The following is a 57,671-nucleotide window of genomic DNA, read 5'->3' on the forward strand; positions in this document are numbered from 1 at the left end:
CTATTGAGAGTACCTAGGTAGGTAGCATTATTTTGGACTACACCAATATCAAACTCTGACATGACGAGACACCCCTAGTTACAAAAAGGTTATTTGTCCGTTAAAAGTTTGCCGCCATTTTTAAAGCTCTTCTATGCTTTTTGGATGGTATATTTTCACCCACGCGGCCTAAATTTAAAAAAAGCTTAACAACATTAAAACTATAATGACGTCTGAGTTTTTACGGAAATTTTAGGTTGAGGATTTGGATATTTTTTGCCGCGTCCAGATGTTTTTATCTTGAAAATGGCAGAGAGGTTTTTTATTTTTTGGGATAAAAATTAACAAGGGTCAACCAGGAATATAAGCTAAGAATGTCAACCGTGTTTTTACTGAAAAGCCAATTTAATAACCATATCTACAGGCTTTATTGAGTTGAACCCCGCTACCATTTTTTGTAGGATGGGGGTGGAGTCCTGTCCAAGTCACCGGCAGCCTTCTTGTTGACACCCCGCCTTCGAGAGGCGTGACTACCTCGCCATTGATACAGGACAAATGACAAAAATTGCTACAATCTATGGGTTGTTTCACAGCCTATGCCTGATTGGCCTTTAGGTATGGCTGGCACACCGGCTCTTAACCAACCTCTGTAAAATCAGTGGGAACCTTAATCAAGATGCCGGTGTCATAAAGGTTGGAATGTTACAAAACCTATTCCAGCCATGAGCCAGTCTATTCCTTTGTCTTGGTCAACGGGTGAGGCAACAGTTGTTTCTCAAGTGTCACTGCCCCCAGAAAAACTTTCTAACTATGACTTGGTGCTGCGGTGCCAGGAAGGGCTGCACCCAGACCGCGCGGCCTTTGCCGAGTTGCTGCGTCGGTACCAGTCTCATGTTGAAAAAGTTTTATATCATTTGGCGCCGGATTGGCAAGACCGGGCAGATTTGTCCCAAGAAATCTGGATTCGCGTTTATCGCAATGTTAAGCGCTTAAATGACCCCGTGAAATTCCGGGGTTGGTTAAGTCGCATCGCCACTAATCTTTTTTACGACGAACTCAGAAAGCGCAAACGAGTCCGTGATCCGCTTTCTCTTGATGCACCTCGGATGCTTGAAGATGGCGAGATGGATTGGGAAATTGCCTCCGCTGAACCAGGCCCAGAAGAAAATTTGACTACCACAGAGTTTTATGACAAACTCAGATCAGCAATTGCCGATTTGCCAGAAGTTTTTCGCACTACAATAGTGTTAAGAGAAATTGATGGCATGGCTTATGAAGAAATTGCTGAGATCACCGGCGTGTCTCTGGGAACGGTGAAATCACGAATTGCTCGCGCTCGTCAGCGTTTGCAAGTCGAATTACAAAGCTATCTTGATGGCCGATAAAGTTTTTATAAACTTCCTTAACAAACGTGCGTTCCTTGCAGTCATTAGGAAATTAATGCCGGTTGTTTTTTCTGGGTGCAGTACACAAATCTAAAAATGGCGGTGATGTTGCAATGATCCCCAATTCTCAACAAAATAATAATTTTCCGCATCATCCCCACGGGGACTCGCTCAATGCTAAAATCCCTGATCAGTCTGAGTCTGTAATAAGAGCCGTGAATACAATTAAGCGTGATCGTTTTGAATTGCTCAGCGCCTACTTTGATGGCGAAGTAACGGCAGCCGAACGCCGTCAAGTCGAAGAGTGGTTGCAAGAGCCGGAAATGCAACTCTTGTACGCTCGTTTAATGAGCTTGCGCGGCGGCTTACAAAAAATGCCGGTGCCGGCTCCTCAAATGACGGCAGAAGAAACTGCAAAACAAGTTTTTGTTAAGTTAGATCGTCGGCCTAAACGACTGTTGTTGTGGGGCGGTGGTGCCATAGCGGCGATGTTTATTGCTGGTGTTTCCGCATTAATGGGGCAGCAATCTTTTACGCCACAATTTGCCCAAACTCCTCAAATAAATGAGTCTTCTGATGGTTTAATGATTGCTTTAAATAGTCCTGTTATTGAAATTCCAAAGGCGTCGGTGGCGAACCCTGATAAATCGGTTATTTCAAGAGCTTTAATTGTTGAATAATATTAGGTTGAATAATATTAGACAAACCCGGTTTCTAAAAAGACCGGGTTTTTAGTAGCGATTCACTTTTTCACCGGCCCACATAAGGGGTATTTCCTGCAACCCAACAACCAGACTCTATCAGAACTCCCCCCAATTCTTTCGCTTTTTCTTTTGTCATAAAATACGTCCAAACTTTGCCCAAAGACTGACAACCGGCTATCACTTCATCAAAAGTTGCTGTTGTTGGGGGTGGCGAAGTTGGGGGGGTAAAAATTTCTACTTGTTTTCGTTGATATTCGTTTAATTCGGCGGGCCGGTTTGGGTCATATTCTTCGAGTTTGTCAAGATCCTCTAACACAGCATCGTCTTTAAAACACAGCAAAAAGCCTTCTACAATACCGGCTTCCTCTACCATCCCCGGATATCCAACTCGCAATGAATAAAGCTTTCCCCGCGTAATGGCCGGTTGTGACGAAATGACTTTGCCGGCGCAAAATCGCAAATAGTTATACTCTCCAGGTTTTAGGGTTCCGTACACAAAGACTTTTACCACGCTTGCTATCTCCTTTTATATAGAATATATTTTTTTAGCTAATTTATAGAGATTCAAAGAGCCGCTTTATTCTGAACTGCCTAGCTTGTGAACTTTTATAACCCGCAGGGGTTTTCTTTGTTTGTGTTTACACCCGATTTTAATTGGTGGCCTAAATCGGTGGCTAACCGGCCAGCAGAAGGAGACAACTCCCTCACCGGCTATTTCATTTGGGGTATAGCAGCAGAGAGTGCTGTCGATCTAAGATCATTACAATAACTTAATAACCACAGTGAAACTTGATTAGGCAATTTTGCGTCCGTGATCTCGTGGCGGTTGAGTCGTGATTTAGATCACCGAAAATCGGGAACACTAAATTATCACCCATTAGCCCTTACCCCTTATCCCTTCCTTCGATCCCAAGAGAATAACATTATGAACTTTAAATCTATTTTCCGCCTCGCTACTGCTGGCCTGCTTTCAGTGGCCGGTATTTCCCTGTTAAACGCAGCCCCAACAATGGCTCAAACGGCAGTATCGGCTAGTTCGTTTCAGTGCAAGCAAGATGGTTATTATGTAACCGTTGCAGTTAAAAATAATGGCGCAATTTCTGATCCGCTGGTTGTTTGGAAAACCGAAGAATTTAGCGATGCCGGTTATACGCCAGAGGTGCGTTGCGAAGAAGTTACCAGCCGACTTAACAGCGCTGTAGATCGCAATGGTGGCTCTTTAAATGGCTTATATTTAACAGCCGGGCGTGTTAATGGTTTGCCGGTTTTGTGTACCGTGAATAATGCAAAAGGCGGTTGTAATACCAATAACCTTTTGTTTACCTTAAAACGCGGCAATGACCCCAACGCCGTCTTACAAAAATTATTTGCAGCCAGTGCTAGTGGGACTCCCATTCAACAATCTGGCGGTCAATCTTATGTGGATTTGAATAAATTAGTCCAGCAATTATTTTAGGAATTGGTGAATGGGGACTGGGGACTGAGGAGTGGGGAAAGATAACAATTCTTATTACTAAATCCCCATTTCCCATCGCCAATTATTTATTCCTAATGCCCCATTCTCCAATCTTTAACACTATGTTTTTTCCTCGAAGGCGATTTGCGTATTTGATGGGAATTGTCGCTGCATTGGTCGTCACAATTCCGATTATGGCGGCGCAAAAAGACTTGACAAAAACGCAAGTTGATGCTATATCATCCCGAACAACAGTAGTGATTGCCCAGGGTTTACAAAAGGGAGATATTGAAGCTAGACAAGAATGGAACCCTGGATCTGGGGTGATTGTGGCCCGGAGTGGCAATGTTTATTATGTGTTAACAGCCCTTCACGTTGTACGGACGCGAGATGTGGTGTATGGGGTGAGGACGAGTGATGGAGAAGTGCATTTTGTCGATGATGTGGAAACTCACGACAATATACATTTTTTTGGCAAAGAAGATGAAAATTTAGGGGAAACAATTAAGGGTTTTGATTTAGCAATTGTTAAATTTAAAAGCGATAAAAATTATCCGCTGGCGGTGATGGGAAAGTCGCAGGGGATGGAAAAAGGCGAGGCAATTTATATTTCTGGATGGCCGAATCCAGAAGAAGAAACAGCGCGGCGAGAGCGCAAATTTTCGGCGGGGAATTTAACAACGATTGTTAACCAGCCTTCGGGGGATGGGGGTTATAGTATGCTTTATGATAATCAAACACGGCGGGGAATGAGTGGGGGGCCGGTTTTTAATAGTAGCGGTGAGTTAATTGGAATTCATGGAAGGGGTAGAGCGCAGGATAATGTTTATTGTATTGACCCAAAATTAAGCGCAGAAAATAGTTGTGGGATACAGTCACTTCATTTTTTGAGTGAGGTGGAATTGGCGAAGATACCGTTAAGATTTAAAGAGCCGCCGGTGGATTTAGGAGAAATAGAAAAATTGCCGGTGGATGATGTGATTGAAAATATTTATGAGGAGTTTACGTTTGATAAAGCGGCATTATTGAGGGATGGGCCTTCTGGGGGGTGTGAGAGTTTGTTGTTGGGTGATCCTTGCCCTTAGTGATTTCTTGTTGGTCATCAGTCATTATTGATTTGGAAACAGTCAGGGGTTTTAGCCAATTTAAAATGAGTGAACGTTGAGGCCGGCACTCTACAGACCAAGAATAAAGCACAACCGACAAATGGTTTGATACCTTGCCTAGATTGGTCTGAAAATCGTGTAGTGTGGCTTAGTTGCCTTCTGAGTAAGCAGTGTTTTCTGCTATCTAGGTGTGAGGAGTGTGTGAAAAAATGAAGGTATTTCCAGTTATAGCGGCTGCGCTTTTGGCTGTAGTTCCTAGCCTCAAGACGGAGGCTAGACAACCAATGCTGGCTAAGACCGGCCCTTTGCAACCATTGCAAACCGGCATGGGTCGTTTAGCGATGGATTTTGAGGAACCGGCCCCAACAAATGAGGAAATGAATCAAATGCCGTCGGTTTCCCAGTTATCGGATGTACAGCCGAAGGATTGGGCCTTTGAGGCGTTACGAAATTTGGTTGAGCGCTATGGTTGTATTAGCGGTTATCCTGATGGAACTTTTCGGGGAAATCGTGCTTTAACGAGGTATGAATTTGCGGCAGGTTTAAATGCTTGTTTGGAGAGAGTTACGCAAGTAATTAATGATTCGACAAGCAATTATGTTAGGCAAGAAGATTTAGAAACCTTACAAAGATTACAAACAGAATTTGCGGCGGAATTAGCCAGTTTAAGAGGGAGAATTGATAGCCTTGAAGACCGCACAACTCAACTCGAACAACAGCCGGTTTCTGATACGACGGCAGTTTTTGGGGGGGAAGCGATTTTTGCTTTGACGGGTTCTGCCGGTGGAAATCCGCCAGGGAGAAGAAGTGAACCGAATTTTAGTTATTTAACAAGGCTGGGTATAGTTTCAACTTTTACCGGCAAAGATCGGCTGAGGTTAGAGTTATCTAGCGGCAATTTTGAGGGGCGAGGTTTGGCTAGTCCGAATGTTTTTAATACGGATATGGCTTTGCTTTCGTATCAAGGGGGTACGAGTAATCAAATTCAACTTGATAAGGTAGAATATCGCTTTGCTGGGTTTGATGACCGGGTGGTTTTTACGCTTAGGCCGGTGGGGTTTAGTCTCAGTAGTGTTTTAACGGCCAATTCTCCTTATTTTGATGCGGGAAGAGGTGCTCTTTCTCGGTTTGCGGAGGCTAGTCCGTTGTTTAAAATTGGTAATTTAGATGCGGGTGTGGGGTTTGATTGGTTGGTGACTGACCGGCTGCGTTTGCAGGTGGCTTATGGTACGGGAGATAGTAATTCTTCTAACAAAGGTAACGGTGTTTTTGGGGCAGATCGCAGTGCTTTGGGGGTGCAATTGTTGGCGAAGCCGGCGGATAATGTTTTGACGGGTTTGGCTTATATTAATGCCTATTCTAATGAGGGCCGGTTGGATACTTTTACGGGGAGTTTTATTAGTGATACGAATGGGTTTTTAAATCAGCCGGCAGAAATTCAAGCCCTAAGTGGGACGCTACAATGGCGAATTAATCGTAAAATTACGTTAGGCACTTGGGGTGGTTGGATTTTTAGTAATTCGACCGTAAGTGATGCCTCTGCAACAACTACGACATATCTATTTTCTGTGGGGATTTCTGATCCTTTTGGCAGAGAAGGTGATTTACTGGCTTTTTTGTTTGGTCAACCGCCGAAGTTAGTTAGAGGTAATAATTTGTTTTTGGGTGAAGATGAGGGTACTTCTTTACATTTGGAGGCGTTTTATCGGTTTCGTGTGACGGATAATATTTCGATTACGCCTGGGTTTTTTGTTGTTTTTAATCCAGAGCATAATTATGATAATAATGATATTTTCATTGGGACTGTTCGGACAACTTTTCGTTTTTAAGGAGGTTTTGCTATGATTTTTTCTGAGAAAAAATGTCGAGTAGTTTTATTAAATTTGGCATCGTTTCTCTTAATTATTGCCGGCATAAACCCGCCATTACTAGCACAAAATGAACAGCAAAAACCTCAACAACAGCGGCTAAAACCTAATTTTTCTGAGGAAGAAAGACGCTTTAGTAATCGGGGGTTTAATGATAGTTTTTTAAATGATTCTCTGAATGGACTTAGTGATCCTTTGGGTGGGGGAAGTGCGGGTATGAGTGTTGGCGAAAAAAATAATTTAGCGCCAATTTCTGCTCAGGAAAGGGGGATTTTGCCGGCTTTCGATCCGACTGATGTAATTATCCCTAGACCGGGGGTAAGGCGGTAGATTTTTTAGCGCTTTAGGGGTGAATATAAGACTGCTAAAGCGCTATTACTTACGAACCGAGTAGGATGTTATCTAAAACAAGTTTATTGGCAAAATCACCAAAGGAAACTGAACGGGCAATGCCAGAAAAAGGTAGGGTAATTTGATTAAAAATACTGTAGGCATCAGGTAAGAAACCGGCCTGGGTTTGGGGTAAAGAAATTGAGCCTAAAAGGTTGCCGGTTGCTCCCAATCCATCATAAATGTTTACGCTATGGGTGCGGTAGGGAGATGCGTAGAAAAACGATAATAGGCTATCAAATCCACCGGCTACGTTCATTATTATTTGATCACTTTCGCCATAAGTTAAAGCTGTTGTTCCGCTGGGGGGTGTGCCGAAGTTTCCGCCAAATTCGTCTTGTCTTCCTAATTCATCTAATGCTTTGGATGACATGATGCTTAGGGCATTTTCGGAAAAGCTTATTCCCTGAGAGGCATATAAGTTTTGAACTGCGTTTAAATTACCGGCATTTTCAAAGTCTAATAAGGCCGGCATATCACTCCTGGCAATCGTAAGAGTAGCTGTATTTTGATTACCAATAATTGCACCTCCTGTAGGGTTATTTAACCCAAGATTGATGGTTTCTGAAACTTCAACCAGGGTATCATCGATAATCGGAATATTGATAGTTTTGGCTAATTCTCCATCGGCAAAAGTGACTGTAATGGGCGTATTATTGTAGTCTTGACCGGCAGTGGCGGTGCCATCGCTGAGGGAAATTGTGGCGCTAACAATGCCATCACTTCCACCTGTACGAGTGAGGGTAACGGCGGCAATAGATACGCCATTATCGTTGATCAAAAAGCTTCCTTGACTGAATTCTATTGTCCCCGGAGTGAGTGTCGATGATGATGGCGGTGTTGGTGTGGTGGGAGGTACTGGTGTGGGAAGCGGATCGTTATCTATAATTTCGAGAACGGCGATATTATTGGCACTCACTCTTTCGCCTGCGCTGGGATTTCCTAATGTTAAATTAACCGTTTCTGAAGATTCATTTTGTAGATCATTGACAATCGGAATATTGACAATTTTGCTAGTTTCATTGGGCGCAAAAATTACTTCGATGGGGGTGTTGATATAATCTTCTGGCGATGAAGCCGTGCCATTGGTAAGGGTAAGGGTGGCACTAACTTGTTTTGTCAAGTCTCCTCTGCGGATAATGTTAACAGGAGAAAGAGGTGTCCCGTCTTCATTAATGCTGTAGGTAGGTGAGCTAAATTGAAAGGAAACATCGTCATCTAAAATATTTAAAATTGCCGTACCATTAGAACCAATATTTACTTGTTCGGAGGGGTTTTCTAAGGCAAGATTGATGGTTTCTGAACCTTCAACTAAGGTATCGTTGGCAATGGGAATGTTGACGGTTTGAACGCTTACGCCTGGGGTAAAAATAAGTTCAATGGGATTGTTATTGTAATCTTGAGAAGCGGTGCCGGTGCCGTTGCTGAGAGTGAGGGTAGTGCTAACCGTTTGAAAAAGATTGCCGGTGCGGGTAACGGTGACAGCAGACACAGAATTTCCGTTTTCATTGACAGTAAAACTTGAGTTAGAAAATTCTAGGCTAGTGTCGTCATCATTTAGTAATAAAATGCTTGTGCTTTGTCCGCCTATTGTGGTGCCGGTGCTGGGATTAGATAAAGTCAGATTAAAAGCTTTTTGAGCTTCAAATAAATTATCATTAATAATAGGGATAGTCACAATTTTTGTGGTTTCATTGGGTGCAAAATTCACCGAAATTGTCGATAAAGAAAAATCAGTTAATGGCGTACCAATGCCGTTGTTTAAATTAAGGTTTACAGTTGCTTCTGTGCTGGTGTCCCCATTGCGATTTAAGGTAATAGCGTTGGAAGGACTACCGTTTTCACCGAGAATAAAAGAGGGAGAACTAAATTGAATGACACTCGTGATGGGGCTGAGGTTAGTGATAAAATTATTGGGGTCAGAAAGACTGGGTGTTTCGCCGATGTATTGCAGACGTGCCAAAGTTCTAGGACGCTGATTATCTGGGATAAGTTGAACCAAAATTTCCCCACTTTCGACTACCTCTGAAATGCCGGTTTCTAAAATCCTAACTGTGGTTGGGTTTGGCAGAACTGTGAAGGTTAAATTTTCAAAATTAACACCAGGGGGTAAGCCGATTTTATCTCTGCCAAATTCAAAGTCTGTAATAAAGTCTGGTTCAGAACCCAGGGTTAATTCAAGTACAAATAAATCTTCCCCCGCACCACCTACTAAAGTATTAGATTCCTCATTTCCATAAAGCGTATCATTGCCATCACTGCCAAACAGAAAATCTGACCCACTACCGCCAATTAAAACATCATTACCGATATTGCCTAAAATAATATCGTTGCCTTCATCGCCAAAAATCACATTATTGCCGGCAAATCCCAGCAAACTATCATCCCCTTGAAGACCAAAAATAATATCATTTCCAACAATGCCGGTGAGGGTATCTTGATTTTGGGTGCCAAAAAATACTGCCATTTTTGATTCCTCTGTGTTTCTGAAATTGGGTTATGTGTAGTCTGCGTAGATTTCACCCAGAGGTTAATTTTAATAAAATCTCAGTTCCCAAAATTTTAGCAGATTTTCCCAAACTCCAAAAAATAAGTAGAGACGTTCAGGCGTACAGACGTTCTGGCGGAACGTCTCTACATCCGCGTTCATCACATCCGCGTTCATCTGCGTAGCGCTACGCGCGGCTACGCCTAACATCTGCGGTTAAAAAATCAAACCCCAAACACAAACCATCAATCCCAACTCCTATTAAACAACCCATCCCAGCGTGTTACAATATAATACAAAATTCCCCCCAACCCCAAACAAGCCGGCAAAAACCCCCAACGTGCCAAAATAAATAGGCAAACAAAACAACCCTGATCAGCACGGAGCATAAAAAAGTGGAGTCCCGATATAACCCAGCATCCCTAGAGCAAAAATGGCAAAAAACCTGGGAACAACAAAACATAGACAGCACCCCCACCGGCAACGAAAAACCTAAATTCTATGCCTTATCCATGTTCCCCTACCCATCAGGCAACCTGCACATGGGGCACGTCCGCAACTATACCATCACCGACGTCATAGCCAGACTCAAGCGGATGCAAGGATATCGCGTATTACAACCGATGGGATGGGACGCCTTTGGACTCCCCGCCGAAAACGCCGCCATTGAACGCGGAATTGCCCCCGCTGTATGGACTTATCAAAACATCGGCCAAATGAAAGGGCAACTGCAAAAACTCGGCATTTCCTACGACTGGGAAAAAGAACTCGCCACCTGTTCCCCAGAATATTATCGCTGGACACAATGGATATTTTTACAATTTTATAAAGCCGGCCTCGCTTACCAAAAAGAAGCCGCCGTCAACTGGGACCCCATCGATCAAACCGTACTCGCCAACGAACAAGTAGACAGCGAAGGAAGATCCTGGCGATCTGGCGCCAAAGTTGAACGCAAACTCCTCCGTCAATGGTTCCTCAAAATCACCGACTACGCCGAACAACTCTTAAACGACCTCGACAAACTCACCGGCTGGCCAGAAAGAGTTAAACTCATGCAAGCCAACTGGATTGGAAAATCCACCGGCGCCTACCTCGAATTTCCCATCGTCGGATCACAGGAAAAAATCCCCGTTTTCACCACCCGTCCCGATACCGTCTACGGCGTCACCTACGTTGTCTTGGCACCAGAACACCCCCTCACCCTCCAAGTTACAACAGCAGACAATCAGCAAGTTGTCGAAACCTTCATTAAAGAAGTCGCCAGCCAAAGCGAACTAGACCGCACAGCCGATGACAAACCGAAACGCGGTATCCCCACCGGTGCCACAGCCATAAACCCCTTCACCGGCCAAGAAATCCCGATTTGGATTGCCGATTATGTGCTATACGAATATGGTACTGGCGCTGTGATGGGCGTCCCAGCACATGATGTGAGAGATTATAAATTTGCTAAAGAACAAAATCTCCCTATTAAAGTCGTTATCATTCCCGAATCAGCAACAGGGGAAGAAACCTTAAGCGCCGCTTATACAGAACCAGGTACAATGATTAACTCCGGCCCCTTTGACGGCACAGCCTCCACAGCCGGCAAAGAAGCTGTAGTCAAATACGCCGAAGAAAACGGCTATGGCAAAGCTCGCATCCAATACCGGCTCAGAGATTGGCTGATTTCCCGTCAGCGCTATTGGGGCGCCCCCATCCCCATCATCCACTGTCCCAACTGTGGCGCACTCCCCGTGCCCGATGCAGACTTGCCGGTGCGCCTCCCCGAAGACGTCGAATTTAGCGGACGCGGCGCCTCTCCCCTAGCCAAACTCGAAAACTGGGTAAACGTCGCCTGTCCGAGTTGTGGCACCCCCGCCAAACGGGAAACCGATACAATGGATACCTTTATCGACTCTTCCTGGTACTTCCTGCGCTACCCCGACGCCAAAAACGAAAACAAGGCATTTGACCCTAAAATTACTAACGATTGGATGCCGGTTGATCAATACGTCGGCGGGATTGAACACGCGATTTTGCATTTACTATATTCGCGCTTTTTTGTCAAGGTGTTGCGGGATTGTGGGTTATTAAATTTTGATGAACCCTTCAGCCGTCTGCTGACTCAAGGAATGGTACAGGGAACTACCTACAAAAACCCTGTGACCGGCAAATACGTTCCCCCCACTAAAATTAAAGATCCAACTAATCCCGAAGATCCCGAAACCGGCGAAAAATTGCAAGTCTTTTACGAAAAAATGTCGAAGTCGAAATACAACGGCGTTGATCCTCTGGAAGTGATGGCAAAATACGGTGCAGATACGGCGCGGATGTTTATTTTATTCAAAGCGCCGCCAGAGAAAGACTTAGAATGGGATGATGCGGATGTTGAGGGACAATTTCGCTTTCTTAACCGAGTTTGGCGTTTAGTTACAGAATTTGCCGGCACCCAGAAAAAACCAGCAAAAAACAAGGATCAAGATACAAAAGAAGAAAAAGATTTACGCCGCGCCATTCACATTGCGATCAAAGAAGTCAGCGAAGATTTAGAAGGGGAGTATCAATTTAATACTGCCATTTCTGAAATGATGAAACTTAGCAATGCTTTAAATGATGCAAGTTGTAAAAATTCGCCGGTGTATGTGGAAGGTGTCGAAACTTTGATTACTTTACTTGCACCGTTTTCGCCGCATATTGCTGAAGAATTATGGCATCAAATCGGCAATCAAGATTCTGTGCATAAGCAATCTTGGCCGGAAGTTGATACATCTGCTTTAGTGGTAGATGAAATTACCCTGGTGATTCAAATTATGGGCAAAACACGAGGTACTATTCAAGCACCGGCCACCGCTGATAAAGAAAACCTCGAAAAAATTGCCCGTGAATCAGAAGTTGCTAAACGCCATATTGAAGGAAAAGAAATCAAAAAAGTGATTGTTGTCCCTGGGAAGTTGGTTAATTTTGTGATTGGTTAATTTGTCAATTTTTTAGGGCCGGTGGGGGCCGATTCTGGCCCCTTGCAGGCTATGACAAATTAACGAACCTCGCAAAATTTCCGATCCCGATCTGCCTCTGGTTCCTGCCAAGAATAGGCAAAATGACTGACGCCGCGAATTTGGGGGAAAGCCCGCTGAATTGCTTGCATTTGGACTTCCAAGGCGGGCCGGTCTTTTAACCCATTGCCCCAAGTTCCAGCCAAGGCCGGTATTACTTGTGTGCCGGCGGGAGTCATACTTAGTACCCGCTGGATTTCCTGAAGAATACAACTTGTATTTCTCTCACCACACTTTCCATAAGCCATCGGGTGCCATTCCATCGAAGCCGGAAAGCGATCCCAAGGCTGTAGACGCGAATCAAAACCACCCGTACCCACCGGCTTATTGCCCCCAGGAAAAAACACAGCCCCCGCCGGGATTCCTTGACGTTGCACCTGCTGCGCTGCCAAACTCACAAAATCTACAATTCCCTGTACAGCGTGAGCCACACTTAAATACCAAAGTTCTGCCTGTAACTGCGCCACTGATACCGGAGGATTAGCAGCCGAAGGATTCGCAGAAGAAACAGCCCTCGGAGACTCAACTTTGCGACCTTGCCACATCGGTTGAGCTTCCGAAGGAAACATCCTATTAATGGCATCCACATCCGCCGTAGAAATAGAACCTTGGTCAAGATAGCGGCGAATCAACTCCCGTCCCTTTTGATTTAAAGCACGTTGCAAAAGCGCTGTTTTAGCCGCATCGCCATAAATCCATAAATCCTTAACCTTACTCGCCACAGAAGCCGGGCCGGTTTGACGGGGATAGCGGACATAATCAAATAAAACACCATCAGGCCGGCGTTGCAGCGCTGCCGCTATGATCCCAGCATAATCCTGTCGTGCCTGCGGACTGTAGGGGTCAACAAAAAACTTACTGACATCGCCTTCAGCGGCTTTGATATCGTCTCCTTCAGCGCTATTAATCTCAACACTGGTTTGACCGTTCCCTTTACGAGCAACAGTTTGCTGCCGGTCGGGACGTTGACCATAGTTATAGCCAAAACTCATCGTAAACAGCCAAGCATAAACCTTTAAACCCCGTTCGCGGCCCTTTTGTATTGCTTGTGCAAATAAATCGACATTTTCCGCCCCTGGAATACGGACTGCCGAAGGCCAAACCGAACGATTTTGAGACTCTGGGAGTAAAACCTGCCCATCATAAAAATATTCAACATAAACCTGGTTGTAGCCTCGCGCCACAATTCGGTCTAAAACACCTTCTAAAACCCCATCTTGAATATCACAAGGATATAAACGCAACCAAATTGCCTGAACTTGCGGCCAAGTTCGTCGCCGGCACTCCTGCAAAGAACGCGCTTTCTCCACCACCCGCGACTTATAACGCTGCATCGCCGCATTATCGCCACCAAAAGCAGCCTTTCTCAAACTATCCGTTTCGTTAACCTCCTCAACCGTTTGCTGACAATAAGCAGTAGAAGCTGCAAAAGCCGGTTGCAGATTGAGATTAGAACCGACAAGGCCAACCGTTACCAAAGCAGTTACAGCAGAACGATATCCGACCTGCCAAACTTGCTGACTCAATAAAATTTTCGATAAATTCATAATGCCGCTAAAAATATGCCGGTGTGCAAGAAAACAATACAAACGAACTGCCAAAATCAATTAACCATCTGCGTTAATCTGCGTAGCGCTACGCGCGGCTACGCCTAACATCTGCGGTTAAAAAACCTTATAGCAAAACTCCCAACCGGCACCCCGACATCAGCAAGAAAAAGAAGAGATGGGGAAAAAAAGATAAATCCCCAATCTCCCCAACCCCATCAAGTACCGCGTTTAATAGCCAGTTCGACTTGTTTAAACTCTTGTTCGAGGCGATCCTTTAACTTTTGAGGTACAGGCCGGTTGGGGTAAGAAGCGTAATGAGCCGCCAGAGAGTTAAGCGCCGTCCGCATAGTGCTGAAGGAAGGCAATTTAGCAATCGCGGGGTCGCGGCGGTAGCGAGAAGCAAAATCATTAATAGCTTGACGTGCTTTTGCTTGCGCTTCTGGTTTTTCTGGGGAGTCATCTGGCAAAGCAATTGCTGTTCTTAGGCTGCTCACGACTTGAATGGTATCTTCGGGGTAGTTGCCGGTAAACCCAGACACATCGGCTCGTGTACAGCCCATTAAACTAATACCCACCACTAAAACCAGCGCCAGCAAACGTGACAAATACTGTTTCATGTAATCTCAGTCCTTCAAAATCTGACATCAAAATTACCGTTTAGTCTAACTTGGATTGAGGACAGTCGGATTTTAGATTTTATATCTTAGCTTTTAGATGTTAGATTAAATTACCTAAAGTTGCTTACAAATATAGCTTTCAAGTGGAACAGTAGCGAATAATTACAGGCAAATATAATGCAAAAATTGGTTTATCCCGGCTCCACCAATACAACACAAGAGCCAGAATCTTTTATGCTAATTATGAAGATTTGGTAAAGTCGCCAATGATAGAAGCTGCTGCCTATTCCCCGCCGCTGTTGCTGCAAAACGGTTTAGCGATGACCGTGTATATTGCTCGCCAAGCCGGCCTCGACTGGGAAAAAACCATCAAAGACGCCGAACCGGTTTATCAAGAAAAAATCTTTACCGGCGCCTCTGGTGTGCCGATTTTTGGCCTGATGGCAATTCCTGAAAACCCTCGCGGTACTTTTGTCGCAACCTATGGCATCACCGGCGACCTCGACAATCAATGGTTTTTGCGCTTGTTTGCCAGAAAAGCTTTTGCGCGAGGCTATGCGGTGGTGTTGTTTGACTGGCGAGCTCATGGCAAAACAGCAGAACTTTCTCCTATCTTGACTTCGGATGGTATATACGAAGGCGAAGATTTTGTCCGCATCGCGGCGACTGCTAAAACTTGCGGTTGTCCGGCACCGTTTTGGTTAACCGGCTTTTCTCTGGGAGGACAACTGGCTTTATGGGGGATAAAAGCAGCCGAGGATAGCGCATTAGCTGAAGAATTGGGGTTAAGCGAGAGCGATATTGCCGGTGGTGCGGTGATTTGTCCGAGTGTAGACTCAAATCGTTCTTTGTCCTATTTGCTTCAACATCCGACCGGCAAATATTTAGAGAAAGCCATTGCTAAAGAACTAAAACGACTGGCGTGGCGGTTGCACAAACTACACCCAAATGATATAGACCCAAAGGCGATTGAGCGAGCTAATAGCATTTGGGGGTTTGATAATGAATTGGTGATAGGCCGGTTGGGTTTTGATTCGGTGGAAGCTTACTATCATGCCAGCAGTCCGCTGCCATTTTTGCCCCACCTGCGAAAACGTACCCTGATTTTATACGCCGCCGATGATCCGATGTTTGACCCGACGCTGATACCAGAGTTAGAAGCGGCTTGTGAAGACAATTCGGCGATAGATTTAATGTTGACCGAGCGTGGCGGTCATGTGGGCTATATCAGTAGCCTCGCTTGTCAAACCGTTTTTAAAGATCCTGACCGTTGGTGGGCGTGGAATCGGATTTTGGACTGGTGCGACCGGCCCCTAATCAGCTAATGTTTTTCTGGGTGCGGACTTTTGCTGTTTGGAAAAGTACCAAAAAACCGAAAGCTTGACACCAAGAGAGGTGAGCGATCAGAACCCTGGGTTACTCATCCTTATCTCTTTGCCGGCTCACTAATATTAGGCCGGTTCCCACCCGATAGTCTAGGCAATGGCACGCTGGCGCGAGAATATCATCTCTGATTATTAAAAAGTGGGTAGACAATCTGCGATTTTTTTTATTTTAATTGCCGGCAATTGGCGAGGTTTTTTCTGGGGTGATTTTGGTTTTAACTTTTTTGCTAAAACATAACCAATTTGGTTTAGGGGTAAAGTTTGGCGTTTAATTGCTATAGCAATTGTCTATGAGATGTAGTAGATTCATGGGTGATCTATACTTTTTTACGCTGGCCTTGCACTACGCGCTGTCTGAGTTCTCTATCGAACCCAAAAAGATGCCCAAAAGCTATAACAACATTTTTAGGAAATGGCAACACCCCCAAAAATAGATAAATTCCCGCAGAGATGAAATGATGGCAACACTTATCTTGTAAAATCCAAAAAGAAAAATCGAGTCACAACAACCTGCAAATATGATAAAATTAGGGCTATAAATAAGGGGGTAAATAAATAAACGGAAAACATTTTCAAAGAATAGACCTATCAGTATAAAAGAATGAGTAGCAAAAACAATCCTAATAAACTGAGTGGCTGGCAAAACCAGCAAAAAACTCTGGGTTTATTGCATCTAAGTTGCCCCCGCTTGATGGCCCACAACAGAGCCGTACCCACTTGGCTTAAAAAATCTGTTAAAGTTGACTACTTGAATAGAACACCGGCTGCAAGGGCTGTTCTGCAAAGGCGTTCGTGTAGCGTTCACTCACAGCCAAGGCAAAAATTTAGGGGAAGCTGGGAAAAATCACCCGCGCCTCTGACAGCTTTGCCTAGATGGGATCGGCAACCGAAAGAAAGTATAATTACAGACTTCTCTGTATTTCTATAAAAAAACTAGATAGGTTTGTTGGATAATACGGGTGAAACTCAAAAACTTTATGATTTGGCCGCGTGTACAGTTACTTTGTCGGCGCCAAAATCTCCCACCCTAAAGCCGCAACCCCAATCTAGGAAAGAATCTAACTCAAGAGCGTTTATGACAAGATGGCCCCATCATGGAAGACCGATACAACCGCGAGTCCGTTGCCAATAATATCGATCAGTTGATTCGCTCAACGCCTTTTTTTTCAGGTTTACCAGAAGAAATTGTGGTTAAAGCCACTGCCCACATTGTCAGCCGATCTCACCCCGCCAACCAGGTGATTTTGCTGGAAAATGACTGGGGTAGTTCGGTTTACTTTATTTTGGACGGGTGGGTAAAAATACGCACCTATAATTTAGATGGCAAGGAAGTAACGCTGAATATTTTGGGCAAAGGAGAGTTATTTGGCGAAATGGCTGCTCTTGATGAGGTGCCTCGCTCAACTGATGTAATTACCTTAGCGCCTACGACTATTGGTAATTTACCGGCCCAAGATTTTGTCAAGCTGCTTAACACTGAACCTATGGCTGGCATTCGGCTGGCTCAACTTATGGGCCGGCGTTTGCGGCAAGTCAACCGCCGTCTGCGTTTGCGTGAGTCGGACAGTACCTCACGGGTGGCGGATATTCTGCTGTTTCTGGCAGAAGGGCAAGGTAAAATATCAAGCGAAGGTACAGAAATCCCGAATTTACCTCACCGCGAATTAAGCAGTCTCAGCGGACTGGCACGGGAAACGGTGACTCGTGTTTTGAGTAAGCTTGAGAAGAAAAGTTTAATTGTCCGAGATCGGGAGGTGCTTCGGATTCCCGATATGCACGCTCTTGAGCGTCTGTTGGTGTAGCACAAATCAATTATTTTGTCAAGGTTGGCCAAAAAATAGCCGACCCCCAACTTTCTCCCAGCCCTATTACTTTTATGACTTTCCACAAAATTATCGTCGCCCTCGATGACTCACCCCTGAGTCAAGTTGTCTTTTCCGAAGCGCTTGATATTGCCACTGCTCAGAGTGCCAGCTTGATGTTATTTCACTGCATCAGTGAAGAAGCCATCGCCCAGCCAGTCATTGCTTTACCCATAGAGTTAGGCATGACCTCAGAAGTCGTTACCGAAACCTACCAAGTTCAACAACTACGCCTCGACACCCTCAACCAACGAGCAAGAGCAATGCTAGACCAGTTCTGCACAAAAGCAGCCGAGCGTGGAGTGCTTGCAGAATACGATTGTAAAATTGGCTCTCCAGGCCACCGTTTATGTGAATTAGCCCAAAGTTGGAATGCCAGTTTGATTCTCATAGGCCGCCGGGGGAGAACCGGCCTAGCCGAAGCATTTATGGGAAGTGTCAGTAACTACGTCGTACACAACGCGCCTTGCTCTGTCTTAGTCATCCAGTAAGATAGCCCAACAGCCCCAGCCACACCACCGGCATCATAAAAAAACCACTTCCAAAAATGTTTATATTTTTCCTTACATGAGCGACGAGATTACACATAACTTAGATGATCCTCAAAATAACTCGGCAACTTCTGAGAGTGAAAGCCAAAGCAACCTAAATCCTCAATCAGAAACCGATACAAATCCAGTTCTACCACCCACCGGCACCCCCCTAGTGATGGTAGAAACAGCCTTTTTAGCAAGCACAGCCAGCTTAATTTGGGTAATTAACTATTACCTACCCTTGGGGCCGGTGTTGCGAATTTTATTTCCCGTTCCCATCGCCCTAGTTTACCTGCGCTGGGGCAAACGAGCCGCTTGGATGTCCGCCTTAGTATCAGGCTTACTTCTATCAGTCCTCATGGGGCCAACTCGTAGTATTTTATTTGTCATTCCTTTTGGTTTATTAGGAGTCTTATTAGGTTGGTTGTGGCGGCGCGGCGCAGACTGGAATACCTCCATTATTCTCGGCACCCTAATCGCTTCATTTGGCGTATTTTTTCGGATTTGGTTAATGTCAATTTTGTTAGGCGAAGATTTGTGGGTCTATGTCACCACTCAAATTACCCAAATCGCCGAATGGATCTTTGAAAAATTAGGGCTTTTAGAACAACCCAGTTTAATAATTATTCAAATAATTGGGCTAATCTTAGTATTGATAAGTAATGCAGTTTATCTGTTTACCGTTCATCTTGCTGCTTGTCTGTTACTAGAACGCATCGGCAACCCCATCCCTGCACCGCCAATGTGGGTACAAGTTTTAATAGATGAGGAATAGTCAATAGTCCTTTGTCCCTTGTGAGGTTTTCTTTGTCCCAAGATTAATGACTGTTTGACCATTGACAAATGACCATTGACTATTGACAAATGACCAAATGTTGCAGATTTATACCGAATTAGAAAAAGGTTTATCTTGGGTAAAGCGCTATCGGGGTTGCCGGCCCGCCTTTGCCTGTATTTTAGGCTTCACAGAAACCGGCCTAATTCCCCATATCTCTGCTGCCGGTGCAACCCCAGAAGACCGGCGCTATACAGCAATTGCCGATGCAGAATTTTTGTATAATGGCCCCCAACCAAACCCCAGTTACCCTTTACCACCCTTAGACACCGGCATCTCCCCAGTTCTAATATCTCGCGCCGTCCTAGAATCCCAAAATATTCCCAGCTATTTATTCAATGCCGGTTTACCCATTCCTCCCACCGTCCCTGCCATTGATTTAGGAGGAAAACCGGCCCGCTGTCTCACCACCGGCAACGCCCTGGAAATATCCACAGTCAAACACCTATTTCAGCAAGGGCTGCTATGGGGAGAAAAACTTGCCCAACAACACCCTTATTTAATCATCGGTGAATGCGTAGTAGGCGGCACAACCACCGCCTTAGCCCTATTAACCGCACTCTCCATTCCCGCCGCCGGTAAAGTCAACAGTTCCCATCCCACCTGCAATCACAAACAAAAATGGCAAATTGTCACCCAAGGGTTCCAAAATTCTATCAACCTCAAGCCAAACGAACCATTTAACCTCGTCGCCGCCGTTGGCGATCCAATGCAGATTACCGTTGCCGGTATGGCAATTAGCGCTTCCCGAAAAGCCGGCGTTTTATTGGCCGGTGGCACCCAAATGTTAGCAGTTTATGCACTCTTGCAGAAAATCGCTCTCACATATCCCTTAGATTGGCGGCCCGAATCAATCGTCGTTGGTACAACCCGCTGGGTCGCAGAAGACCCCACCGGTGACACCGTAGGACTCGCTCGTTCGATTCCCTCGGTGTCTTTACTCGCCACACAACTTAGTTTTGCCCATTCTGCTTTTTCTGGTTTACAAGCATACGAAAAAGGTTTTGTTAAAGAAGGCACCGGCGCCGGTGGATGTGCAATTGCAGCCCACCTTTATCAAAACTGGAATCAAACTCAACTTCTCGATGCTATTGAAGCTTTAAATAAACGGACTTTCCTTTAAAAAAAACTCAAGAGTGAATTCTTCGGGCAAGTAACTGTTCTTCAAGTGCTGCAATCCGATTATACGCTGCCGTCAATTGAGCCGTTAAGCGCTGAATTTGAGTTTCTGGTGCGATATTTTGCTCGCTGTTGAGACCGTTTCTTTCGGGGTAATTACTATCAGAGAGTACGTCTTTGTGTTCAAAAGCAATATCAAGCAAACTATGGCTAGAATAGTGACCGCCGTTTTCATTCAAAACGCTTTTTAACGTTGCCTTAGCCGACACTTCCCCATCTGTGATCGCTTCCGAAATTTTGCTATTGAGTTGTTCCACCACTTGATAAAGCGCATCTACCTTATGAGTTAATGTACTTACTTGTGTTTGTAGTGTTTCCATCCGAATCCCCCCATGACTTAATTTCTTTTGATCAATTTTATAGAATATCTGGCCACAGTTTAATTATCTTTTAGATTATTTAACCTTTGACAGCAAACGATATGAAACGCAACCGTTGATACAATTTCTTAAATTTTTCTGTAACCAATTAGAAATTAAAAAAATAAAAATACATATATAAAGCTTTAAACCCATACACTGTAAAAAATTGCCCTAAAAGATATGTAGCTTTATTTATGGGAAAACTTACAGCAAACTCTTAAATTACGCATCCCAGTACAGGCAGACAATACGAACAAGCAAACCCAAAATTTTATAGATTGTCACGCATTCTCTGCCTAAAGGTTTAGAAAAATAATCATTTATATTGCATAATTTTAAACCCCGATAGATTGGCAAGCAGAAGAAAACAGTTAAAACACAACATCAAAAGCCTCGCTTTCTTCAAAATTTGAATTTATAGGTTAAATTGTTATGCAATTTATATGCAGCAAAATTGGGCAAAAACAAAATAAATCTTTGGGCCGAGGCGAGGTCAAGATAGAGCATGGTAGATTATATTAAGAAAAGTAACAAACTTGACGGCGGCTTTGACACACTTATTTGTAACCTGTCAATAAAATTGGAAACCGAGGAATATCAATGACACCAATCAGCCAACTGTCTCAGACAACCGCAGAAGCGCAACTACGAGAATTTTTCCGCGCCTCCGAGGGACAGTGGCGTTCAGAACGACGCTACTACACCCTGCCAGATGGAGAAACGCAAGAAATAGAAAGCTTAATTAAAGTAAAATTTTTAGAAGCCGGCCACGAGGATTTAATAGAGTTGGCAGCAAAACACCAACTAAGCGAAGGAGAAGTGCTGCTATGCGGAACAAGGGTTAGCTGGAAAAGCCATGAGACAGTTTCAGGACGCAAAAAGTCTGCCGGTTCCACCCTATTCGGAGTCAGAGGAAACCTACTCTACCGAGATCGGGGTTTTGCCACACCCAAACCCGTTACCGCAGAATACAGAATGCCAAATCCGCAAACCCTATGCCTGCGAACAGAGTACAATGGGTCTGTATTCGAGGAAGAACTTAAACAAATCGGCTACAAATACCGCACGCGGCAAACAATCATCTCGCGGGCGGGAGAACAACAGATGATTGGACAGTATTTAGAAAAACGCATTCTTTAAAAAGTGGATCGACGTTCTTTTATTTCCGGTGCCGGTATGCTTGCCCTCACTCAGCTAATGGCTGGGTGTGGGGGCCAAAACTCAGCAGCTTTGCGAGTCAGATTATTAAAAAATTCAATTCCGGGGCCGGTGTTGAATCAATTTCGCAAAAGCTTGGATCGTGGTTTAGTTTTAGACTTCAAAACCGAACCACAATTGCAAGAACTTTTTACCCAGCTTCAAACTTGGCAACAACCGCAGCCAAAAAACTCCCAAACCTCCTTTTTCTCGATTTCCCTTCCTTTTTTTAACTCCCAAGAATCCCCATCTCTACCGGATCTGGTTTCTTTGGGAGATTTTTGGTTAGCAACCGCAATCAAACAGAAACTCATTGAACCCCTAGATTTAAAAAATGTCCCCAATTGGGAAAAATTGCCTCAACGCTGGCGATCATTGGTAACAAGAAACAACAATGGAGAAGTTGATCCAAAAGGGCAAATATGGGCAGCGCCTTATCGTTGGGGAACCACATTAATTGCATATCGGCGCGATAAATTACAATCCTTGGGAATTAAACCCCTTCAAGACTGGGCGGATTTGTGGCAAGACGAACTAAAGGAAATGATATCTTTGCCCAATCAAGCCCGCGAAGTGATTGGATTAACTTTAAAAAAATTAGGAGAATCTTATAACACAAAAGAACTTGGGGAAGTTAAAAACTTAAAAGCAGAACTGCAAAAATTACACCGGCAAGTTAAACTTTACAGTTCCGGCGCTTATTTACAACCGCTGATTTTAGGAGATACTGCTGTTGCTGTTGGTTGGTCAACAGATATTTTGCCAATTGTGGCACAACAACAAAAAATTAGCGCTGTTATTCCTCAGTCGGGAACTTCAATGTGGGCTGATTTGTGGGTGAGGCCAAAAGGGGCACCGGCGGAGGTAAATTTGCGAGATAGCTGGATCGATTTTTGTTGGCAACCGCCGATAGCAACTCAGTTAAGCTTACGTTCCAAAGCTTCCTCGCCGGTGTTTGCCGGTTTAAAGAGTTCCGAATTTCCGAAAAATTGGCAATCGCAACCTTTATTATTTCCCGATGCTGAAATTTTCAAAAAGTCCGAATTTCTTTTACCCCTGCCAGATCAAACCCTCCAAGAGTATGAAAAATTATGGCGCGAAATTCGCTTAGGGTGATTGGCTAAGACGTGATTTGTTTGCTTTATTTATTGCGGCGGATGAAGAGATCAAGAAACCGGGTTTATTTTCCCTAGCAGAAATTTCTCTGTGGTTGCCCTCTTATCGCCGGCCACCCGCAGGAGTAACGGTACTATCTAAACAAATACGACAGAGGGGAGAATTAACATCACCACCGCAAGTATAAGCCGCCAAAAAATTACCTTGGGGGTTAAAAATTCTGAGATTATAACGATAATCCCAAGCTACCAAGCCAAATTTATTAACAATTTGATAACGTTCCAGATAATTTAATAAACTCCAATATTGCCGATTTACAAACATATCAACTCGTCCCGGTTCGTTGCCGGTGGGTGCATAAGCCAGCCAACTTGTAATTAGTTTGCCCCCATAAATATCTTGGGCAAACCATAAACTCGGTGTTGTTAAGCCTTGTTGAGAAATGGTTTGATTGCTTATAACACCGGCCCCATTTGAGGCTGATAATGACCTAGTTAAACGAATATCTGGCGCTACACTCACCGGACGCGGCGCCCCACAATCTTTTTGAATAACTTGGTCTAAAGTCACTTCGGGAATAAACTCTTGCACCGGCGGAACTTGTGCGAAAACCTTTGAAGTGCCGGTAAGCATCAAACAAAAACTCAATAAAACAAAGTGCCGGTTAATCATCATGGCATCCTTTAGGGCGTGGATAGTTTTTAGACGGCGAAACCTAACCCCAAAGCCGTCTTCCTTCTTGACTCTTCAAACGCTCGTGAGTATCCTGTAACAAACGCGGAATTTCCAAATTTTCAGGACAACGAGGTAAACACTCTCCACACTCCGTACATCGGCTTGCCTTCACCCCCCAAAACCAATGACCGGCATTTTCAAACATCCGATAACGATACTTTCCAAACTCCTCCATTTCATAGGCTAAAGCCAAATTGCGTAACCGCAAAACTTCGGGTATATTAATTTCTTCAGGACAAGGCAAACAAGCCATACACTGACTACATTTGTCAGTTCCCAAAACCTCCGCCGCGTGAGTTTCTAAGCGTTCAAAAACTGCCTTTTCTGCACTTGTTAAACGGCCATCCCCATCAGCAAAACTCAAAGGTAAATCTAATTCTGAAGGGTTAGCCGCACCGACGCTGAGGGTGGTAATGCGCCGGTCGTTTAATAAAAAACGATAATTTAATTGCAAAGGTGTAAAAGGCTCACATAAGGCTTTTAACTGGGCCGGTGGTGTATAAAGTTGCCCGCCTTTATCAGCCGGAGAAATAATAAAAATTCCCATATCTTTTTGGCTGGCTAACTCAAGGGCCGGTGCATTACGCTGGAAAAAATAATAATAATGAAGGTTAATAAATTCAAAAAAATCAGTTTTAATTGCCGCTAAAATTAGCTCTAAATCGCCATGTGTGGAAAAGCCGACATGACGGATACGACCATCTGCCACTGCTTGCCATACCGCTTTCATACAACCTTGGGGGTTTTGCACCCATTCCAAATGTTGCCAAGTATTTAAACCATGAATTGCCAAACAGTCGATATAATTTAAATTAAGCCGGTTTAAAGATTCATCAATATATTTATCAAACTCGCTGGCAGTGGGGGTCGGCGATATTTTTGTTGTTACATATAATTTTTCACGTTTTATTGATAAACCCGCCGAAAAAGCCAACCCCAAATACTCCTCACTTTGGCCGTAACCTCTGGCAGTTTCTAAATGATTTATCCCCAAATTAATAGCTTTTTCAACAGTTTGCACAGCATTTTCTCTTGAGTTTAAATAACGCATTGTTCCCAGAGAAAACACGGATAAATTGAGATTGGTTTTGCCAAAACGCCGGTAAAACATGATGGGGATTAGGGATTGGGTAGTGGGGGCAGACACAGGTGCGGACACCGTGTCTGGGAACCCCTACGAAATTAGGAATTAGCGATTAGAGATTAGGGAAAATAAAAGTTTTTTTTCACCCATCTTGAATCAGCACTCACGAATTATAGCCGGGGCTACCTTGATCGCGTTTGGTAAAATCTTCGGGGCGAAGATTCGACAAAAACTGACGAAAAGCTTGTCTTTCTGCCTCATCAGCTTCTCGATCCACAGGAATAGAAGCATCAGCGACAACTTCTTCCATCACCCAGATAGAGCTATTTGTCCGAATAGCTATCGCAATTGCATCACTAGGACGGGCATCAATTTCTTTTTTAACTTCCCCTTGCCGAAGTGTTAAAACGGCATAAAAAGTATTATCTTGTAACGAGTGAATAATAATTCGTTCAACCGTCATATTCCACTCTTGCAAAATATTTACCATTAGGTCATGGGTGAGCGGGCGGGGAGGAGTTTGGTTTTCCAGGGCGTTAATAATGGCCTTGGCCTGATCTTGACCTATATAAATTGGAAGTGCACGACGTTCTGCTGCATCCCTGAGTAGGACAATCGGGCTTCGCGTAGCGGCATCCAGAACGATTCCAGCGACTTTCATCTCAATCATCGGCTCAACCTCTTAAAATATTGTCGGTAAAGGATCACAAACAACTCAGCCAAGACTTAGCAGGGTTGGAAGAATAAAACCAACGGGGGGGAAGTATCGGCCTGTGATATAAGTAAAATTAATCAAAACTCATAGGTTTAAGGCTGTATATATAAAGGTGCGCCGGTTGAAGATAGCAATTTGTAGCCCTGTGAGAAGGGTTTTTGCAACTGCTTACGGGCGGGTTGTTAAAGGATATTTGCATCCCCCAGAAAAGATTCATAAACTCGCCCCTACCAGTATGCCTTGATCCCCTCCCAGATTGACAACCACAACCGTGAGAATCTGACAAGCGATCTTCACCCTAAAAGCTGACCGGCTTGCCAGCGATGGACTCACCGGCCAACAATAGGGAGATATCCGATCAGATATCACCAAACTGCTGTGTTTACAGGACTGATTCAAGGACTAGGCTCCCTAGAGCGAATAAGCTCAGAGCGAGTAAGAATTTTATGCCACCCAGCCGGTGCTAAGGCGATTTTACAAGATTTAGCGCTTGGCGACAGTGTTGCAGTGGATGGGGTTTGCCTCACCGTTGAGGAAATTCTCCAAAACGGTTTTGTGGCGGCGGCTTCCCCAGAAACGCTACGTCGCACAACTCTGGGACTTTCCGAAGAAGCTTCCTATGTCAACCTCGAAACGTCGCTGAGGGTTGGCAGTAAATTAGGAGGGCATTTTGTCACCGGCCATGTGGACGGTACCGGCTGCTTGCAGGAAGCCCTAGAAACTGCTTCGTCGTGGGAAGTTACTTTTAGCGTTAGCGCCAGTCCCATTGGCCGATATATCGTCAACAAAGGCAGTATTGCTGTCAATGGCATTAGTTTAACTATTGCCGAATGTGACAAGGCCGGTTCTTGGTTTAAAGTTGCTGTTATTCCTGTTACCTGGGCAGAAACTAATTTGCAGTACCTCAAACCGGGTAGTTTTGTCAACCTCGAAGGCGATATTATTGGCAAATATGTGGAAAAGTTTCTCGGCTTCAATGCGCCTTTGCAAAACCACCGGCAACAGGCTGAAGAGGTTATCACAGAAAGCTTTTTAGCAGAAAACGGGTTTATGTAACTGCGAGTCTTGGGGGCCGGCGCTTAAGAGGGAAAATTTAAAAAATCCCCCCTAAAAAAGGGGGGGTTGGGGGCATTTAATTCGCCCTAGCTTGCGTTTTTGGCGCGACTGGGGGGACGGGGGGTAGGGAGATGGGTTTGGGTGCGGCTTGAGATGCCGGAGGTTTGGCTATGACGGATGCGGTTTCGAGAACGGGCCCTTGTAAGGGGGTTTGGGGTGCCGGTAAGGCAATCACAGGAATTTCGCCTTTTTTGGTTGAGGGCGGTGTAGGTGGTGCTTGGACGGTTTGAAATCCTTGTACCATTTGAGCCATTGCGATTTCGAGTTGGGCACCGGCATCGAGGGTTTCCCAACCGTTGGCGGTGAGTTGGCGGAATTCAAAATGCAGGTGTGGGCCGGTGGAGTTGCCGGTGCTGCCAACTCGTCCGATGGGGGTTCCCTGTTCTATCGGCTGTCCGGGGCGGACTAAAATTTCTGATAAGTGAGCGTAGAGAGTTTCTTGGGTTCCTTGGCTGTGTTTGACGATGACGGTTAAACCATATCCGCCTAAGTAGTCTGCGACTTCAACGATGCCTCTTAAGGCTGCAAGTACCGGCGTTCCCATTGGTGCCCCTAAGTCTGTACCGCTGTGGAAACTGTTTCCGCCAGAAATTGGGTGTATGCGCCAGCCAAAGGCTGAGGTGATGGCGGAGGGAATACTCAGGGGAAACAAAATACTTGTGTTGCCGTTACCGGGGAATATCGGTAAAGCTGGCCTTGGGATTGATGGGTTATAGCTGTATCCGTCATTGGGCACTGAGGAACTAAAACCGATGCCATTGGCGCTCACATTTAATGGCCCAACATTGACCGGCTGTATATCACTGGCTATAGCTTCTTCGGGTTGGCTGTAAATTTCAGGTTGGTATTCTGGGGCCGAAGTGGGATTACCGTAATTTAGCTCTTGTTGAGCGATTTCTGGCTGTGGAACTGGTGCGCTTGCAGGAATTTCGGAGTTTGGCGCATAGGGTACTTGGATAGGGGGAAAATCGGCTTCTGCTGTTTGTGCCGGTGCTGGGGGTTCGTAGGCCGGTGCTACTGGTTCGGGTTCGTAGGCCGGTGCTGCTGGTTCGTAGGCTGTTGCTGGGGGTTCGTAGGCTGTTGCTGGGGGTTCGGGTTCGTAGGCCGGTGCTTCCACTCCTCCACCGCATACTCCGCCAGCGGGGCTTTCACCGGCTCCTAAGACGGCTTCACAACCGCTCGAACGTTCTGATAAAACAACTGAGTTCGGTTCTTCGTAATAATTTTCTGTGTTACCGACATTATAGTTTGTGGGATCTATATAAACATTACTGTAGTCTATGGGCGCTTGTGTGCCTGGTTCGGATACGGGGATGTCTATGGGTGCGGCTTCTGGCGGGGCAATTGGTGCTATGTCTGCGGGTGCCGGTTCGAGGTTGACGGGAGTTGAGTAGGTTGTGGCATCAATCATGCCATCGGGTGCGCCTTGGCTTTGGGCCATAACGATTCCACTGCTGAGTATTCCTATACTGCCGCAGCCAACTATCGCCCGCATCAGGGTTATGTAATTAGAACCAGGCTTTCCTAACGGTTTCTGCATATTCCAGACTCTTGTATTGTTTGAAAGTAACGAACGAAGGGTTTATACGAGTTTGTGTCAGCTTTTTTTGGGAGCACCCTGGGGACAGTCGAACCAAAGTTTATAGTAATCCATACTTAGGACAGATGGTGTACTGTTGTTTGTTTTTGGGAAAAAGTTTTTCCTCAACCAGCGGGTAGATTTATAAATAAGGCTCTTTTTTTTTCATCTTTCTTGGGTTTGGATTAAGCTGGAAGTTTAAACGGTCGAGCGGCAATTTTAACACCGCAGGAATACCACAGCAAACTAGAGGCGGGTTTTCAGAGGGAGGTGGTTTTCTTCTTGAAATTCCGCCCGCTCGTTTGAGTTTGGGTGGGTTTGGTTGAAACAGGGGAGTGGTTTTTCTCTCATCAAATCAATGGTTTTGTAAAGTTTTTAGCTGGAGAAATTAAATATAGGCGTTGAAAATCGGCCTCGACAATTGACTGATGGCTTTGTGAGTGCTGATCTTGGTTTCTGGTTCTAAAATTCTGACCCGGATCTTCAGGGGCGCTGGGGGATTAATCGGGGCCGGCAAATATTGCTGAGGTTATTAAAGGTGAGTTGGCTGCGCGCGATCCCGAAATTGGCAGGAGTCTGTAAAATATTATCAAGTTGACGTGCCGATCAATCAGGTTGTCATAAAAGCTGCCCTGGCAACTACAGCTTGAGAATCTAAACAGCAAAATCTAAAGTCTAAGTCCGGGTATTCTCAATTTACGCCCACAACCAAAATCTCATGTACACTTGGCACTGGCAAACTTGGAACGAACTGCCCTATTTAACTTGCAGTCTTTTGGAAAAATGGCCACATGGCTTTTTCACCCACCACTGCTGGCCTCGCTCACCGGCAGAATTGGTGGCTTCGCTACAACCCCAAGCTGAGGTTTACCGAGTGAAGCAAGTACACGGAAATACGGTATTGACAACTAATCAAATAGGTGATATATCGGATTTTCCCGTCTCTGAGCCAGAAAGTGTTGCTTACCCCGAAGCAGATGGACTTGTGACGGAACAATCTCAGCAAGCGGTATGGGTGGCGAGTGCGGATTGTACGCCGGTGTTGATTGCGGATAGGCAAACCGGTTTGGTGGGGGCGGTTCATTCTGGCTGGCGGGGAACTGCTGCCAAAATTGTGCCGCAGGCAATTGGGCGAATGCTGGAACAAGGCTGCCGGTTAGAGAATTTGCTCCTAGCGATGGGGCCGGCGATAGCTGGTGAAGTTTATCAGGTGTCGGAAGATGTGGCGGAGGCTGTTTGTGCTTCGGTTGTGGCCGGTTCAAATTCAGACAAGCTAGGGTCATTGTTAGACCAGTTTTCTGATGTAGGGGTTTTGGATGATCCAGAACCAGGAAAGGTGCGTTTAGATGTGCGGCGAGTGATTGGTTTACAGTTGGAGCAGTTGGGGGTTGCACCTGAACAAGTGGCGATTGCGCCTTATTGTACTTATCAAACTCCAGAGCATTTTTTTTCCTATCGGCGCGATAATCTCAGAAAGGTGCAGTGGTCAGGAATTGTCAGCAGGGAACTTGCTTGAGGGTAAGAAAACCGGCTTTTGGGAAAACTTGTAGGCGGAGATCAAGCTAAGCTAATTTTTAGGGCAGGGAGGTTTAAGAAAAAATGAGCGAAAATTATTACGAAAAGCTTGGTGTCAAGGAAACGGCTTCTTTTGATGAAATCCAAGATGCTCGCAACCGGCTTTTACAGCAATACAGTGGGGATCGCAAGCGTCTGGAGAGCATCGAGGCTGCGTATGATGCGATTTTGATGGATCGCTTACGGATGCGCCAAGAGGGCAAAATTAAGGTGCCAGAAGGAATTCGTTTTCCCGAAAAGCTAACTCCGCCACCGGCTGCGGCGTCTGCACCGGCTTCTAAAAGTCCTGTTTGGTTACAAAAACTTATCGACCGGCCTGCTCCTTCGGAGATTTTGTGGCCGGCGGGGGTGTTTGGCACTTTGGCTGTTTTAAGTGCGGTTTCTACGATTGGGGCTTCGGTGTTGCAGTTATCCTTGGCTTTGGGGGTGGGTGCGGCGCTTTATTTCCTCAATCGCAAGGAAGGCAGGTTTGGCCGGTCTTTGGTGCTAACTCTGACTGGTTTGGTTGCTGGTTTGGTTTTGGGTGCGCTGCTTTCACAGGTGGCGTTGCTTGGTTTATCTGAGGAAAAATTTATTACGTTAATTGCGTTTTTTGTCCTCTGGTTGGTAAGTTGCTTTTTGCGTTAATTTGTCCTTTTTAGTCATTAGTCATTAGTCATTAGAAAAAAACATATTCCTAGAAAGGACAAATGACAAATGACTATTGACTACGTTTTATTTGTTGACGTTCGATGGCTTCAAACAAAGCCCTAAAGTTTCCTTCTCCAAATCCTTTTGCTTCTAACCGGCGTTCTATTAACTCGAAAAAAAACGTGGGTTGTTTGAAGATTGGCTGGGTGAAGGTTTGCAAAAGAAGAGGGCAAACACTCTGGCTTTGCCCGTCAGCGTCGAGGGTTTGAGGTTGCCAGTCTAGGAGGATTTGTGAAAGTTGAATTTGTTGCCAGTCGCTTTTAGAAAGGTTAATTTCTTGTTTGTTTTGCAGTTCGCTGTAGTAAGTATCGGGAACTTCTATAAAGGCTAAGCCTTTTTTTCTTATTTGGTTAACGGTGGTGATGATGTTGTGTGTGGCAAGGGCGATATGTTGGACACCGGCACCGCGATTGATGTCTAAAAATTCTTGGATTTGCGAGTTTTTTGTCGTGGGTTCGTTGAATGGTAGTTGTACGTTTCCTTCTTTTGCTCTTAAAACTTGCGAACGTAATCCTGAGTTTTGAGTTTGGATATTAAAGCTTTGTTGGCGGGTTAATTTTAATGTGTTTTCGTACCAAGTAATTGCGGGTTCTAGTTCTCCTGCGCCGACATTGATAACTATATGATCGATACCTAAAATGGGTATGTTTTGTTTGTGAGGAGTGGGTACAAAAGTTAAATTACTATCGAGGATAATTGACCATTTTTGAGAAGAATTGATCGGTGCGGTGGTTTCAATTAAGGTGTGGGTTAAGTCTCCCCATCCTCTGATTTTTGCCCATTTTAGGATGCCGGTGTTTGTTTGTGTTTGGCGCACCGGCTCGATAATTTTCTCTGGGGCTAACTGGCTGACAATTTCTTCTATTTTGGGCAAAAAAAATGATATGTCTGCTACACCGGCTGGGTGAAGTGAGAGATAGTGTGCTACGGGACTAGCAGAAGTAAGGGGGGAAGATAGTATAAAGTAGGATTGGCCGGTTTTGAGGATTTCGCTGTGGGTGTGGGTGTTGATAGCGGTGGCTATGGGTTGAAATTCTAGGCGATTTTGCAGCCAGTTTCGCCATTCTTTGGCGTTTTCTAGGTAGAAGTGGATGTGATCTATTTGCATGGGGGGGTTTTTTAACCGCAGATAAACGCAGATAAACGCAGATAAATGGGATGAATTTTTGGGGGGTTGGGAAACCCGATTTTTTGAAATATCGGGCTTTTTTAAAGTTAGAAAAAAAGGTGGCTTTCTGGTTGGATGTTTATTTCCATTGGGACGGCTTGTGGTTGGGCTGTGAGGGCAAACATTATGGCTTCGGCTGCGGTTTCTGCACTGAGCATTTTTTTACGGTCTACTTTTAGGTTGACTGTATCCCAAAAGGGGGTATCAATGCCGCCAAAGTAAAATAAGGTGGTTTTTATGCCGTAGCGTTTTAGTTCTTCTGCGATACATTTGCTGAAGCCAACTGCACCAAATTTTGAGGCGCAATAGGCGGCTGCCATTGGCATTGTGTGTTTTCCTAAAATGCCGATAATGTTACATATATGGCCGGTTTGTCTTTCTTTCATTATGTTGGCGGCTGCTGTGGTTGTGTAGAAGCAGCCTTTGAGGTTTAGGTCTAACATTTTGTCTAGGTCGGCTGGTTCTAGTTTGTTCCACTGTTTGAGGATGCCGGCACCGGCAGCATTAATCAGAATGTCGATTTGGCCAAATTGTCCGACGGCTTTATTCATCAGCATTTCGACTTGCTGGGGGTCGGTGATGTCTGTTTGCACCGGCAACAGATGCGAGGGGGTTAAAAATTCGGCTGCGAGGTTGTCTAGTTTGTTGACGTCTCTGGCGGCTAGGACGAGATGTACTCCCTGTGCGGCCAGTTTTCGGGTGACGGCAGAGCCTATCCCGCCGGTGGCTCCTACAATAACGGCTACTTTATCTTTCATGGCTTTACATTTGTTTACAATTTCTAGTTTAGCGGGAAATTGATGGATTTTTCGGTTATTAATTTTAGGGTTAGCATTGAGGGGATGGCATCTAACTGTGTGGAGATTTACAGATTTATACAGTTATGTTTATCTATGATTGATGCTCTTATCCATATATAGCGTTTTTCTTAGGGCTACTGTGGTGCAGAAACACCCAAAAATCAGTTTTCTTGAAAAAGCCTACTTTTTTAGAAACCGGCCTAAAAAAATGAGTTTCTTAGAAAAAGAGTTTTGTAGAAAAGCAAATAAACTTTAAATATCGCCTAATTATTTACTCTTTGAATACTCACTCAAAAGAGAAACAATCCTCGCAACTAAATCTGCCGGATTATAAGGTTTAGAAATATGCTCAGAAAACCCCGCTTGTAAAGATTTCTGTTGATTCCATTCTCCAGCATAACCACTCACAGAAATCGCCTTAATCATGCCATCGGCTTTCACAAGTAAACCCCTTTTTTCTGGCGGCAACTGGCGAATATGAGCCAACAAACCATAACCATCCATTCCTGGCATTCCAATGTCACTAATGAGCAGATCAAAATTAGATTTAGTTATCACTTCCAAAGCAGCCGGCGCACTTTCCACAGCCGTCACAACAGCCCCCTCCATCTCCAGAAGCGTTTTCATAATATCCAGAGAGTCTGGTTCATCATCTACCACCAAGATCCGAACGTTTTGCAAAGTCATACTCGGTTGCGAATCTGGCGCTGAGGGGGTAGCTGGTTCAGCAGCAGCCAGTATTGGCAGCCAAACCGTAAAAGTCGCACCCTTACCCTCACCCAAACTCTCGGCTGTAATATGACCCCCATGTGCTTTAACCAATTGCTGAGTAAGCGCCAATCCCAGCCCTAAACCTCCAAATTGTCGAGTTGTCGAACTATCTTGCTGACGGAATAACTCAAAAACATGGGGGACAAAATCTGGGCTAATACCCTTTCCAGTATCACTAACCTCAAGTTGGGCATAGCCGTTATTTTTTGACAAACGCACAAATATCCGCCCATTTTTATCTGTAAATTTGATAGCATTTGACAGCAAATTACAGAGAATTTGTTGCACCCTGTTGGCATCAGCAAAGATTGGTTCGCTCTGGGCTTCCAGGTGAAGTTCAATTTCAATAGATTTATCTTTAGCAGACAATTGGACAGTTTCTAGTGCCGCCTTAATTATGTCAACAAGGAAAACGGGAGTTTGATTAAGAATTAACTTACCCGAAATGATGCGAGAAATATCTAACAGGTCATCAATCAGTTGTACCTGAAGTTTGGCATTACGCTCGATTGTAGCTAGGGCTTTTTGAGCCTGTGCTTCGTTAAATGAACGCGATTGCAGCATTTTTGTCCAGCCGAGAATCGGGTTGAGGGGACTTCGCAATTCGTGGGAAAGAACAGCTAAAAATTCATCTTTGCTGCGGTTAGCTGCTTCTGCTTGCTCACGGGCTAGGCGTTCTTTTTCAAGCGCTTGATCGCGTTCGGCAATTACTTGTTTTTGGTCGTGGATATCGGTGCCTGAACCAAACCATTTAATAATTTTGCCGTTTTCATCCCGTAAGGGAAATGCTCTTCCTAAATGCCAGCGATATTGACCATCAGAAGCTCGTTTAAAGCGATATTCAATTTGGTAAGCTGTACCCGTCCGTACCGCTTCGCTCCAAATATGAACGCATTTCTCTACATCATCTGGGTGGAGCACTGCTTCCCAACCCCAACCCTGAGTTTCCTCAAAGGTCATGCCGGTGTAATCATACCAGCGTTGGTTGTAGTAATCCAAAAAACCATCCGCTCTAGCCGTCCAGAAAATTTGCGGCATACAGTCGGCTAAGGTGCGGAAGTTCAACTCACTTTGCCGCAGGGATTCTTCTGCTTGTTTTCGCTCGGTGATCTCTGTAGAAATCCCAATTAAACCGATAACGTTACCTTGTTCGTCTCGGTAAGGAGATTTGATGGAAATATAAGTACCTTTTCTATCTAAAAATTGAACGACTTCTTCCAAAACCTGCACTTCGTCTGATTCCATGACTAGGAGATCATTGGCAGTAATTCTCTCTGCTTCTTTAAGATTGATCAGAACATCTAAATCAGTTTTACCGATTACTTCTTCTGTTGTTTTACCCAGCAAACGCAGAACTGTAGGATTAGCCATCAAAAAGCGTCCCTGGCGATCTTTAACATAAATCAATGTGGGTGTTGTCTCATTAATTGCATTTAAAATTGCTGTACTTTCTCGCAAAGCTTCTTCTGCTTGTTTGCGGTCGTGAATATCTGTATTGGTGCCGTACCATTTAATAATTTGTCCCTGTTCATCTCGCACCGCCACCGCCTGCGACAAAAACCAGCGATAAACGCCATCACGAGAACGCATCCGTGCTTCGATTTGATAGTTTTTTCCTATTTCTAGTCCCTGATTCCAAGCGGCTCCCAGACGAGGTAAATCTTCTGGATGGATAAATTCTGTCCAGCCATAATTTTGTAATTGTTCTGGTGTTGCGCCGGTGTAATCATAGGCACGCTGGTTGTAATAGTCTATTCGCCCGTCCGGTAGGGTTGTCCAAACTTGGTGAGGAATGGCTTCGGGAATTACCCTTAACTGTCGTTCGCTTTGGCGCAGGGCAAATGCGGTGTTTTCGCGTTCGGTTACATCTTGTGTGATGCCAATCAGCCGCACAAGCTTTCTGTCTTCAAAGAAAGCACGGGCGCTTTCTTCGAGAATCACAACACTGCCATCGGGTCTGATCAGACGATAGGTAGTTACATAGGTATCGTTCTCAGGAGTTATACTTTGCAGCAAGGCGAGGAATTGTTCCTGATCGCTGGGATGGATGCGTTTGATGTAAGTTGTACCCGTCTCCTGTTCTGCTTCTGATAAGGGCAATCCCAGCAGAGGCGCACAGTCTACCGTGCGTCGCACCACGTCGGTAAAAGGGTTCCACTCAAAGGAAAACATCCGCGCAATGTTCAGGGCGATTTGTGTGCGGGTTTGGCTTTCTTGCAAGGCTTGCTCGATCTCGCGGCGTTCTGTTATGTCTGTTACCATTCCCAAGGCTCCTATTACTTTGCCTTGGCTATCAAAGACGGCATTAGCAGAGACATTTGCCCACACAGTTGAGCCATCTTTATGACGAAATTGGCAACTAAGGCTATCTCTTTTACCTTGCAGCCGGCGAGCGAATTTTTGTTCGGTTTCGGCTTTGAGGCTCTCATCCATGAAATCATAGAGGCTGCGACCGAGCATTTCGTCTTCGCTATAGCCCAAAATCTCTGTCATTTGGGGATTTGTAAAGGTGGTACAGGCGTTGGTATCGAGTAGCCAGATTCCTTCATTGGCAGTTTCGACGATGGTGCGATATAGGGTTTCTCTTTCTGCTAATCTGGCATAGGCTTGTTGTAGCTCTGCGGTTCGCTCGTTGACTTTTTGCTCTAATTCTTGCTTGGCAGTTTCTCTGGCGGCTTCGAGTTGCTTGCGCTCACTAATGTCTCTGCCGACAGCATACATTAGTTGGGTTTCGGGGATTGGTACTGCTGTCCAACTTAGCCACTTGTATGATCCATCTTGGCAAAGGTAGCGATTTTCAAAGTAGAGAGTGGGTGTGCCGGTGTTGAGTTTTTGTAGTTCCCCAAGGGTGGAGGCGCGATCTTCGGGATGCACATATTCAATGAAGGGGCGGCTGATTAGTTCTTCTACAGAAAATCCCAGTGTGTGGGTAAATGCTGGGTTAACTCTTTTGAAGTAGCCATCCAAGCCAGCGACGCTTAATAAATCTAGCGATAGGTTAAATAAAGCGAGTGCTTCACCAGCTAAAATCGAGCTAATTTGAGCTTTTTCAGAGTTTAGATTTGCCATACTGGATTTTCCCCGCGATTAAAACCTATCCTTGTCGGTTCTATTTTTAAGAGCCACAAGTTAACAAAAGTTTCCTAGTGCTTCTGCGACTGCTGAGAGTTAAAGCTAGAAGGTATGTGTGCCCATTGTTAGATATTAACAAATTGTGTATCTTTGCTGCATCAAAACTGACTCTCTAGTTTGTTAGGAAATGACGGCGCTGTTATAGAAGCGTTGGGGATATCCTGATTTTTAGGAGTGCTGGTTTAGGTTTTGGCAACTGTAGGTGTAGTGGGTATGACTTGGGAATTTATTAAAGAAATTAAATAGTTATCTTCTTAAGCATTTTTTATGGATAAGAGATCGGTTTTATGACTAATTATCTCCAGTTTGGTATTTGAAAAAACCCGCTCATTGAAAACCGCTAGAGATTCCTGAAATAGCAAAATAATTTCGATGTTTTTTAGAGGAGTTACCCGCTACCAAAGACCCTCAGTTATGAGCGATTAGATTGAAAACAACATTCAACCGGCCAAAACTTTGATTAAACTTTCTGCTAAATATTCATATTGGCCCAAGTTATTATAAATTTGAGCAGAAATTCTTAACAACCGGCCTGGAAATTGTGGCCAAGGTATAATCTGCGATTCTATGCCAAATTCATCAAACAAAATATCGTGTAATTCCATCGCATTTCCATCAGGAATAGGCAGAGATGCCATTGAGCCTATCATTTCTTTAGGGCAAGGCACGGGTACTTTTAATTTCTCACAAAGCAGCTTTCTTGCTGTTAATGTTAACTCGTGATTTTTTGCTCTTAATTCTTCCCAACCACCCGGTAATAATGACTCCATAAAATCAATCGCCACCGGCACTGATAAATAGGCTGAAGGGTCAGGGGTTCCCATCCAATCAAACTCTACTTGAAACTTTGAACGCTCTTTGCGGGGAGAGTTTGCCCCGTGACTGATTGTTAAAGGACGAATCAATTCTTGTCGGCTTTTATGCACATATAAAAATGCCGCACCTTTTGGCGCACAGAGCCATTTATGACAGTTGCCGGTGTAATACGTTGCCCCCAATTCGTTTAATTTTAAGGGAATCATACCGGGTGCATGAGCGCCATCTACGAGAATATCTATCCCCAAGGAACTGAGTTTTTTTGCTAGTTCTTGAATGGGAAAAATTAGGCCGGTTTGACTGGTGATATGATCTACTAAAACTAGCCGTGTTTTGACAGAAAGTTTGGGCAAGATGGCTTCAATAATTTGGGCCGGTGATGCAATAGGAAAGGGTATTTCTGCAATGACAATTTTTGCACCGGCACGTTGAGCTACAAACTCCAAAGCATTGCGACAGGCATTATACTCGTGGGAAGTGGTTAATAATTCATCGCCTGACTTAAAATTCAAAGAACGTAAAACAGTATTTACCCCTGTTGTTGCATTGGGGACAAAAGCTATCTCATCAGTGGCGGTGCCTACAAATTCAGCCAGTTTAGCGCGTGCTGCATCCAGCAGGGGTTCATATTCCCGGCCAAAAAACCGCACTGGTTCGCGTTCGAGTTGCTCTCTAAACTGTTGCTGTGCGGCTAACACCGGCAAAGGACAAGCACCAAACGAACCATGATTCAAAAATACAATTTCCGGGTCAAGTGACCAGAAATTAACGAAGCTTCCAGAAGTACCTAGAGCCATAAAGCTATCAGTTATTAAACTTTCTTTTTAGAGTTTAGACTGGCTTTTCTATCTAAGCTCTAAAAGGAAAAATCTATTTGTATATTTAACTCCCCGGGCCGGATTCGAACCAGCGACCAATCGGTTAACAGCCGACCGCTCTACCACTGAGCTACCGAGGAACGTTTCGCATCACCTTTAATACAATAACAACCTCTGGCAGGATTTGGCAAGTACCTTTGGCAAATTTTTTTGAAAATTTTTTTTCGGGGGTTGGTGTTAAAGCCGGTGGCCCATCCGCAATTGGGCCAAGCGTTCTTGAGCGGCGGGGTCAAGGGCGCTGAAAAGCATTCTGCGGGAGTTTTTTTTGTTTGATTGCTGTTTGCGGCGGTTGGTGGCAGAGAAGTCCACATCAAAGGCTAATTGTTGAGCAGACATCCATTCGGCACCATAGCCAACGACGGTAAGCTGTTGAGCGCGGTCGGAGGTGGCGACGATCAGGCGTTGTTTGCTGCGGGCCATTTCGTAGCGAAACCCGGCACAGGTTTTTTCAATGAAGGTATCGGCGGTTTGGCCAAATTCGGTATAGTGGACGCACACATAACGGGTGATTTCTTCGCGGTTGCCTGGGCTGTCTTGATAATAGGCGTCAAAAACGATGCGGGTGTCATAACCGCGATAGGCGCTGTAGTTAACCATTGCCTCAATTAAGTCTCGCCTGGAAGCCTCCATACCGTCGCAGTCACGGGTTTTTTTTAGGCTTGGCCATATTCCAATGATGTTGTAGCCGTCCACTAGGAGGACAGCCGGCGAGGAGTGAGGTGACATGGTTTTATGGTTTCAATTTATTTACATGGACACAATTACTTTTTGGTTATATCTTAATATTTGGTTTTTTGCGAGGGTGGTCATTAGTGATTGGCTTTGCTACCCTTCGGGGCTTTGACCGGCTTGCCGCTGTTGGGATATTTCTATTACCAGCCTGGGTTGGGGTGCCGGTGTAGGCTGAGGTCTAGGGTTTGGCAGTTGGCGTTGGGGGCTAGGTTGATGATCGGATCATTATGGCCGGTGAGGATGGTTTGCAGTTGGCCGGTTTCTAGGTTCCAGAGTTTGATGGTTTTTTCGCTGCTGCTGGTGGCGAGGGTTTTTCCGTCGGGGCTAATAGCTATGGAGCGGACGCTGCCATAGTGACCGTTGAGGGTGTTGAGTAGTTTGCCGGTTTCGAGGTGCCAAATTGAAAGGGTGCCGTCTTGGGTGCCGCTAACTAGCAGTTGGTTGGCAATGGCGATGGATACGATGGCATCTGCCTGGGGAGGGAGGCTTTGGATTAGTTCGCCGGTGCTTGCATACCATACTTTTACGGTTTTGTCAATGCTTCCGCTGGCGATCAATTGGCTATCGGTACTGATAATGAGGGGTTTGATCATGCCAGAATGAGCGCTGATACGGCGTTGCAGTTGGCCGGTGCTGAGCAGCCAAATTTTGATGGTGCCGTCGTAGCCGCCGCTAAGTAGGGTTTGGCCGTCGGCACTGAGGGCGATGGAACTGATGCCGGAGGTATGACCGGCTAAGGATCTCAGTAAGCTGGCGGTGGCGGTGTGTAGGATGTTGAGTTTTTTGTCGGTGCTGTTGGAGGCCAGCGGTTGACCGTTGCTGGTGCCAGAAATTGGGTAAAATGACCGGGGTTGACCGGCTAGGGCTTTGGTTAGGTCTGGGTGGTTGAGTTCCCAAAGTTTGATGCTGCCGTCATAGTTGCTGGAAGCCAGAATTTTGCCGTCGCCGCTGATGGCGAGGGGATAGACGTAGGTGGAGGTGCCGGTGAGTATTTGCAGCCAGTTTTTTTCTGGTTGGATGGTGGGGGTTTGCAGATAGCTTGCTAAACCGCCGGCATAAAGTAAATCGGTTATTTTTAGGGTTTGTGAAATGTGGGGGTTTGCTATTTTGTCAACGGGTAAAAATCCGGCTAGGATTGGGTGAAAAATTGAGTTTTTTTCGTTTACTGTTTCTGTTAGCAATAGGCAGATTATAACTTTGTTGTTTTGGAGTTGTGCGGGTTGGATGTTCCATTCGGCGGTGTCGGGAGTTGCTTGGGCTGTGGCGATGTGTATGCCTATTTCTGGGCTGCCGGTAAGGGTAAAATGGACGTTTTCTTGGGTTTCTTTGCGTTCTTCTGTGTCGCGTTTTGTGATGAGATTATCTAAGCAAATGGCAAGGGCTTCTTCACAAATATGCTGTTGTAAATAAGTTCGCAATATTTCTCGAACTGAGCCTATTTGTTCGGCTTGGAAGATTAATTTTTTGCAATCAAGGCGAATTTGTTTGAGTCTTTCGCCTGATATGGTGACGGTTTCGCTGTGGCATCCTCTGGTTTTGCTGTCCAACAGATGAGCCGGTGTTGATTTCAGCCTTTTGATAAAGTCTGCTTGTTGAGATTTTAAAGGGGTTGTCCAGTCCATGTTCAGCGTTTAGGAATCCTTACAGATTCTACATCGTTGAGAGCGGTTTTTATCAGAGGTTTTTGCGAGGGCGGTTGCTGGGTTGTTCTATTTTGACAAATGTGCGGGCTTGTAGCAAATCTACTATTGGGGTAGGGCGAGTGATTTTGGCAAAATGTTTTGGGCTGTGGTTGTGGAGTGAGTGAGATTTTTTTGCTGATTTTATCGGGTGATCGAAGAGGTGGGGGAGGGAAAAGCTAGTTTGTTTTTATATTAAAAATTATGCGCTGTGATTGAGCGGTGTAGTCGGCCATTCAAACTGCTTTTTTTGAATATTTTTATAGATTAAAAGAAATAATTAATTATGGGAAAAGTGCTGTTATAAAGGATATCCAGAGGGCTTTATTTTGCGTTGCCACCGGCCCTCTTTATAGGTAATTAATTCTGCTAGTCTTTTTCCTTTCCTGAAAATGTCTACAGTGAAAGCTTTATTAGTAATCCGGCATTTAGCGATCCGAATAAGTAAACTACCGGCATCCTTTCTCTTTCAACAAATTCTCAGCCCAAACCGCATCATTTTCTGAAAAAGCCGGCAACGGTTCACGGGTATAATTGATTTTTCCTACATAGCACCCATCATCATACATTGTATTTAATAACGATTGTAGATCCACCACCGGCTCAACATCTTCTGATTTCAAAGGAATGGGAAACTTAGGAATTTCATCTCTTAAATTAAACGCATATAAATCAGCACGAGGCCGGCTGTTACTCCGACTCACCAAAATTCGATAATCACTTTGAATTTCATTACCAACTAAAGGCATTTGTTGCCAACCCCGCAACAAATCAATTTCCACCAAATGCGTAAAACTGCCTAACACTTGATTGCGTTTTTTTTGATAAGTTTCGCGTCCTTTACCCGAACGTTTATTAACTGGTGAAAGAAGTTCTATTGCCGTGACAACCTCTTTTGTTTCCGCCTCTAAAATTTCTAAATAGCCTTGCTTAACAATCTCTGGCACAGCAAGTATTACCGTTTGAGGTTGTGCCGGTGATTCAGCAACCGCAACATTAGTTTCTGTTGGTTTCGTTGAACTAAAAGAACGCTGTACCGTCACATCAGGAATGCCCACCAACATAGAATCATCGCCTGCCGTTTCATACATTCGCACTTCAACCGAAACCAAATACTTAGGGAATAGCTGACGCGATAAAAATCTTGCCATATCAATAATTAACCAGTGATGCACTCCCGGCCAAAAATCAGGATGTTCTAAATAAGGATTCATCCCCGGAAAAGGTGAAGGCATAAACTTAACTCCAAAAACTCCTTCAATTTAGTTTAACACTTCCGAGAAAGTAGGCTGGGTGAATAGCCCAGCCAAAAACCTACTTAGCGAAAATCACATTCCGAATTTCATCAAGAGTGGAATTTTTGACAACTAAGCGTTTTCCATTCGCCACCAAAACCACATTATCAATTTTTTTATCAGCCTCAGCCTTCTTGTACCGCTGATACCAACTATTGATTTCTTGAGAAAGTTTTTCCCCACTCGAAACCAAGATAATATTAAGAATCACCGAATGGATACACTCCCGGTTTGTTGCTTCCACCGGCTGCCACATTCCATTAATATCAGGGCTTGCCACAAGCGCTTCGGCGGCTTCAACAGCCCCTTTTCCTTCAATTGCTAAGTGAACAACTGCCATAGTTTTTTTCGTTGAAGATAACAGCTTAATTTTACCGACAACCGGCCCCCATTTCCGGCGAGCATTCAAAAAACCCCCAGATCCCTAATTGCCTGGTGCCCAATCAAAGTTAAAATACAACGGCAATAACCGCAAAAAAATTTCCCTAAACTTTTATTTCCAAAAAACCATGAAAATTCAAAGCCAAGCCGCCATCGAAATCAAAGCCTCACCCGAAAAAGTCTTTGACTTTGCAACCAACCTAGAAAACTTACCCAAAGTCTTTAAAGGTTATGGAGTTATCCCCGCCATTTGCAAAGCAGAAATAGCCGGCGGAGGCGAAATGCAGCAAGGAGTAACTCGTTGCGTCACCAACTCAGACGGTTCGATCATTGATGAAGAAATTATCACACTCAAACGACCCACAAAACAAACCTATCGCCTCGTCAAAGGTTTTAAACCCCCCTTTTCATTCTTAGTAAAAAGCGGCGGCGGAGATTGGACATTTACCCCCACCCCCAACGCCGCAAACTCAACCTTTCTCACCTGGGAATTTTATTTTGAATTAACCTCGCCCCTAGCTTATCCCATCATGGCTTTTATCATGTCCAGCTACTTTCAAAAAGCACAACAACTGTGCTTAAACGAAATCAAGAAAAATCTTGAAACCCCCTAAATTATCAATCCTACATCTCCGCCAAATTAACAGAATGAGAGTGAACACTAGGGTAGAGAGACATTAAATCTTCGATATTTCGTAACATCGTCCCGCAGATAGTATCCAGCGGTAAATCATTTGCGTCTAACCCAAAAGGATTTTCAATTTCCAGGCCAATTTCCTCAATTCCAAACAACATAAAAGTCACTAAACCAACCACCGGCCCCGTCCACCAATTTAACTTACTCACAACTTCAAAAGGCAACAATAAACAATAAATCAACAACAACTGTTTCAAGTGGATAGCATAAGCCAAAGGCATCGGAGTTCTCAAAATTCGCTCACAGCCTCCCAACATATCAACCATAGCATCAAGCAGTTTATAAAGTGCTGCTAGTTGATAGCTATTCATACAACCTCGGTCATGTTGTTTTTGTAAATAATCCCCAATCCAAAACGCAATTTCTAGGGGAGGATTATTCATACTTTTGAGTTTTTCATAACGTTCGGCAGACATTAAACTTTCTAACTCAGAGTTAACATTTTCGCCGCGCAAATGTAATTTTGTGGCCACTGCAAAAGCCACCAACAAGCGCAAAACAGCAATTTTTTCCTGAGCATCCTGGGGTTCTTTTTCATCAATAGCCACCCAAATTTGCCGAGCCAAATTGCGAACAGTATTAACCAAACCGCCCCAAAGTTTTCGTCCTTCCCAAAACCGCTCATAGGCCGTATTTGTCCGAAAAACTAACAACAACCCAATCACAATATTAGGAACAAACCCAAAAATCGGAGTATTAACCGGCAGCTTAAAATAAAACAAAACCGAGACAATAAACCCCAAAAAACCACAAAACCAAACCCTCCCCAAAACAGCAGGAATAACCGAGCCTTTGATTTGGGTTACAAATTTAAACCAGTTTAATCTTTCACTCGTTATCATCTCATTTGTCAAAATTAAAACTGCCGTAAAAAGCGCAAATCACTAGCATAAACGCGGCGGATATCATCAATTTGGTGCAAAACCATAGCGAAACGTTCTACCCCAAAACCGGCTGCAAAACCCGTGTATTTTTCAGGGTCATAACCTACCTGTTTTAACACATTGGGGTCAACCATACCGCAGCCCAGAACCTCCAACCATTTACCCTTCCACTTAACATCAACCTCCGCCGAAGGTTCCGTAAACGGGAAATAACTAGCACGGAAACGAATCTCTAAATCTTCCCCAAAAATTTGCCGTAAAAACTCCTTCAAAGTTCCCTTGAGGTCATTAAAAGTCAACCCCTCATCTATCGCCAAAAGCTCAACTTGATGGAAAACCGCCGCATGAGTAGCATCCACCGTATCTCGCCGGTAAACCCGACCTGGTGCCACAATTCTAATCGGAGGTTTGTGATTTTCCATATAGCGAATTTGCACAGACGAAGTATGAGTCCGTAACAAATTTCCATCAGGCAAATAAAACGTATCCTGCATATCCCTAGCAGGATGATCCGGCGGCGTATTCAAAGCCTCAAAATTATAATAATCACTCTCCATTTCCGGGCCGGTGGCCACCGTATAACCCAACCCCACAAAAATATCCAAAACCCGGTCAATCATTCCATTTAAAGGATGAATTCGACCTTGAGGACGAAACACCGCCGGCATCGTCACATCCAGCGTTTCTGACTCAAGCTGGGCTTGAATAGCAGCCGATTCTAGGGCTGACCGCTTCGCATCCAAATCACCTTGCAGCGCATCCTTTACCTGATTTGCAATGGCCCCAATTCGAGGCCGATCAGCAGCATCCAACCGGCCCATCCCGCCCAAAATCTTAGAAAGTTGACCCTTTTTCCCAAAATAGCCAACCCGTAACTCTTCCAAACGTTCTAAACTATCAGCACTGGTAATCGCCTGCTGCCCCTCGTGAAGCAGCGTATCCAATTGAGCCTCTAAATCTGAAAGCGCAGTCGTACTCATCGCAAAGATATCATTAAAAATTGCAGTCAATCCGAGTTTAACCCAATCCATCCCCAAAACCCTAAACTCCATCTGTGGGGCCGGCATCTTGCGGCCATGTTTAAAAGTAATAAAACCGCATCCTATAGCAGATAAACGCAGATATGTCATTGTACATTTGTGGAGTTGCCCTAGTAAAATTCCTACCCACACAACCATGAAACTCCTTTTAAGCAACGACGACGGCATATTTTCCCTCGGTATTCGCAGCCTCGCTAACACCCTAGCCGCCGCCGGCCATGATGTTAGCGTCGTATGTCCAGATCAAGAACGTTCAGCAACCGGACACGGCCTCACTCTCCACCAACCCATCCGCGCCGAAATTGTTGAGTCTATCTTTCACCCCGCCGTCAAAGCCTGGTCTTGTTCGGGAACCCCCGCCGACTGCGTAAAACTGGCACTATGGGCCTTACTTGACTCTAAACCTGATTTTGTACTCTCTGGCATCAACCAAGGCCAAAACCTCGGCAGTGATATCCTCTACTCCGGCACCGTTTCCGCCGCAATGGAAGGGCTACTTGAAGGCATCCCCAGTATCGCTTTCAGCCTCGCTTCCTATACTCTGCGAGAGTTTAAACCGGCAGCCCAATACGCCAAACAGCTACTCGATGACCTTCAAAACAACCCCTTACCGGCCCTGATGTTATTAAATGTCAACATTCCACCGGTCAACAGCGAAGAAATTGCCGGTGTCGCCCTCACCCGTCTGGGAGTACGCCGGTATATCGATGTCTTTCAAAAACGAGTAGATCCGCGTGGCAAAACTTATTACTGGCTGGCCGGTGAAGTCCTCGAAGAAGTCGAACAACCCCATGACTTACATTTACCGGCCGGCATTCCCACCGATGTCGAAAAAATCCGCCACAACTACATCACCCTCACGCCCCTACACTACAACCTTACCGACGGCCCAGCTTTACAAAAATTACTAACTTGGCAAATTCCCAATCTCCAAAGCTAAAACACTTCTTACTGCCAAAATTAACCCTCTCCCCCCGCTAGGAAGATTTAAATAACGGCAGTAGACTAGAAATAGGTGGAAAACTCCCACAGCGGTATCGGCCTCTGGCACAATGCTAGGGCTTTCAGGATGTTGCGCTGCAAGATAAACCCCCACTAGCGCCAGCAAAAGCTCTCTTTTTAGGGCTGTGTCGGGCAGATAGGCTTTCCGATGCCCAACTTCTCACACCACCGGCTTTTTTCACCGGCCTTTTTCATTAACAACTCCGCCAAAATTTATCATTTTTATTGGGAAAGCGGGATAAACCAATGAACGCTCACATCTTTGACAGCCATTCCGTCAGTTGCCCGATCTGTAACCGTACCAGCACTTTACCAACTCCTCCTGTGCTTGGCGGTCTTTATGCTTGCCCCTATTGCCAAGAACGTTTGGTTATTTCTGCCAGTGGTCATTATGTCCGTGATCCTTTTAATTTCCGCCGCCTAGCGGTGGGACGCACTCTGCGTCAACAAAGCCGACCTCTGGCCAGAGTTTGGCGCGATGTGCGCTTATCAAAACGTCCTTCTCTTATAGCTGTGGTGGCCGGTGTTGTGGCTGCCGGTGTCACTTTTGTTACTCTCTCCGGTTGGACACCCCCCGCCGACACCCCTTTTCAAAAAATATTACAAGAAGTCTCCGAAACCATCGAATCTATAGATTAAAAATGTAGCGACATTCCCCCGGAAAAGTTGATTCGGTAAAATTCGTTTCCACCGCCACTAAAATAAGGCTTTAACCTGTAATGCTCATCAAGCAGTGAGTTAAACTTTTTATTCAAAAATCTCAGGAGTATAAATTTGATATAGCCATACTTTTTGCTGATCTCGTTCTAACCGCAACTTTCTCAAATATACTAATCCCCTGTTACCAATATCCACCCGGCCTTTCTTCCCAATTCTTTCTTCCCATTTATTTTGATGTTCTGCAATGCTTTTTCATCCAATAACAAATACGGTTTATCTTCTTGTTGGGCGTGTTTTTGCAGTTGTTCCAAACTCGCGGCAATTACTCGGCGGTTACTATAAAAATCCAAAGAAGGCCGGTTATATCCAAACGAAGTATAAATAATCTTCCCTGGCGGAGTTGATTTTTTAATAATTTCCGCCACCGGCTTAACGGGATAATTTTCTGCTAATTCCCAGACCCAATGATCACTGATCACAAACAAAGTCAACGACAAATAACAACCCCAAAACAAAACTAAAATAAACTGCGGATCTTGTTGGAAAATTAAAAACGCCACCGCCGTCATTGTCACAGCCACACAAGCCATCACTAACTGGATATCTGGTTCAATAACCGGCCCAAACCCAAAATAAACACATCCCGCCAAACCCACCACCGCCAACAACCCAAACACCCCCACCCACCAGCCAGAATAAATTTTTCCCTTCTGTAACTCTGATACGGGAAAAAACCTGCGATTGACAATCCGCCGGCCCCACATCTCAGCCAAACTCACCCCACAAACCAACGCCAACACCGGATAAACCGGCAACACATACCAAGGTAATTTTGTCTGCATCAACGAGATGACAGTTAAGTACACCCCACCCCAAACAAAAATTAACTTTGCCCAGCCCATCGTCCGATTTTCCCACAATAAGCGCAACCCCATCGGCACAAAAAATAACCAAGGCCAGCCATATTTTAAAAGTTCCAGCAGATAATACCAAACTGGGCCGGTGTTTCCCTCCACCTTTGTCACAATGCGGTTAAACGACTGATTTAATAAATGATTTTTGACAAAAACATCACCATAGTGGAGAATTTGCAACCCATACCAAGCGCAGGCCGGTAACGCCCCCAAAAACAACCCAAACCACAAATATTTTGAACGCAACAAACGCGGCGTATCCCAAAGAATAAAAATCCCTACAATTGTAGACAAAAGTATCGCTAAAATTCCTTTTGTTAAAGCTACTAAACCCAAACCCAAACCAACACCAAAGGCAAAACGTAAATCTCGACGGGAACGTAAAACACACCAAATTGTTAATAGCAAAAAACAATTAATTGCGCCATCCAACATCGCCAACCGGCCATGACGGAGAACCGGCAACAACGTAAGATAAACCAAAGCCGAAAAAATAGCCGGTGTCCGGCGGGGGAAAACCTCACGCGCCACCCCATATAAAAGCGGAACACATAACGCCGATAACATGGCGGGGACAAATCTTGCCGACCACTCACTCACCCCAGCAAAGTGATAAACCACAGCAATCAACGAATGAATTAAGGGAGGCTTATTCAAATAAATTTCGCCATTTTGAGTAGGAAAAAGCCAATTAGAAGAAAGAAAAATATCACGCGCCACCGAGGCAACAATCCCCTCATCCCAATCACGCAAAGGCAAATTATCAAGATCAACACTATATAAAAAAAACGCGCAACCGGTGAGGGCCAAAATCCAGAATTTTTCTAAACGCTTATCATCCCCTTGAGACTTTTCTAAATTAAACATATTTGTTATTTGTTATTAGGGATTTGTTTGGTGATAAAAGATAAAAAAAACAATTTATTACCTTAAAAGCCAAATTTTTATAGTAGTATCTTCACTAGCACTAATCAGAGTTTTGCCATCAGGAGTAATAGCCACTGCGTGAATAGTATCGACATGACCTTTGAGAGTATCCAATAATTGGCCTCCCTCCACATCCCAAAGTTTAACCGTACTGTCTAAACTACCGGCACCCGAAGCCAAAATTTTACCATCAGGGCTAAAAGCCAGCGAATTCACCACATCTGAATGCCCGAAAAAAGTCTGTTCTACCTTGCCGCTGTTTAAATTCCATAAATTAATACTGCCATCCCCACTGCCACTTGCAAGCATATTACCATCAGGGCTAAAAGCCACCGTTTGCACTCGTCGGGACTGGCTTTCCAGAATTTTCAGAGGAGAGCAAACTTGACCGGCATCACAAGAGGAGAGCACATCCCACAACATCAGCTTATTATCTCCACCGGCAGACACCAAAAGACTACTTCCAGGCTGGCGCGTTTCACTCCCCATAACATTCCTAAAAGCAAGCGCCACCACCCCCTCCGAATGTCCTCTCAGAGTAGCCCTTAGTTGATCATTCGCCAGATCCCAAACTTTGATTGTACTGTCTGCGCCTCCAGAAACCAGGGTTTTGCCATCGGGACTAAAAGCAAGCGCCACCACCCAACCACTCTGAGAAGAAAATTGCTTTTTAAGAGTGCCGGTGGCAAGATCCCAAAGTTTAATTGTGCTATCGCCACTGCCTGAAGCAGCCGTTTTGCCATCGGGACTGATCGCAATAGCCCATACCTCATTTGTATGACCTTTCAGCGAGTAAATAACGGTTCCCTGGGCCAAATTCCAGACATTTACATTTTTGTCAACCGAACCGCTAATTAATAATTTGCCATCCGGGCTAATAGCAAGGGCATTGACACCCCATAAATGACCAGCGAGAGTATTGGCGAGGGTAGGCTTTTTCCAGCTATTTCCAGACAAAGTAACTGGGTTATTTGGGAGTGGAAGTTCATTTAAGACTATCGGCGAATTGCGCTCTCGTAAAAACGAGTCCGAAAATTCGCTGCCGGCGGCTGTGAATAAGGCTGTTACCCCACCGGCAAAGAGCAATAGAGTAATAACCCCCATGAGTTTAGAGCGTTTGGGTATCCAGCTTTTGCGGGATTGAGAATTGTGTTTTTGGGAGCGTCTTTTGCGTTTAGAACGAGGTAAACTAGCCAGCGGTGTGTTGACTGCACGAGGCGGGGCTGTGGGCAGATTAGCCGGTGTGTTGTTTTGGGAATATTCAGGAGTATCAATTTCGTGTAAGCGCTGTAAAATTACCCCCGTATTTTGGGGCCGGTTGCCGGGGAAAGGGGCGATTAGGTAATCAATTAAATCGGCAAAACTTGGGGAAATTTGAGGTGCTTTTTCGCGCCAAATTAACTGGCCGGTGCGGGGATTTTCGCTGAAATCGTTGGGATCATGGCCGGTTAATAAAAATACCATTGTCCGTCCCAGGGCAAAAAAATCGGACTGGGGGACGGCTTTTCCGTTGGCTTGTTCTGGGGGAGTATAGCCGGGGGAAACAATGCCGGTGACTTTATGACCTCCACCGCCGACTTTGGCTAGGTAGGTGCCGGTGACTTCGCGGACGCTGCCAAAATCAATTAAAGCTAACTGGCCGGTGGGCCGCAGCATGATATTGGAGGGTTTGATATCGCGGTGAAAATACTGTTCGTGGTGGACTTTATCTAAAATTTCAACGAGTTGTTTTAACCAGGCTTGGGCTTGTTTTTGGCTGAGGGGTTGAGAGGAGCCGGTGTTAATAAACCATTCTTCTAAATTGGAGCCTTCGATTTTTTCCATTACCAAGCAGTGTAGTATAACATTGCTGTTGCGAGGTAAAAAGGTAAAGTAGCCGTCTGGCTCTACTCTGGGGATTCCGGGGTGTTTTAAGCGTTCTAAAACTTTGGCTTCTCTCTCAAAAAGGGCAATGGCTTTTGTGTTGTTTTCGGTGAGAACTTTTAAAACTTTGGTGGTTTTATTGGTGTCTGAAATTTCAAAGGTTTTCCCAAACCCACCTTCTCCCAACAGACGAAGAGCGCGGTAACGCTCTTTTAGCAATAGGGATGAACCGCACTGTCGGCAAATGCGGTTATGAGCGTTTAAGGGATCGCCTGGGTTGGGGCAGTTAGGATTGAGGCAATAACTCACAGAAGCTCTACATGACTAACTTTCTAAGTTAATTTACACGGGTTTTGCTGATTTATCAGCTACCCTAGTACGGAAAGCGGTCTCGCACTGTCACAATCTTACCGAAAAATTGGGTTTAAAGCCCCGTGTTTCGACAAGTTTAGGAACACCTTGGTTAGACGGTAAGAAACTGTTTGCTGTGGGTGATCATAAAAAATTATGGGTTTTGTTTGGAGGAAAAAAAGAATAACGGCGGTTTATTTTTTTTATCTAAGCATTGCTTGCTAACAGGTAGCGATGGCATCGGTAGTTGGCATGAAGGTTTGAGGAGGGGTGGTGTTTTGTTCAGAAACCGGCTCGATAAATACTTTCATTTGCTGCATTTGGACGGAGCCAAAAATGGTTGCAAAGGAGACATCGGTGGCATCGCGCCCTGTACCGATGCGAATGGTAGCGGTTAAGGGTACTAGGCGGGTGGCATCGAATAAATACCACTCATTGTTGAGATAAGCTTCAAAAAAAGCGTGAAAATCGGGGGGGGTTAAGCCATAGGCATAGCCTCCCACGAATCGAGCGGGGATGTTCATGGCTCGGCAAAAGGCGATTCCTAAATGGGCAAAGTCTCGGCAAACACCGGCTCTTTCGATGGCGGTATCGTAGGCGGAGGTTTGGGAGTTGGTGCTGCCGGCAAGATAGGTAACTTTTTCGTAAATCCAGTTACAAATTCCTTGGACTCGGCTATATCCTGGCAGTAAGGTGCCAAATTCGCTGTCTGCTAGTTGAATGAGTTGGTCGGATTGGCAATACCGGCTTGGCAAAACGTAGGGCAATATTTTTAGGGGCAATTCTGCGGGGGGAATTTCGATAATATTGCTGGCTTCTTTGTGCAGGGGAAAGCTTTCAACGGTGGCGCGGTAATTGATTTCGAGTTTGCCGGGGTTGGCGTTGACTCGAAAGTAACGATTTTCTTTGTCTGGCTGACTGCTGTTTGCTTCTATTTCTATTTGGGGGGTGATTTCTAGGGTTTCTTGCTCGATTTTTTGGTGGTTGTTATTGTAGGGGCGAATGTTGAAGATCAGGGTGCTGGGTTGCAAGATGTCGTAGGCGAGCAGGCAACCAAGGTTAAATTTCATACGGGTGCTAAGTTAGAGGGTTAAATTTTATGCTGGCTGATGGGGGCCGGCCCCAACCAGTACCGGAAGATAGAATTGTGGTTAATTTGCCGGTGTTTCTTAGAAATATTCCCGACAAAATTGTTCACGGTTATATTTGTTTTTCAGCCAGTCGGCTTGGGCTTGGGGCATATCTTGGGCGGCGATGATGGCGATTTGTCCCCAGTTGAAGAGTTCTTCGAGGTTGCTTGCTTGTGCAAAAAAGTCGGCGTAAAATTCGGCCCAAAATTTGGGGGCGACTTTACCCCAGCGCCGCCGCCAGTACAGGTAATCTTTGGCGGTGGGAGGAGCGACGTGGGGAATGGGGGGCAAGTCGGCATAGCTGACAAATCGGCTGAGATGTGGGCCAACTACCAGTAAGACTCTTGCCCAGCGTTCGATGCGATCTATGTCTTTGAGTTTCACTCCTAACAGTAGGGCGATTGCTTGTTTGGTGACAAATCGAGTCAGCCGGTGCCAGGGGGTGTAGAGTGGTTGTGTTGTTGGTTTAAATTTTGTTACCATAGTATTCATATTTGATTTATAAGGGGCGAACGCTGGAGGTGTCAAAACCTGTTGTTAGGCGTTCGCCTTTTTGTTGTAAAATTATTAAATATCATTTTTGAAGAGTTGTCAATAGTATGGGTTTAATTCGCTTGAAAATTTATGAATTGGCTTCTGAAAAAGGCTGGACAATGAAGGAAATTTCGGATCGTTCTGGTGTTCCCTACGCCAGTTTGGTTCGCTACGCTAATTCTTCGGGATTGGCTTCAATGGATGTGACTTCTCTGCATAAATTAGCCCGCGTTTTTGATGTGCTGGTGGAAGATATGTATGAAATTGTTAGGGAATAGTTGAAATTTTATAAAATTTGGCTAATTTTTGTTAAAAGTTAGCGGTCATTCAAAATAGGCCGCTGTTAGTCAGGCCCGAAGTTTAAGTTAGATGGGCCTGTTTTTAATTAAAGTATTTCTTTGAGGTAAATCGCGGCTTCGTTTAGTTTTTGAGTGCCGATTTTGGTTTGGCTAATTCCGGTTGCAGTTTCGGCGGCTCCTTGGTTGATGGCGTTCATGGCTTCGACGACTTGCTCAATGGCAATGGCTTGCTGTTTGGCGGTTAGGGAGATTTGTTGGCAGCTTTCGACTACTTTGTTTATGCCGGAAAGGGAGACTTGTTGGTTATTTAAAATGATGTCGTTTATGGCTTGAGCAACGGTGATAAAGTTTTCGGAGGTTTGCCGGGAGAGTTTGATGCTTTCTTCGGCTTTGTTGACTCCTTCAGATGTGACGTTGACGGTTAAGTTAATGCCCATTTTTATTTGCTCGATGATCAAGTTGATTTTTTCAGCGGATTGTTTGCTTTGATCGGCTAATTTACGAATTTCTGTGGCGACGATGCCGAAGCCTTTGCCATGTTCTCCTGCTCTCACTGCTTCGACGGCGGCGTTTAGAGCTAACATATTTGTTTGATTGGCAACGTTGCTTACTAAGTCGGTGATGCTGTTAATTTGATTGGCTTGTTGGTTGAGGTGGTTAATATGTTGGGCTATTGCTTCTACTTTGTCTTTTAAAACGATAATTTGTTCCATTGTTTGGGCGACAAATTGGGTGCCGGTTTGAGCTTGGTTTAATACTTGGTGGGCGCCGGTGGTGGAAGATTCGGCTAATTTTAATAGTTGACGGGCGTTTTCAGCGGAAACTTCGGCTTGTTCGGCTGCGTGGCGAGAGGAAGCGCCTAACTCATCCATTGTGGTTGTGGTTTCGTGTACTGATGAGGCTTGCTGGCTGGAGTTGCGTTCTTGTTCTTCGACGGTGGCGGCGATTTGGGTGGAGGAACTGGCAATGGTGCCGATGGCAGAGTTAATGATATTGCTAATTCCTGAAGAAATAAGGAAGGCGATGATAATAGAAAGGCTTATGAGTAGGAATGAGCCGATCCAAAGCGCTGTGAGTAAAAACCGCAATGCTTGATTGGCTTGGAGGGTTTTATCGGCTATGATTTCGCGTTGATTTTTTTCAAAATCTCTGTTTAGTTGCTCGAATTCTTGGACAAATTTTGTAGCTTGACCAGTTTTAAATATGTTGACGGCTTTTTCTGTTTGACCGGCATCCATTAGTTGGATAATTTCTCGCGCATATTCCTCATAGTTGTCAATCAGAGAGACCATTTTTCTAAATCGGTCTAATTGTTCAGTGTTACGAATTAAATTTTCGCCGACACTAGCTCTTTGTCTAAGAGTTTTGATGCTTTCTTGATAGTCGCGTTTAAAGTCTGGATTTCTGGAGATTAGATAGCCCCGCACGTTTCCTATCATCACTTGGGCTAAGTAGGAAATGTTATTTGTTTCAACGAGAACTTTTTGGACTCTTTCGACTTCTTCAAAGGTATCAAACACTTGAGTTGCCGTTGAGTAAACTAAGCCGGCCACCCCAAGATAGACGCAAATCGGCGCGGCATAACCGAATAACATTCTGTTTTTTAACGATACTTTACGCTTCATATTATTGCTCCTTTTTTTATCACCATTATACCAAGGCTTTTGAGGTGTTGTTTTTAAAGATTTGTGTGTTTTATTAAAGTGTATGTTGCTCAATGAGGCAAAAACTCAGCAAAAATAAACCCCTCATAGTTGCGAAAATTATCATAAAAATCCTGGGCGGGGAGGTATTTTTATTGAACTAAGAACCGGCTTTCTCAAAAATCAAAAACCCAAGCCAAAAATAAAAACCCCCAACCGTAAGGGGCAAAGTTAAATCGGGAGTTTTACCAGTGATATTTCCGCACGATGTCTTGGGGTGCAGTTGGGTTTTCAGGTTCTCTGATCGGCAGGGTTCTAATCAGGGTAGGATCTGGAGGCGATTGATATTCGTCAAGTTCAGTTGATCTGACGCTGAGGCTGTTTTGTGATGGCATTTTAGTTTGTTCGGTAAGTTTTTCCATTTGGCTATTTAGTGATGTGATGGACTGTTCTAAACCGCTGCATTTTTGTTGTAAGTTTAAGAGGCTGCTGGTGAGACTTTCTAAGTCTTGGTTGGCTTGAATTTTTTGGGCTTGTTCGTTAAGTTGGGCGATATCGGTTTTTAGCTCAAAAACTCGCTCATTCACTATACTATTTATGCTGGATAGTTTTTGGTCAAGGTGGGTGACGGCGGCGGTGAGGCTGGTTCTGGTTAGGTTTTCTGTGCGCTGCCGGTTAAATAAATTGAGCGTTAATGACAGCGATAAGGGAACCGCAGCATAGATGACTTGTTGGGATGCCAAAGAGGCTACAGAACCTATCAAAGAGCCGGAAATTGATAAGTATTCAGCGATTTGCAGCCAGTCGAGGTTATTTGTTTTCATGGTATGGGGTCACAAAACCGTTTTGTTGATCTCAAAATTGCTACCTTTGCATTTCAATGTACCTGAAAATGGCAAATTTTCCCCTGATCTTGATACTGCTCAGAAATTGTCAGTGCCGGTCTAGTATAGCGGTCATTTTTTCCCTTGGGGTGGCTTTTTTTTCGCTAGTTCGGTCGTATATTGGATGCACCGGCTCATCTACCGTTTGGCAAAAATAGGCCAGTTTCCCCGCGTTTTTAAACCCATGCTATCATTTTTTCCGCCAACGTTGCCTCTGGGGAGATTTTGGGAATTTTAGGATTATCTTAAAATCCCTGTTTTGGCTATGGATCGATGTTTTTTTTATGGGCTAAATTTCGGTATAGTTTGCTTTTTTGGATGGGTGTTATCTGCGGATTTTTTGGCTGTTTATTACCAATTTCAGCACTAAAATTTTCGTAAGTATTTTTTCCTGGGTGATGGGGCTGGATTATCTGTAACCTAAATATAATATCGGGCATTATAAGTTTGGTTTTGCGCTGGATTGTTGGCAGGGATTTTTTGAGAATTATGGGCCGGTGCATTGGTTAACACCGGCCCCATTTTATCGACTGGTTAAGGGGTATTTCAACTCGCGCTGGTGGAAAAATTTACCCTTATTGTAAATCCAGCCTTTGGGCATTTCCAAAGGGCTTAAATCGGCTGATAAAGTTTTGGAATTTGGGAATTTTATCACCATTTAAGTTTAACACCGGCAAGTACACTACTTTTTTGTCAGCAGCGGCTCCATATCCATAGGTAATCACGGTTTTTTCGGGGGTGCCGGTGCCGTAAGCAAAGGTAATATCTCGTACCAGTTTACAATCCATGAAAAATTTACCCATGTTTATTTTGCCATTGCCGGCGAAATAATGCCATTCTACGCTGTTCCACCCATCTCTACAGTAGCCGTTGGCAACTTCAAACATTTTGGCAAGATGGACATCATACATCCTTAATCTGCCGCCATAGGCGCGACGGGTTGTATCTTGCTCTGGAACGATTATAATTGCTCTGGCTGCACCGGCTTTTTGTGGGTTTACAAAGCGAATAGATGTGATCGGGACTTCAGTACCGGCATTGCTTTGTGCGGGAAAAATGCCGGCTACCAGGAGGGTACCGGCTGCAATACTCAAGATTTTTTTCAGCATAGGTTTTTTGGAATTTTTGATTCTTTTTCCTACAGGAGGATGGCCGGTTTTTCCTCAAATCAATTATGGAGTTTTGTTAAGATTTTGGCTGTTGAGTTTGATTATTTAATTTGAGGGCTTTTTAGGTTAATATTTTGTTGGGTAATTTTGGTTTGGAGTCCGATAGATAGGGTTCTATGATCGCTGAAAAACAAGTTTGGTTTAAGTTGGCTTTGCAGGTGCAAGGCTCGGTAGTTGTTGCGATTATTCCTCGCGTTTTATTCTGTACGGGTTTTGGGGTGTTGATTTCGGTTTTATACGCTCTAAAGTTGCCGGTGTCTTGGCCGAGTATTTTGATTCCTGTTTTATCTTTAGTTTTGGGTTTATTGCTAGTTTTTCGCACAAATACGGCTTATGATCGCTTCTGGGAAGGGCGAAAATGTTGGGGAGTTTTAATTATTAATGTCCGCAATTTAGCTCGTCAAATTTGGTGTTTTGTGGATGAGCGTAAACCGGAACATCGAGAGGAAAAACAAGCGGCTTTGCGTCTTTTGGCGGCGTTTGCTGTGGCGATGAAATTACATCTGCGAGGAGAGCCAATCAACAGCGAAGTTGAGGAGTTAATTTCGCATTCGCGCTATATTAAATTGCAAGGAATGGCTAACCCGCCGCTGGAAATTGCTTTTTGGATTGCCGATTTTTTTAAACAGCAACAGCAAAAAAATTGCCTTGATAGTTATCAAAGTATGGCGATGAATCAGCACTTAAATAGTATGGTTGAAGCCTTGAGCGGCTGTGAGCGGATTTTACGAACTCCTATCCCTTTAGCCTATGCAATTCACCTTAAACAATTACTCTTAATTTATTGTTTGGGGTTGCCGTTTCAAATGGTGAAAGATTTAACTTGGTGGACGGCGCCGGTGGTGGCTGTTTTGAGTTTTGCCTTATTTGGAATTGAAGAGATAGGCATCGAAATTGAAAACCCTTTTGGCTACGACAAAAATGATTTGCCCCTTGATGGAATTTGCGCCACCATCCGCCAGAATATTGAAGATTTAATGACGCTTTCTCCCACTAAGCTAGAGGCGACACGACGAGATTTAGAGGTGCCGTTGATTCCTACTTTGGAATAACCAAACAGTGCAAACAATGTATGCAAAAAACCCGGTTTCTTTTAAAAAAGCCGGGTTTTAAAAACGCCATGCGAAAGGCTATAAAAACTAGATAATACGGAAGATAAACGGGTAACGGTAGGGTTTGTCAGGATTACCAAAGATTTGCAATAAAGCCAACACCGGCAATACCCAATGGAACAGAAAGAAAGGAATCATTAAAAGCCCCGCCAAAGGAATACCAATGATCGAAAACCATAGACCCCCAATAATAAGTTCATAGAGCCAGATATTTAGGTGAAAATTTAAAGACTCTTTGGCATTATCTTTAACTACCGTATCGTCTGATACCAGCATAATTGCCAGGGGAACACCGATAAATACCCACAAAGCACCAAAAAAGATGGAACCGTGCGATAAAGCAGATAAAAGTTTACGTTTGTCTGAATC

The 57,671-nt window shown here is 44.6% G+C and carries 49 protein-coding genes and 1 tRNA gene (1 of these 50 running past the window's edge); 22 read left to right on the forward strand and 28 right to left on the reverse strand.

Features of this window, described 5'->3' with window-relative positions; genetic code table 11:
- Window positions 1–701 precede the first annotated feature (701 nt).
- On the forward strand, window positions 702–1,364 hold the full coding sequence (locus NG798_RS07390; RefSeq protein ID WP_261221558.1) for a sigma-70 family RNA polymerase sigma factor: 663 nt from the start codon (window positions 702–704) through the stop codon (window positions 1,362–1,364).
- Between the two features lie 215 nt (window positions 1,365–1,579).
- A complete protein-coding gene (locus NG798_RS07395; RefSeq protein ID WP_261221560.1) occupies window positions 1,580–2,044 on the forward strand; it encodes a zf-HC2 domain-containing protein in 465 nt (154 codons plus the stop codon).
- A gap of 70 nt (window positions 2,045–2,114) precedes the next feature.
- On the opposite strand, the gene NG798_RS07400 is transcribed toward NG798_RS07395, so the two are convergent.
- Window positions 2,115–2,579, reverse strand: coding sequence for a gamma-glutamylcyclotransferase (locus tag NG798_RS07400; protein WP_261221562.1), 465 nt, complete (start codon window positions 2,577–2,579; stop codon window positions 2,115–2,117).
- A gap of 414 nt (window positions 2,580–2,993) precedes the next feature.
- Between NG798_RS07400 and NG798_RS07405 the strand changes: the two genes are divergently transcribed.
- From NG798_RS07405 to NG798_RS07420, 4 genes are all read left to right on the forward strand, one after another.
- Window positions 2,994–3,524 (forward strand): COP23 domain-containing protein, encoded by a 531-nt coding sequence (locus NG798_RS07405; RefSeq protein WP_261221564.1) that lies wholly within the window; start codon window positions 2,994–2,996, stop codon window positions 3,522–3,524.
- Between the two features lie 122 nt (window positions 3,525–3,646).
- Window positions 3,647–4,609, forward strand: coding sequence for a serine protease (locus NG798_RS07410; protein WP_261221566.1), 963 nt, complete (start codon window positions 3,647–3,649; stop codon window positions 4,607–4,609).
- Window positions 4,610–4,839: 230 nt separating this feature from the next.
- Complete coding sequence (locus tag NG798_RS07415) at window positions 4,840–6,459, forward strand: iron uptake porin (protein WP_261221567.1); 1,620 nt, start codon at window positions 4,840–4,842, stop codon at window positions 6,457–6,459.
- 12 nt (window positions 6,460–6,471) lie between these two features.
- Window positions 6,472–6,828 carry a hypothetical protein gene (locus NG798_RS07420; protein WP_261221568.1) on the forward strand — a complete coding sequence of 119 codons (357 nt, stop codon included), beginning with the start codon at window positions 6,472–6,474 and terminating at the stop codon, window positions 6,826–6,828.
- Window positions 6,829–6,877: 49 nt separating this feature from the next.
- Here NG798_RS07420 and NG798_RS07425 read toward each other — a convergent pair whose 3' ends face one another.
- Window positions 6,878–9,355 carry a Calx-beta domain-containing protein gene (locus tag NG798_RS07425; protein WP_261221570.1) on the reverse strand — a complete coding sequence of 826 codons (2,478 nt, stop codon included), beginning with the start codon at window positions 9,353–9,355 and terminating at the stop codon, window positions 6,878–6,880.
- 416 nt (window positions 9,356–9,771) lie between these two features.
- On the opposite strand from NG798_RS07425, the gene leuS reads away from it, so the two are divergent.
- Entirely contained in the window at window positions 9,772–12,333 is a 2,562-nt protein-coding gene (gene leuS / locus NG798_RS07430) for a leucine--tRNA ligase (protein WP_261221572.1), read from the forward strand.
- Window positions 12,334–12,392: 59 nt separating this feature from the next.
- On the opposite strand, the gene NG798_RS07435 is transcribed toward leuS, so the two are convergent.
- Both NG798_RS07435 and psb27 read right to left on the reverse strand, forming a co-directional pair.
- A complete protein-coding gene (locus tag NG798_RS07435; protein WP_261221573.1) occupies window positions 12,393–13,958 on the reverse strand; it encodes a family 10 glycosylhydrolase in 1,566 nt (521 codons plus the stop codon).
- Between the two features lie 218 nt (window positions 13,959–14,176).
- Window positions 14,177–14,578 (reverse strand): photosystem II protein Psb27, encoded by a 402-nt coding sequence (psb27, locus tag NG798_RS07440; protein WP_261221574.1) that lies wholly within the window; start codon window positions 14,576–14,578, stop codon window positions 14,177–14,179.
- A gap of 266 nt (window positions 14,579–14,844) precedes the next feature.
- On the opposite strand from psb27, the gene NG798_RS07445 reads away from it, so the two are divergent.
- From NG798_RS07445 to cobT, 5 genes are all read left to right on the forward strand, one after another.
- Entirely contained in the window at window positions 14,845–15,903 is a 1,059-nt protein-coding gene (locus NG798_RS07445) for a YheT family hydrolase (RefSeq protein ID WP_261221576.1), read from the forward strand.
- A 1,154-nt stretch (window positions 15,904–17,057) separates the two neighbouring features.
- Window positions 17,058–17,765, forward strand: coding sequence for a Crp/Fnr family transcriptional regulator (locus tag NG798_RS07450; RefSeq protein ID WP_261221578.1), 708 nt, complete (start codon window positions 17,058–17,060; stop codon window positions 17,763–17,765).
- A 74-nt stretch (window positions 17,766–17,839) separates the two neighbouring features.
- Window positions 17,840–18,316 carry a universal stress protein gene (locus NG798_RS07455; protein ID WP_261221579.1) on the forward strand — a complete coding sequence of 159 codons (477 nt, stop codon included), beginning with the start codon at window positions 17,840–17,842 and terminating at the stop codon, window positions 18,314–18,316.
- Between the two features lie 76 nt (window positions 18,317–18,392).
- Window positions 18,393–19,133: a DUF2232 domain-containing protein gene (locus tag NG798_RS07460; RefSeq protein WP_261221580.1), complete on the forward strand. Its 741-nt coding sequence runs from the start codon at window positions 18,393–18,395 to the stop codon at window positions 19,131–19,133.
- Window positions 19,134–19,230: 97 nt separating this feature from the next.
- Window positions 19,231–20,316: a nicotinate mononucleotide-dependent phosphoribosyltransferase CobT gene (gene cobT / locus NG798_RS07465; RefSeq protein ID WP_261221581.1), complete on the forward strand. Its 1,086-nt coding sequence runs from the start codon at window positions 19,231–19,233 to the stop codon at window positions 20,314–20,316.
- 7 nt (window positions 20,317–20,323) lie between these two features.
- On the opposite strand, the gene NG798_RS07470 is transcribed toward cobT, so the two are convergent.
- Window positions 20,324–20,692, reverse strand: coding sequence for a hypothetical protein (locus NG798_RS07470; RefSeq protein ID WP_261221582.1), 369 nt, complete (start codon window positions 20,690–20,692; stop codon window positions 20,324–20,326).
- Window positions 20,693–21,334: 642 nt separating this feature from the next.
- Here NG798_RS07470 and NG798_RS07475 point away from each other — a divergent pair.
- Complete coding sequence (locus tag NG798_RS07475) at window positions 21,335–21,874, forward strand: phycobiliprotein lyase (RefSeq protein ID WP_261221584.1); 540 nt, start codon at window positions 21,335–21,337, stop codon at window positions 21,872–21,874.
- A gap of 3 nt (window positions 21,875–21,877) precedes the next feature.
- Window positions 21,878–23,047 (forward strand): extracellular solute-binding protein, encoded by a 1,170-nt coding sequence (locus NG798_RS07480; RefSeq protein ID WP_261221586.1) that lies wholly within the window; start codon window positions 21,878–21,880, stop codon window positions 23,045–23,047.
- A gap of 102 nt (window positions 23,048–23,149) precedes the next feature.
- Here NG798_RS07480 and NG798_RS07485 read toward each other — a convergent pair whose 3' ends face one another.
- From NG798_RS07485 to NG798_RS07495, 3 genes are all read right to left on the reverse strand, one after another.
- The gene (locus NG798_RS07485) at window positions 23,150–23,722 is read right to left on the reverse strand and encodes a hypothetical protein (protein ID WP_261221587.1); all 573 of its coding nucleotides are present in this window, start codon (window positions 23,720–23,722) and stop codon (window positions 23,150–23,152) included.
- 40 nt (window positions 23,723–23,762) lie between these two features.
- Window positions 23,763–24,893 carry an aldo/keto reductase gene (locus NG798_RS07490; RefSeq protein ID WP_261222169.1) on the reverse strand — a complete coding sequence of 377 codons (1,131 nt, stop codon included), beginning with the start codon at window positions 24,891–24,893 and terminating at the stop codon, window positions 23,763–23,765.
- A gap of 136 nt (window positions 24,894–25,029) precedes the next feature.
- Entirely contained in the window at window positions 25,030–25,536 is a 507-nt protein-coding gene (locus NG798_RS07495; protein ID WP_261221589.1) for a bifunctional nuclease family protein, read from the reverse strand.
- A 423-nt stretch (window positions 25,537–25,959) separates the two neighbouring features.
- Here NG798_RS07495 and NG798_RS07500 point away from each other — a divergent pair, with 423 nt between their 5' ends.
- Entirely contained in the window at window positions 25,960–26,637 is a 678-nt protein-coding gene (locus NG798_RS07500) for a riboflavin synthase (RefSeq protein WP_261221590.1), read from the forward strand.
- Window positions 26,638–26,713: 76 nt separating this feature from the next.
- Here NG798_RS07500 and NG798_RS07505 read toward each other — a convergent pair whose 3' ends face one another.
- A complete protein-coding gene (locus tag NG798_RS07505; RefSeq protein ID WP_261221592.1) occupies window positions 26,714–28,237 on the reverse strand; it encodes a M23 family metallopeptidase in 1,524 nt (507 codons plus the stop codon).
- 757 nt (window positions 28,238–28,994) lie between these two features.
- Between NG798_RS07505 and pgeF the strand changes: the two genes are divergently transcribed.
- Both pgeF and NG798_RS07515 read left to right on the forward strand, forming a co-directional pair.
- A complete protein-coding gene (gene pgeF / locus NG798_RS07510; protein ID WP_261221594.1) occupies window positions 28,995–29,792 on the forward strand; it encodes a peptidoglycan editing factor PgeF in 798 nt (265 codons plus the stop codon).
- An 83-nt stretch (window positions 29,793–29,875) separates the two neighbouring features.
- Window positions 29,876–30,478: a CPP1-like family protein gene (locus NG798_RS07515; protein WP_261221596.1), complete on the forward strand. Its 603-nt coding sequence runs from the start codon at window positions 29,876–29,878 to the stop codon at window positions 30,476–30,478.
- Between the two features lie 73 nt (window positions 30,479–30,551).
- Here NG798_RS07515 and hppD read toward each other — a convergent pair whose 3' ends face one another.
- From hppD to NG798_RS07560, 9 genes are all read right to left on the reverse strand, one after another.
- Complete coding sequence (gene hppD / locus NG798_RS07520) at window positions 30,552–31,649, reverse strand: 4-hydroxyphenylpyruvate dioxygenase (RefSeq protein ID WP_261221598.1); 1,098 nt, start codon at window positions 31,647–31,649, stop codon at window positions 30,552–30,554.
- Between the two features lie 107 nt (window positions 31,650–31,756).
- Window positions 31,757–32,467, reverse strand: coding sequence for an SDR family oxidoreductase (locus NG798_RS07525; protein WP_261221600.1), 711 nt, complete (start codon window positions 32,465–32,467; stop codon window positions 31,757–31,759).
- Window positions 32,468–32,776: 309 nt separating this feature from the next.
- Window positions 32,777–36,349, reverse strand: coding sequence for a PAS domain S-box protein (locus tag NG798_RS07530; RefSeq protein WP_261221601.1), 3,573 nt, complete (start codon window positions 36,347–36,349; stop codon window positions 32,777–32,779).
- 503 nt (window positions 36,350–36,852) lie between these two features.
- Complete coding sequence (locus NG798_RS07535) at window positions 36,853–38,025, reverse strand: aminotransferase class V-fold PLP-dependent enzyme (RefSeq protein ID WP_261221603.1); 1,173 nt, start codon at window positions 38,023–38,025, stop codon at window positions 36,853–36,855.
- Window positions 38,026–38,114: 89 nt separating this feature from the next.
- A tRNA-Asn gene (locus NG798_RS07540) sits at window positions 38,115–38,186 on the reverse strand.
- Window positions 38,187–38,283: 97 nt separating this feature from the next.
- Entirely contained in the window at window positions 38,284–38,832 is a 549-nt protein-coding gene (locus tag NG798_RS07545; protein ID WP_261221604.1) for an NYN domain-containing protein, read from the reverse strand.
- Window positions 38,833–38,978: 146 nt separating this feature from the next.
- The gene (locus NG798_RS07550; protein ID WP_261221606.1) at window positions 38,979–40,460 is read right to left on the reverse strand and encodes a WD40 repeat domain-containing protein; all 1,482 of its coding nucleotides are present in this window, start codon (window positions 40,458–40,460) and stop codon (window positions 38,979–38,981) included.
- Between the two features lie 506 nt (window positions 40,461–40,966).
- Window positions 40,967–41,752: a DUF4058 family protein gene (locus tag NG798_RS07555; RefSeq protein ID WP_261221607.1), complete on the reverse strand. Its 786-nt coding sequence runs from the start codon at window positions 41,750–41,752 to the stop codon at window positions 40,967–40,969.
- Window positions 41,753–41,831: 79 nt separating this feature from the next.
- A complete protein-coding gene (locus NG798_RS07560) occupies window positions 41,832–42,152 on the reverse strand; it encodes a hypothetical protein (RefSeq protein ID WP_261221609.1) in 321 nt (106 codons plus the stop codon).
- Window positions 42,153–42,321: 169 nt separating this feature from the next.
- Here NG798_RS07560 and NG798_RS07565 point away from each other — a divergent pair, with 169 nt between their 5' ends.
- Window positions 42,322–42,807, forward strand: coding sequence for an SRPBCC family protein (locus NG798_RS07565; RefSeq protein WP_261221611.1), 486 nt, complete (start codon window positions 42,322–42,324; stop codon window positions 42,805–42,807).
- A 10-nt stretch (window positions 42,808–42,817) separates the two neighbouring features.
- Here the strand turns inward: NG798_RS07565 and NG798_RS07570 are convergent, their stop codons facing one another.
- Window positions 42,818–43,729: a bestrophin family ion channel gene (locus tag NG798_RS07570; protein WP_317619570.1), complete on the reverse strand. Its 912-nt coding sequence runs from the start codon at window positions 43,727–43,729 to the stop codon at window positions 42,818–42,820.
- Window positions 43,730–43,746: 17 nt separating this feature from the next.
- The gene (pheS, locus tag NG798_RS07575; protein WP_261222171.1) at window positions 43,747–44,754 is read right to left on the reverse strand and encodes a phenylalanine--tRNA ligase subunit alpha; all 1,008 of its coding nucleotides are present in this window, start codon (window positions 44,752–44,754) and stop codon (window positions 43,747–43,749) included.
- Between the two features lie 196 nt (window positions 44,755–44,950).
- Between pheS and surE the strand changes: the two genes are divergently transcribed.
- Together surE and NG798_RS07585 are read left to right on the forward strand one after the other, a co-directional pair.
- Window positions 44,951–45,754 (forward strand): 5'/3'-nucleotidase SurE, encoded by an 804-nt coding sequence (gene surE, locus NG798_RS07580; RefSeq protein ID WP_261221613.1) that lies wholly within the window; start codon window positions 44,951–44,953, stop codon window positions 45,752–45,754.
- Between the two features lie 308 nt (window positions 45,755–46,062).
- Window positions 46,063–46,455, forward strand: a complete 393-nt coding sequence (locus tag NG798_RS07585) for a hypothetical protein (protein ID WP_261221615.1) — start codon at window positions 46,063–46,065, stop codon at window positions 46,453–46,455.
- 191 nt (window positions 46,456–46,646) lie between these two features.
- Here the strand turns inward: NG798_RS07585 and NG798_RS07590 are convergent, their stop codons facing one another.
- The 4 genes from NG798_RS07590 to NG798_RS07605 all read right to left on the reverse strand — a co-directional run bounded on the left by NG798_RS07590 (window position 46,647) and on the right by NG798_RS07605 (window position 52,153).
- On the reverse strand, window positions 46,647–48,257 hold the full coding sequence (locus NG798_RS07590) for a glycosyltransferase family 39 protein (protein WP_261221617.1): 1,611 nt from the start codon (window positions 48,255–48,257) through the stop codon (window positions 46,647–46,649).
- Between the two features lie 57 nt (window positions 48,258–48,314).
- Entirely contained in the window at window positions 48,315–50,489 is a 2,175-nt protein-coding gene (locus NG798_RS07595) for a protein kinase (protein WP_261221619.1), read from the reverse strand.
- 263 nt (window positions 50,490–50,752) lie between these two features.
- A complete protein-coding gene (locus NG798_RS07600) occupies window positions 50,753–51,601 on the reverse strand; it encodes a transglutaminase family protein (RefSeq protein ID WP_261221621.1) in 849 nt (282 codons plus the stop codon).
- Between the two features lie 99 nt (window positions 51,602–51,700).
- Window positions 51,701–52,153: a hypothetical protein gene (locus tag NG798_RS07605; protein ID WP_261221623.1), complete on the reverse strand. Its 453-nt coding sequence runs from the start codon at window positions 52,151–52,153 to the stop codon at window positions 51,701–51,703.
- Window positions 52,154–52,260: 107 nt separating this feature from the next.
- On the opposite strand from NG798_RS07605, the gene NG798_RS07610 reads away from it, so the two are divergent.
- Window positions 52,261–52,473, forward strand: coding sequence for a helix-turn-helix transcriptional regulator (locus NG798_RS07610; protein WP_261221624.1), 213 nt, complete (start codon window positions 52,261–52,263; stop codon window positions 52,471–52,473).
- A gap of 107 nt (window positions 52,474–52,580) precedes the next feature.
- Here the strand turns inward: NG798_RS07610 and NG798_RS07615 are convergent, their stop codons facing one another.
- From NG798_RS07615 to NG798_RS07625, 3 genes are all read right to left on the reverse strand, one after another.
- The gene (locus tag NG798_RS07615; protein ID WP_261221626.1) at window positions 52,581–54,119 is read right to left on the reverse strand and encodes a methyl-accepting chemotaxis protein; all 1,539 of its coding nucleotides are present in this window, start codon (window positions 54,117–54,119) and stop codon (window positions 52,581–52,583) included.
- A gap of 263 nt (window positions 54,120–54,382) precedes the next feature.
- The gene (locus NG798_RS07620) at window positions 54,383–54,961 is read right to left on the reverse strand and encodes a hypothetical protein (RefSeq protein ID WP_261221627.1); all 579 of its coding nucleotides are present in this window, start codon (window positions 54,959–54,961) and stop codon (window positions 54,383–54,385) included.
- A 635-nt stretch (window positions 54,962–55,596) separates the two neighbouring features.
- Window positions 55,597–56,130, reverse strand: coding sequence for a hypothetical protein (locus NG798_RS07625; RefSeq protein WP_261221629.1), 534 nt, complete (start codon window positions 56,128–56,130; stop codon window positions 55,597–55,599).
- A gap of 176 nt (window positions 56,131–56,306) precedes the next feature.
- Between NG798_RS07625 and NG798_RS07630 the strand changes: the two genes are divergently transcribed.
- Complete coding sequence (locus NG798_RS07630; protein ID WP_261221630.1) at window positions 56,307–57,242, forward strand: bestrophin family protein; 936 nt, start codon at window positions 56,307–56,309, stop codon at window positions 57,240–57,242.
- A gap of 87 nt (window positions 57,243–57,329) precedes the next feature.
- Here NG798_RS07630 and NG798_RS07635 read toward each other — a convergent pair whose 3' ends face one another.
- Window positions 57,330–57,671: the 3' portion of a DUF4870 domain-containing protein gene (locus NG798_RS07635; RefSeq protein WP_261221632.1), read on the reverse strand. Its footprint extends 6 nt past the window's final position; the window shows 342 of its 348 coding nt (coding positions 7–348); its start codon lies beyond the right edge, outside the window; it ends in the stop codon at window positions 57,330–57,332.

It is taken from the genome of Ancylothrix sp. D3o, from assembly GCF_025370775.1.
Taxonomy (GTDB): Bacteria; Cyanobacteriota; Cyanobacteriia; order Cyanobacteriales; family Oscillatoriaceae; genus Ancylothrix.

Bases quoted from the DNA above. Each gene is read 5' to 3' on its own strand.
- NG798_RS07545 (WP_261221604.1), bottom strand. From the start codon at position 38,832: ATGTCACCTCACTCCTCGCCGGCTGTCCTCCTAGTGGACGGCTACAAC.
- NG798_RS07515 (WP_261221596.1), top strand. From the start codon at position 29,876: ATGAGCGAAAATTATTACGAAAAGCTTGGTGTCAAGGAAACGGCTTCT.
- cobT (WP_261221581.1), top strand. From the start codon at position 19,231: ATGTTGCAGATTTATACCGAATTAGAAAAAGGTTTATCTTGGGTAAAG.
- NG798_RS07620 (WP_261221627.1), bottom strand. From the start codon at position 54,961: ATGAAAACAAATAACCTCGACTGGCTGCAAATCGCTGAATACTTATCA.
- NG798_RS07405 (WP_261221564.1), top strand. From the start codon at position 2,994: ATGAACTTTAAATCTATTTTCCGCCTCGCTACTGCTGGCCTGCTTTCA.
- NG798_RS07585 (WP_261221615.1), top strand. From the start codon at position 46,063: ATGAACGCTCACATCTTTGACAGCCATTCCGTCAGTTGCCCGATCTGT.
- hppD (WP_261221598.1), bottom strand. From the start codon at position 31,649: ATGCAAATAGATCACATCCACTTCTACCTAGAAAACGCCAAAGAATGG.
- NG798_RS07495 (WP_261221589.1), bottom strand. From the start codon at position 25,536: ATGATTGAGATGAAAGTCGCTGGAATCGTTCTGGATGCCGCTACGCGA.
- NG798_RS07610 (WP_261221624.1), top strand. From the start codon at position 52,261: ATGGGTTTAATTCGCTTGAAAATTTATGAATTGGCTTCTGAAAAAGGC.
- NG798_RS07450 (WP_261221578.1), top strand. From the start codon at position 17,058: ATGGAAGACCGATACAACCGCGAGTCCGTTGCCAATAATATCGATCAG.
- NG798_RS07490 (WP_261222169.1), bottom strand. From the start codon at position 24,893: ATGTTTTACCGGCGTTTTGGCAAAACCAATCTCAATTTATCCGTGTTT.
- pgeF (WP_261221594.1), top strand. From the start codon at position 28,995: ATGTACACTTGGCACTGGCAAACTTGGAACGAACTGCCCTATTTAACT.
- NG798_RS07605 (WP_261221623.1), bottom strand. From the start codon at position 52,153: ATGAATACTATGGTAACAAAATTTAAACCAACAACACAACCACTCTAC.
- surE (WP_261221613.1), top strand. From the start codon at position 44,951: ATGAAACTCCTTTTAAGCAACGACGACGGCATATTTTCCCTCGGTATT.
- NG798_RS07525 (WP_261221600.1), bottom strand. From the start codon at position 32,467: ATGAAAGATAAAGTAGCCGTTATTGTAGGAGCCACCGGCGGGATAGGC.
- NG798_RS07415 (WP_261221567.1), top strand. From the start codon at position 4,840: ATGAAGGTATTTCCAGTTATAGCGGCTGCGCTTTTGGCTGTAGTTCCT.
- NG798_RS07600 (WP_261221621.1), bottom strand. From the start codon at position 51,601: ATGAAATTTAACCTTGGTTGCCTGCTCGCCTACGACATCTTGCAACCC.
- NG798_RS07425 (WP_261221570.1), bottom strand. From the start codon at position 9,355: ATGGCAGTATTTTTTGGCACCCAAAATCAAGATACCCTCACCGGCATT.
- NG798_RS07530 (WP_261221601.1), bottom strand. From the start codon at position 36,349: ATGGCAAATCTAAACTCTGAAAAAGCTCAAATTAGCTCGATTTTAGCT.
- NG798_RS07505 (WP_261221592.1), bottom strand. From the start codon at position 28,237: ATGCAGAAACCGTTAGGAAAGCCTGGTTCTAATTACATAACCCTGATG.
- NG798_RS07470 (WP_261221582.1), bottom strand. From the start codon at position 20,692: ATGGAAACACTACAAACACAAGTAAGTACATTAACTCATAAGGTAGAT.
- NG798_RS07565 (WP_261221611.1), top strand. From the start codon at position 42,322: ATGAAAATTCAAAGCCAAGCCGCCATCGAAATCAAAGCCTCACCCGAA.
- NG798_RS07390 (WP_261221558.1), top strand. From the start codon at position 702: ATGAGCCAGTCTATTCCTTTGTCTTGGTCAACGGGTGAGGCAACAGTT.
- NG798_RS07460 (WP_261221580.1), top strand. From the start codon at position 18,393: ATGAGCGACGAGATTACACATAACTTAGATGATCCTCAAAATAACTCG.
- NG798_RS07590 (WP_261221617.1), bottom strand. From the start codon at position 48,257: ATGTTTAATTTAGAAAAGTCTCAAGGGGATGATAAGCGTTTAGAAAAA.
- NG798_RS07455 (WP_261221579.1), top strand. From the start codon at position 17,840: ATGACTTTCCACAAAATTATCGTCGCCCTCGATGACTCACCCCTGAGT.
- NG798_RS07615 (WP_261221626.1), bottom strand. From the start codon at position 54,119: ATGAAGCGTAAAGTATCGTTAAAAAACAGAATGTTATTCGGTTATGCC.
- NG798_RS07560 (WP_261221609.1), bottom strand. From the start codon at position 42,152: ATGGCAGTTGTTCACTTAGCAATTGAAGGAAAAGGGGCTGTTGAAGCC.
- NG798_RS07475 (WP_261221584.1), top strand. From the start codon at position 21,335: ATGACACCAATCAGCCAACTGTCTCAGACAACCGCAGAAGCGCAACTA.
- NG798_RS07420 (WP_261221568.1), top strand. From the start codon at position 6,472: ATGATTTTTTCTGAGAAAAAATGTCGAGTAGTTTTATTAAATTTGGCA.
- NG798_RS07435 (WP_261221573.1), bottom strand. From the start codon at position 13,958: ATGAATTTATCGAAAATTTTATTGAGTCAGCAAGTTTGGCAGGTCGGA.
- psb27 (WP_261221574.1), bottom strand. From the start codon at position 14,578: ATGAAACAGTATTTGTCACGTTTGCTGGCGCTGGTTTTAGTGGTGGGT.
- NG798_RS07555 (WP_261221607.1), bottom strand. From the start codon at position 41,752: ATGCCTTCACCTTTTCCGGGGATGAATCCTTATTTAGAACATCCTGAT.
- NG798_RS07445 (WP_261221576.1), top strand. From the start codon at position 14,845: ATGATAGAAGCTGCTGCCTATTCCCCGCCGCTGTTGCTGCAAAACGGT.
- NG798_RS07485 (WP_261221587.1), bottom strand. From the start codon at position 23,722: ATGATGATTAACCGGCACTTTGTTTTATTGAGTTTTTGTTTGATGCTT.
- NG798_RS07550 (WP_261221606.1), bottom strand. From the start codon at position 40,460: ATGGACTGGACAACCCCTTTAAAATCTCAACAAGCAGACTTTATCAAA.
- pheS (WP_261222171.1), bottom strand. From the start codon at position 44,754: ATGAGTACGACTGCGCTTTCAGATTTAGAGGCTCAATTGGATACGCTG.
- NG798_RS07410 (WP_261221566.1), top strand. From the start codon at position 3,647: ATGTTTTTTCCTCGAAGGCGATTTGCGTATTTGATGGGAATTGTCGCT.
- NG798_RS07630 (WP_261221630.1), top strand. From the start codon at position 56,307: ATGATCGCTGAAAAACAAGTTTGGTTTAAGTTGGCTTTGCAGGTGCAA.
- NG798_RS07535 (WP_261221603.1), bottom strand. From the start codon at position 38,025: ATGGCTCTAGGTACTTCTGGAAGCTTCGTTAATTTCTGGTCACTTGAC.
- NG798_RS07625 (WP_261221629.1), bottom strand. From the start codon at position 56,130: ATGCTGAAAAAAATCTTGAGTATTGCAGCCGGTACCCTCCTGGTAGCC.